The organism is Micromonospora palythoicola (genome assembly GCF_036689795.1).
Lineage (GTDB): Bacteria > Actinomycetota > Actinomycetes > Mycobacteriales > Micromonosporaceae > Micromonospora > Micromonospora palythoicola.
Map to the genome: position 1 here is coordinate 57,672 of NZ_JBAGKI010000001.1, position 57,671 is coordinate 115,342.

The following is a 57,671-nucleotide window of genomic DNA, read 5'->3' on the forward strand; positions in this document are numbered from 1 at the left end:
ACGGATAGCCGGTGCCGGTGCCGGCCGCCACCAGGGCGAGCAGGCCCCACAGCCCGAGCCAACCGGCGGCGAGGGGGTCGAGCAGGCCGGCACGACCGGTCGTCTCGCGGTTTTCGGAAACGGCTACGTTCGTCATGACCCCAGCCTCGGCCGGGGCGCCCGCCCTGCCCTCCCGTGCGGCGGGGAAACGTCTCCCCCGCGCGCGGGACACCTCAACCGGCCGGCGTGACGAACCCCGACTCGTACGCGGCGATCACCGCCTGGGTGCGGTCACGCACCCCGAGCTTCGTCAGCACGTTGCCGACGTGCGTCTTCACCGTCTCCACACCCACCACGAGTCGGGCGGCGATCTCCGGGTTGGACAGCCCCGCGGCCATCAGCCGCAGCACCTCGGCCTCCCGTTCGGTGAGCCGGGCCGCCCGCAGCCCGTCGGTGTTCCGCCGCCCGTACGCACCGACCAGCCGGCGGATCGCGGCCGGGAAGAGCAGCGACTCACCACGCGCCACCACCCGTACCGCCGCCACCACCTCGGCCGGCCGGGCCCGCTTGAGCAGGAATCCACTCGCACCGGCGCGTAGCGCGTCGTAGACGTACTCGTCATTGGCGAAGGTGGTGATGACCAGTACCCGGGGCGGCTCGGCGGAGGTGGCCAGCAGGTGTCGGGTGGCCTGGATGCCGTCGATCCCGGGCATTCGCACGTCCATCAGCACCACCTGCGGACGGTGCCGGGCAACCAGCGGCGGCACCTCCGACCCGTCCGCGGCCTCCGCGACGACCCGCAGGTCCGGCTGGGCGTCGAGGATGGTCCGCAGCCCGATCCGGACCAGTTCGTCGTCGTCGACGATCAGCACGTCCACGCTCATCCGTCCGCCCCGATCGGCAGTCGCACCCGAACCCGCCACCGTTCTCCCTCCACTCCGGCGGTGACCCGGCCGCCCAGCAACAGCACCCGTTCCCGCATGCCGATCAGCCCCCGCCCACCGCCCGGCGCCGCCGCACCGCCGGACACCGACCGGGCCACCGCGTTGACCAGCTCGATCTCCAGACCGTCCGGCGACACGTCCACCCGTACGGTCACCGGCCCGTGGCCGTGCCGGGCGGCGTTGGTCAACCCCTCCTGCACGATCCGATAACCCTCCCGCGAGACCACCGCCGGCAGGGCGTCCAGCTTGCCGCGACCGCGGCTGTGCACCGACGTGCCGGCCGACCGGGAGTTGGCGATCAGTTCGTCCAGGTCGGACAGGGTCCGCTGGGGAGCGGCGGCGGATGGTTCCCCGGTCTCCCGGAGCAATCCGAGCACGTGGTCGAGATCGTCCATCGCCCGCCGACCGGTCTCCTCGATGGCGGTCAGCGCCCGGCGGACGAACTCCGGGTCGCCGTCGAGCACCTCGCGAGCGGCGCCGGCCTGGAGGGTGGCGACGGTCAGCGCGTGGCCGACCGAGTCGTGCAGTTCCCGAGCCAACCGGTTGCGTTCGGCCAGCCGTGCGGCCCGGGCCTCCAGCGCCGCGATCCGCTCGGCCGACGCCGGTCCCAGCAGCGCGGGGGCCATCGACGCGGCGAGCGCGCCGAGCCCGGCCACGGCGTAACCGAGCGCGGCCAGCACGAGCACCGCGAGCAACGCCAACCAGCCGGTGTCCCCACCGTCGAACGGCCCGAACCGCTCGGCACCGGAGATGCCGACGTCCATCCCGGCCTCGGCGGCGATGAAGGCCAGGGCCATCGGCACCACACTGAACAGTGCGGCCACCACCAGCGCGCCGCTGGTCAGGTGCAGTCCGATCCAGAGCGCGGCGCGCAGCCGGGTCTCCCGGTCCAGTCGGTGACCGGGCATCGGCTCGGGCACGTCGACGCCGAGCAGCCCACGAACCGCGGCGATCTCCAGCGCCCGGCTACCGCCCAGGAAGATCGGTACGACGGCGATGGTGGCCGCCGGCACCAGCAGCACCAGGACCAGCAGCCGGGGCGGCCCGGGGTTGGTGAACAGCTGGGCGAAAGCCACCCCGAGCAACCCGTACGGCAGCGCGAGCACCCCACCGAGCAGCAGGAACACGCCGCGCCGCCAGGTGGAGCCGGCGACCAACGGACGCAGCGGCGCGGGACAGTCCATCGCCCTATGATGCCGATGCCCCGCCGGCCGGTCACCACGACCTGGGACACGACGGACCCTCAGCCGCGCGTGCGGGACCTGATCAGCCTCGGTACGGCCGCGAGCCCGGTGACCGGGCGGAACGCCCGGGCCGCGTTGACAAGTGCCGCGTACTCGTCGTCGGTCAGATCGATCTCGGCGGCGGCGACGTTGCGTTCCAACTGTTCCACACTCGACGCACCGGGGATGGCCACCACGTTCGGGTGACGCAGCACGTACGCCAGGGCGATCTGGCTCGGCGTCGCGTCGTGCGCGGCGGCCACCTGCCGCAGCGTCTCGATCAACGCGCCGCCACGTTCCAGGTTCTCCGGCAGGAAGTACGGGTTGGCCCGGCGGATCGCGCCGACCGGCGGATGGTTCGCGTCGTACCGCCCGGACAGGAAGCCCTGCGCCAGCGGGCTGTACGCGATGACCAGCCGACCGGCCTGTTCGGCGTACCGGAGCAGATCCTCCTCCGGCTTGCGGTCCAGCATGCTGTAGCGGACCTGGTTGCTGAGCACCCGCCGGCCCAGTGCCGCCTCCGCCACCTGCCAGCGGCGCAGGCTGTAGTTGCTCACCCCGACCTCGGCGACCAGGCCGATCTCCTGCAACACGCGCATCCCGCGCATGGTCCGGTGGTCGCTGACCACCGGATTGGGCTGGTGCACCTGGTACAGATCGATGGCGGTGACCCCGAGCCGGGCCGCCGAGGCCACTGCCCGCTGCTGCACCACCGACGCGACCGGCAGCACCGGCAGGATCTTGGTGGCGATGGCGACCTTGTCCCGGTCGGCGGCCAGTGCCGCGCCGAGGAGCCGTTCACTGCGACCGAATCCGTAGATCTCGGCGGTGTCGAAGAGGGTCACGCCCAGCTCGACGGCGCGCCGGACGATGGTCGCCGCCAGCCGCTCATAGTCGGGGCCGTATCCCCACTCCCGCGAACCGAACTGCCACGTACCGAGACCGATCCTGGACAGAGGCTTCGCGGTGTCGAGCCGCACGTAACGCATACGTCGACGCTACCCGTTGCGGCGCACCACGGCCGCAGCTCAGGCCAGCGACCGTACCTCGGGATATGGTCATGATCGTGACTTACCTCGCCGCCGACACGCGCTATGACCAGATGACCTACCGGCGCAGCGGAGCCAGTGGGCTTCGGCTGCCCGCGATCTCGCTCGGCCTGTGGCACAACTTCGGGCCGGACCGCCCGTTCGAGCGCCAGCGGGACATCGTCCGACGCGCCTTCGATCTCGGCGTCACCCACTTCGACCTGGCCAACAACTACGGTCCACCGCCCGGCTCCGCGGAGGAGAACTTCGGCCGGATGCTCGCCGGCGACCTCAAGCCGTACCGCGACGAGTTGATCATCTCGAGCAAGGCCGGCTATCTGATGTGGCCCGGGCCGTACGGTGAGTGGGGTTCCCGCAAGAATCTGATCGCCTCACTCGATCAGTCGCTGCGCCGGCTCGGCCTGGACTACGTCGACATCTTCTACAGCCACCGGTACGACCCGGACACGCCGCTGGAGGAGACGATGGGCGCTCTCGACGCCGCCGTCCGCTCCGGCAAGGCCCTCTACGTCGGCATCTCCAACTACACCTCCGAGCAGACCGAGCGGGCCGCGGCGATCCTGCGCGACCTGGGCACCCCGTTGCTGATCAACCAGCCGGCGTACTCGATGTTCAACCGGTGGACCGAGCAGGACGGGCTGCTCGACACGCTGGAGCGGGTCGGCGCCGGCTGCATCGCCTACAGCCCGCTGGCCCAGGGCCTGCTCACCGACCGCTACCTCGACGGCATCCCGACCGACTCCCGGGTGCGCACCAGCGTCTTCCTCGACGAGAGCGACGTGAGTGAGCAGCGGCTGGCCACCATCCGTGGACTGGCCGCCATCGCCGAGCGCCGGGGCCAGTCCCTCGCCCAGCTCGCGCTCGCCTGGGCGCTGCGCGACCCCCGGATGACCAGCCTCATCATCGGCGCCAGCAGCGTTTCCCAGTTGGAGGCGAACATCGCGGCCGTGGACAACCTCGACCTGACCACCGAGGAACTGGCCGACATCGACGCCCGGTTGAGCTGACCGGCCGAGGACGCCGCCCCCGGCCGGTGTCCGGCTCTAGCGTGAAGGTGGAGGTGGGCCATGCGAGTGACAGTGTTCAGCACCAAGCCGTACGACCGGACGTTCCTCAGCGAGGCGAACGCCGCGGCCGGTCACGAGTTGACCTTCCTGGAACCTCGGCTCACCGCGCAGACCGCCCGGCTGGCCGAGGGGTCGGACGCGGTCTGCGCCTTCGTCAACGACGACCTCTGCGCCGAAGTGCTCGGCCAGCTCGCCGACGTCGGCGTCCGGGTGGTGGCGTTGCGCTCGGCCGGCTTCAACAACGTCGACCTGGTCGCCGCCCGCAAACTGGGGCTGACCGTGGTACGGGTGCCGGAGTACTCACCGCACGCGGTGGCCGAGCACACCGCCGGCCTGATCCTCTCGCTGAATCGTAAGATCCACCGCGCCTACAACCGGGTACGCGAACACAACTTCGCCCTCGCCGGTCTGCTCGGCTTCGACCTGCACGGCCGTACGGTCGGCATTGTCGGCACCGGGCGGATCGGCGTCTGCGTCGCCCAGATCATGGCGGGTTTCGGTTGCCGGGTGCTGGCCAGCGACCCGTACCCGAACGAGGCGGCCGTCGCCGCCGGGGTGGAGTACGTCCCGCTGGAGCGGCTGCTCGCCGAGTCGCACATCGTCACCCTGCACTGCCCGCTCACCCCGGACACCCGGCACCTGATCGACGCCGACCGGATCGCCCTGTGCCGCGAGGGCGTCATGTTGATCAACACCGGCCGCGGGGCGCTGGTGGACACCCGGGCCGTGATCGACGGGCTCAAGAGCGGCCGGATCGGCTACCTCGGCCTCGACGTGTACGAGGAGGAGAGTGACCTGTTCTTCGAGGACCGCTCCGAACGGGTCCTCGGCGACGACGACTTCGCCCGACTCACCACCTTCCCCAACGTGCTGATCACCGGCCACCAGGCGTTCTTCACCGAGGACGGCCTGCACAACATCGCCGAGACCACCCTCACCAACCTGACCACCGTGCAGAACGACGGCCCCGACGCCGTCCCCACCCCCGCCCGCATCTGCTGATCCACCCCCACCCCACCCGCCCCGCGATCTTGCACTTTCGGTCGCCGAAATGCCGGACAACAACGGATCTGCCCCGACAGAAAGTGCAAGATCGGGGAGTTCGGAGCGGCACGGCTGTTGCGGGGTCGGGGTGGGGGTCGGGGTGGCGGCTCGGCGGAACGGTGAGTGATCTGTCCGAAACTAACCGTAGAGGTGTCGATGGACAGACAAACCCGAGAGTGGATCAAACTGGTCGATATAGCTTGCCCCTCGGAAGCGTCCAGCTTCGATGAGGAGGGCTCTCGTGACGTCCGTACCGACCAGCCGAACCCGAGCGGGGATCGTCCTCGCGATCGGGATCACCACCGTCCTGACGGCGACGCTCGCCGCCGCGCCGGCCACCGCCGCACCGACCGCCGAGGCTCCGACCACCGCCGCCCGCACCGGGGCGCACGGCGCGGTCGCCGACTCGGGCACCGTACCCGCCGCCGCCGCGCTGCCCACCGTGCAACGTGGCCTCGACGGAGTACGGGGTTCCGGCACCTCCGGATCGGTCGGCACCGGCAAGGCCGGGCCGGGAGGCAGCCGGTTCGACACCGGTGCCCGTCCCGCGGCCACCGACGGCGACTCGATCGGCATCCAGAGCGTCATCGGCACCGACAACCGGGTCCGGGTCGACCCGACCACCGTCTTCCCGTCCAGCGCCATCGTCCAGATCGTCCGCACCACGAACGGCACCACCTGGGGCTGCACCGGCTGGCTCTACGGTCCGAGCATCATCGCCACCGCCGGGCACTGCGTGCACCCGGGTGGCGGCCAGAACGGCGGCGGTGGCAACAACTTCTACCCGCGCGGAGACTTCCAGATCATCCCGGGCCGCAACGGGACGTCGACGCCGTACGGCACCTGCACGGCCACCCAACTGCTGTCGGTCAACGGCTGGACCCAGAACGGCGACGAGACGTACGACTACGGGGCCATCCGGCTGAGCTGCGCCGCCGGCAACAGCACCGGCTGGTTCGGCATGTGGTGGCAGAGCGCCTCGCTGACCGGCACCGCGACCACCGTCAGCGGTTACCCGTGCGACAAGACCTTCGGCCAGCAGTGGCGGCACGCCGGGCAGACCGTCGCGGTCACCCACGCCCGGCAGGTGTTCTACCAGAACGACACCTTCGGCTGCCAGAGCGGCAGCCCGGTCTACCAGACCCGGGCCGCCGGCAGCTCGTACTGCACCGGGCAGTGCGTGATGGCGATCCACGCGTACGGCCTGCACGGCTCCTCGCCGCACTCCACCAACAACCACGGCACCCGCATCACCGAGAGCGTCTTCAACAATCTGATCACCTGGCGTAACAGCTGACCCGAGTTGTCCCGTGCGGGTGGGTGTGCGTACTGCCGCCCACCCGCACGGAACCGACGGCATCCCGAGCACGTCCCAGCTACTGTCCGTCATCACACGTGAGGGAGCAGTCATGAGCAGGACGCGTCTCGGGGTGCTCGCCCTGCTGATCGCCGTGCCGTTGCTGATCGGGGCGAGCCTGCTGGCCTTCGGCGGCGACGAACCCGTCTCGGACGACGGGCCGCCCCCGCCGCCGGGCAGCACCAGCCCGACCGGAACCGTGACCGGCACCGTCACCACCCCGGCGGGCGAGCCGGTACGCCAGGCGTCCGTGCAGGTCACCGCCCTCGACGAGCCCGCGCCGGCGATCCCCGAGATCGGCGTCCTCACCGGAGACGCCGGCCGCTACGAGTGGCGGCTCCCGCCGGGTCGGTACGAGATCACCGTGCGCACCGGCGAACGGAACAGCGCCCCGCAGACCGCGACGGTGACCGCCGATCAGGTCACCCGACTCGACTTCACCCTCCCCTGAGCGGGCCCCTCAGACGAGATCTACCAGTCATCGCTGACCTGCCGAGATAACGCTCTCACGAATAACGCTGGAGTGCTTGACGCGCCCGTGACACAACCGTAACGATGTATGTACATGCCTCACGCTCGCACCGGCGACGGCGCGTTGAGCGGGCCGCGAGCATGCTCGGCTCCACCACCTCCACCCCACCAGGCGTGATCGGCGCACGCCGTCCTCGAAGGGACCCAACGTGCGCAGATCTCTGAGATCGTGGCTCGGCGCCGTACTGAGCGCGATACTCGTGGCCGGCGGCATCGTCGCCGTGCCACCCGCGGCCAGCGCCGCACCGTTCACCGTGCTGGTCTTCAGCAAGACCGCCGGATTCCGGCACGGATCAATCGTCCCCGGCATCGCCGCCATCCAGCAGCTCGGCGCGGCCAACGGGTTCACCGTCGAGACCACCGAGGACGCGGCCCAGTTCACCGACGCCAACCTGGACCGGTTCGCCGCGGTGATCTGGCTGTCCACCACCGGCGACGTACTCAACGCCAGCCAGCAGGCCGCGTTCGAGCGGTACATCCAGGACGGTGGCGGGTACGTGGGCGTGCACGCCGCCGCCGACACCGAGTACGAGTGGTCCTGGTACGGCGGGCTGGTCGGGGCGTACTTCGCCTCGCATCCGGCCAACCAGACCGCGACCATCAAGGTCGCCGACCAGGTGCACCCGTCCACCGCCTCGCTGCCGCAGCGCTGGACCCGGTTGGACGAGTGGTACAACTACCGCACCAACCCCCGGGGCAGCGTGCACGTGCTCGCCACCCTGGACGAGAGCACCTACAGCGGCGGGGGCAACGGGTACGACCACCCGATCTCCTGGTGCCACAACTACTCCGGCGGCCGGGCCTGGTACACCGGCCTCGGGCACACCGACGAGTCGTACGCCGAGCCGAACTTCCGGGCCCACCTGCTCGGCGGCATCATGAGCGCGGCCGGCGCGGCCGAGGCCGACTGCGGCCCCACGGTGACCAGCAATTTCCAGCAGGTCGAGCTGGCGAAGGGCGCGGCCGAGACGGGCGAGCCGATGAGCCTCACCGTGCTGCCGGACCGGGGCGTGTTCCACACCTCCCGCAACGGCGTCATCCGGCACACCGACGCGGCCGGCAACACCAAGGTCGCCGCCACACTGCCGGTCTACACCGGCGACGAGGAGGGCCTGCAGGGCATCAAGGTCGACCCGAACTTCGCCACCAACCGCTGGGTGTACGTGTTCTACGCGCCACCGCTGGACACCCCCGGTGGCGGAGCACCGGCCACCGGTACGCCGGCGGACTTCGCCCGGTGGGACGGCGTCAACCGGCTGTCCCGGTTCACCGCCAACGCGGACAACACCATCAACCTGGCCAGCGAGACGTTGATCCTGGACGTGCCGACCAGCCGGGGCATGTGCTGTCACGTCGGCGGCGACATGGACTTCGACGCGGCCGGCAACCTGTACCTGTCCACCGGCGACGACACCAACCCGTTCGAGTCGAGCGGCTTCACCCCGATCGACGAGCGGGCCGGCCGCAACCCGGCCTTCGACGCCCAGCGCACCGCAGGCAACACCAACGACCTGCGCGGCAAGGTGCTGCGGATCAGGCCGAGCGCGGCCGGCGGGTACACCATCCCGGCGGGGAACATGTTCGCGCCGGGCACCGCGCGGACCCGGCCGGAGATCTACGCGATGGGCTTCCGGAACCCGTTCCGGATGAGCGTGGACAAGGAGACCGGCGTCGTCTACCTGGGCGACTACGGTCCGGACGCGGGCACCGCCGACCCGAACCGGGGCCCGGCGGGCAACGTGGAGTTCGCCCGGATCGACCGGCCCGGCTTCTACGGTTGGCCCTATTGCACCGCCCGCAACGACGCGTACAACGACTACACCTTCCCGTCCGGCCCGTCCGGACCGAAGTTCGACTGCGCCAACGGGCCGGTGAACAACTCGCCGAACAACACCGGTCTCACCCAGTTGCCGCCGGCCGTCCCGGCCTGGCTGCCGTACGGCGGATCCGGGTCCCCGCCGGAGTTCACCGGTGGTGGTCTGTCCCCGATGGGCGGTCCGGTGTACCGGTTCGACCCGGACAGCACCTCAGCCGTGGCGTTTCCGGAGTACTACGACGGGACGTACTTCGCAGGTGAGTTCGGCCGCCGCTGGATCAAGAACATCAAGCTCGACCCGGCCGGCCAGCCGTTGAAGATCAACCCGTTCCCGTGGACCGGCACCCAGGTCATGGACATGGAGTTCGGCCCGGACGGCGCGCTCTACGTCCTCGACTACGGCACCGGCTGGTTCAACGGCGACGCCAACTCGGCCCTCTACCGGATCGAGTACGCCCGCGAGGGCAGAGCCCCCCGTGCGGTCGTCTCGGCCACCCCGACCAGCGGCGTCGCACCGCTGACCGTGCGGTTCTCGTCGACCGGCACGCTCGACCCGGACGGCGACCCGTTCACCTACGCCTGGGACTTCGACCGCAACGGCACCACCGACTCGACCGCGGCGAACCCGACGTTCACCTACACCACCAACGGCACCTTCACCCCGACCCTGACCGTCCGGGACAGCACCGGCAAGGTCGGAACCGCGAGCACCGTCATCACGGTCGGCAACAGCGCGCCGGTGGTCACCGTGAACACGCCGTTGCACGGGTCCACGTTCACCTTCGGCGACGCCGTACCGTTCAGCGTCACGGTCACCGACGCGCAGGACGGCCCGATCGACTGCGCCCGGGTGAAGGTGAACTACGTCCTCGGCCACGACTCGCACGGTCACCAGATCAGCAGCGTGCAGGGCTGCTCCGGGGTCATCCAGACCTCGGTCGACGGCGAGCACGACACCGCGGCGAACATCTTCGGCATCATCGACGCCGAGTACACCGACCTCGGTGGCGCCGGCCAGCCCCCGCTCACCACGCACACCCAGGCCGTCCTCCAACCACGGGTACGCCAGGCCGAGCACTTCGGCGACTCGTCCGGCATCCAGGTCGTCACCCCGGGCAGCGCCCACGGCGGCGCGGCGATCGGGTACGTCGACAACAACGACTGGATCTCGTTCCACCCGTACAACCTGACCGGCATCCAGTCGTTCAGCGCCCGGGTCGGTGCCCCGGCGGGCGGCGGCGGCACCCTCGAACTGCGGGTCGACTCCCCCACCGGACCGCTGGTCGGCCAGGCGACGGTGGTGCCGACCGGTGGGTACGCCACATTCGCCACGGTCACCGGCGCGATCACCGCACCGACCGGTACCCGCACCCTGTTCCTGGTCTTCAAGGGCACCGGACCGTACTTCGACATCGACGAGTTCACCCTCTCGACCGGCCCCGGCGGCGGCCCCGGACCCGGCCCGGAACCGGGCGCCAACCTGGCCCGGGGCAAGCCGGCCCGCGCCTCAAGCGTGCAGGACGCCTTCGTCGCCGCCAACGCGTTCGACGGCGCGCTCGGCACCAGGTGGGCCAGCGCGTTCAGCGACCCACAGTGGATCGACGTGGACCTCGGTGCCACGTACGCCATCAACCGGGTCAAGCTGACCTGGGAGGCGGCGTACGGCAGCGGGTACCAGATCCAGACCTCGCCGGACGGGGTCAACTTCACCACCATCCGCACGGTGACCGGCGGCGACGGCGGCGTGGACGACCTCACCGGGCTGACCGGCTCCGGCCGGTACGTGCGGCTCACCGGCACCACCCGGGGCACCGGCTGGGGCTACTCCCTGTTCGAGTTCGAGGTGTACGGCGGCGCCGGCGGGCCACAGCCGGGCACCAACCTGCTGTTGAACAAGCCGACGCTGACGTCCAGCAGCGAGGGAGCCGGCATGTCCGGCGCCCAGGCGGTGGACGGCAGCCTCACCACCCGCTGGTCGTCGGCGTTCTCCGACCCGCAGTGGATCCGGGTCGACCTCGGCAGCCCGACCGCGATCGGCCGGGTCAAGCTGAGCTGGGAGGCGGCGTACAGCAGTTCGTACCGCATCCAGACCTCGAACGACGGCACCACCTGGGTCGACGTGAAGACGGTGACCGGGGCCGACGGCGGGGTGGACGAGCACACCGCGCTCGGTGCCAATGGCCGCTACCTGCGGATCTACGGCACCGCCCGAGGCACCGCGTGGGGTCACTCGCTCTGGGAACTGGAGGCGTACGCCAGCTGAATCGCACCACCACCGACGTGGCCGGCACGGGCAACCCGTGCCGGCCATGTCATGTCGGTCCCTGACGAGGCACTACCCTTCGCCGCCGAGGCTCTTCGGAAGCGGGAACTGCCGTTACGTTCCGGCCCCGGGATAGAGGGTAGGAGCCATGCAGCTGGCGAAGATCAGTGCGAGCACCCAGTCGAGGTTCGACGGCAGACACAACCGGACCAGGAAGCCCGGCCGCCGCCGGACCGGCCGCGGATCACGACGGCGGGGAGGCCCGAGGCGGCGATCCAGATCCGGTGTGAAGTACTGCGACAGCGCCCACTTGAGCCCACTCACCGTCGCCATTCCCAGCGCGAACATGCCCACGGTCACGGCGACCGTCATGACTGCCTCGTGCCCGGGATTGCTGGCGGTGGGATCCGAGCGCAGCAGCGACGCGACGCTGTACACCGCCAGCGGGACCATGCTCAGCCCGAACCACGCCTGGAAGCGGAAGAGGTTCGCCATCTCGGCGTCCCCACCGGAGGGCGGCCAGTCCCGGGCATGGCCGCGCACCTCCTCCTCCGTCCAGACAAACCGCTTGTCCCGATTGGCCAGACGCACCAGCAGCGGCGCGACCAGGACGACGAGCGGCCGTCCCAGGTCCCGCAACTGCCGGCGCGCCGGCCCACGCTCGTGCGTGAGATCGTCATCCGTCAGCACAGCAACCAGCCACCCGGCACCTCGAGATTCTGGCACCCGCCACCGCGCGCGAGGGTCGACGGGGCACCCGGTGCCGGCGGCGCGGAGGGTGGCCGGCCGCTTCCGTCGGCCGGTCAGGGATAGGCGCTCGGTGCCGTCCAACTGGCAAAGATCAGTGCGAGTACCCAGTCCAGAGTTGGCTGGAAGGCACAGCCACACCAGGAACCCGGCCGCCGCGTGCGCGGCCGAGGATCCCGCCTGCGGGTGGCCCGCGACGCTCGGTGAGCGTTGCTATGTGGAGGCTCTCAGGGGCTCGAGGGCGGCCAGGATGAGGTCGAGGCCGAAGATGAACTCCTCTGCCGGGTCGTAGCCGGCAGCGACGAGCGCTGCGGCGGACTCGTTGAGGTAGGGGAACTCGTCAGGAGGAAGCTGCGGCAGGTAGACGTCCTCGGCCATGTCCGCGAACTCATCGGCGGTGTCGAACGGCAGGCTGCTTTCCTGCAGGGCGAAACCGTAGACGTAGACGTCGAGCAACCAGTTGGCGTGCGTCGCCATCAGAACCGAGAAGCCAGCCCTGCGCAGGCAGGCGGTGACCGCTTCACGGTGGCGCAGGTGCGCGGGCCCCGGCGATGTCCGCGACTCCATCAGGCCGATCGCCCACGGGTGGCGTGCGAGAACCTGGCGGGCGGATACCGACCGCTGTCGCATCGCCGACTGCCAGTCGGTCTCGTCGGGCGGGAACTCGATCTCCTCGAACACATTGTCGATCATGGCGTCCAGCAGCTCCTCCTTGTTCGCTACGTAGTAGTAGAGCGACATCGCGCCCGCGCCGAGCGCGCCGGCCAGCCGGCGCATGCTCAGCGCGTGGACCCCCTCGCGGTCGGCGATCCGGATGGCCTCGATCACCACCCGTTGCTTACTCAGCCCCACGTCGGGCGCGACCTGGCGCTTCTTCTTCCCGGACACGGGTCTCCTCACTCGCTCGCACGGCTTGACAATCGCCAAGCATACGATCATCGTACGGTGTACCAAACTGTAGTACGCTGTACGACGTACGGTGTACGAACTAACGAAACAAACCCTCGAACCCGCTCGACAACCCGCCGGTCATCCGACCGCGACGAAGGAGTGAGAGATGGGATCACCGAAGAACACCGCCACCACGCCAGCCCGCAGTTGGTTCGTCCGAGGCCGGCTCGTCGGTGCCGCAGCGATCGCGTTCGCGGTGTTGGTGGTGACAGAGAACGTGTTGTTTGCGGTAACGGGCGCGCTGCCCTACGGCGCTCCGATCGAGGAAGTGCTGGCCTACTACGCGGCCAACCGCGACGCGGTCGCGACTGTGTCCGCTCTGGTAGCCCTGTACCTACCGCTGCTGCTCGTGTTCGTGACGGGCCTGCACGGCCTCGTGGAGCGGCGCGGCGCAGCGGGCACCGACTGGTCGCGCCTTGCCTCGGCCGCTGGCGCAACGCTGTCGGCCATCTTCGTGCTTGTCAACGTCCTGCAGATCGGGCTCGCGCTCTCCGCCAGCGCGCTCGCCGAGCCGACGCCCGCGTTCCGGCTCGTCTGGCAGATTCACGCAGCGGCGTTCGCGCTGGCGCTACCGATGCTCGGCACCACCTGCATCGGCTCGGCCCTCGCCACACACGCGAGCGGGCTGACTCCGGCTTGGCAGCGCCTGCTGGGCATGGCGGGCGGGAGCCTGCTGCTCGCTGCGGGGCTGGGCAACCTCGCGATCGCCGACGGCTCGCCGCTGATCTTCGTCGGGCTCCTAGGGTTCGTCGCCTGGCTCGTCTGGCTGCTCGCGACCGGCGTGCGCCTCGTCCGGTCGTGACCGAGATGAGAGCGGCGCCGAGGTCGGGCGAGGACTCCGTGGAGAGCCGCCCGGGGATGGCAGCCACAGCCTCGATCAGGCCCGCCGGCAGTATCACAGCGAAACGCCTGCTGAAGAGCGGTACCAGGCCCGATCTGCCGCCCGTCATCGAGCAGCAGTGTGGGGCGGTCGTGTGAGCACACCTGTGAACACGATGATCAGAAAATCGGCATTGGCCGATGACCAATGCCGATTGAACTGAGCAAACAAGGGTGGAGCCGAGGGGACTCGAACCCCTGACCCCCACACTGCCAGTGTGGTGCGCTACCAGCTGCGCCACGGCCCCTTGTTGTCGCACCCGGTCGCCCGGGCACGGGAAGAACTATACACACGCCCGTCGGCATGGTCATCTCGCGGGGGTGCCCGCCGACGTCGTCAGTTCAGCGCCACGTCGGGCGGGAAGTACGCGACCGCTGCCATCATGCCGCCCTGGCGGCGCAGCACCATCGGCCACAGGTCGTCGGGCCGGTCGACGAACGCGTCACCGGGGAGCGCGTCGAGCACGAACCAGGAGCCGTCCTCGATCTCCTGCTCCAGTTGGCCGCTACCCCAGCCCGCGTACCCGGCGAAGACCCGGATGCTCTGCACGTTCTCCCGTAGCCGCTGCGGGTCGACCGACAGGTCGAGCGTGCCGACCGCGCCGGAAACCTGGTGGAAGCCTTTGAGGCGGCGCACCGGCGACCGCAGCCGGGCCAGGCAGATGGCGGAGTCGGGCTGCACGGGGCCGCCCTCGAACAGCACCGCCGGATGGCGCGCCAGGTCGCCCCAGTCGCGCAGCACGTCCGCCACCGGCACCTCGGTGGCCCGGTTCAGCACCACACCGAGCGCACCACCGGGCTCGTGCGCGACCAGCAGCACGACGGTACGGTCGAAGTTCGGGTCCTTCAGCGCCGGTGTCGCCACCAGCAGCTTCCCGGTCATCGACTCCGTCGCCTGCCCGCCGATCGCCTGCCCCTCTCCCTGCATCACGCGTACCCGTCAGTCGCGCACGGGGAGGCGGAACCGGTGACACTCGTCGACGGTGGGCCCAACCGGTGACATCCGCGCTGTCATCGCCATGCCTGGCACCATAGCTTGCGCCCCCGATCCAGGCGAAGGCCTGACAGTCGGGTGATCGACAGACGGTCGGCGGGGCCGGGCAACCCGTCACCACCTGACCCGCAAATGGTCGGTGCGGTAGGAAACTCAGCTGGGAGCAGCGGCGAAATGCCCTTTACTCCCGAGTCACCCCGATACATTCAGAAGCGATGGCAACGGTCCGCGACACCACCTACGACCTGCTCCGGGCCCTGGGCCTGACCACCGTCTTCGGCAACCCCGGCTCCACCGAGGAGCCGTTCCTGCACGCCTTTCCGGACGACTTCCACTACGTGCTCGCACTGCACGAGGCGTCGGCGGTGGGCATGGCCGACGGCTACGCGCAGGTCACCGGGGCACCGGCGCATGTCAACCTGCACACCGCGCCGGGCACCGGCAACGCCATGGGCAACATCGTCACCGCCTGGCACAACCGGACCCCGCTGATCGTCACCGCGGGACAGCAGACCCGGGAGATGCTGCTGCTCGAACCCCGCCTGACCGCCCGTCACCCCACCGAACTGCCCCAGCCCTACGTCAAGTGGGCCCACGAGCCGGTCCGGGCCCAGGACGTCCCGGCGGCGCTCATGCGGGCGTACGCGACCGCGATCCAACCCCCGACCGGGCCCGTCTTCCTCTCGTTGCCGCTGGACGACTGGGCCCAGCCGGCCGACCCGCCGCCGCAGGCCCGCACGGTGGCCACCCGGTTCGCTCCCGATCCCGAGCGGCTACGTCAGTTCGCCGCGGCGCTGGCGACGAGTCGGTCACCGGCCCTGGTGTACGGCGCCGCCGTGGACCGGGCCGGCGCGTGGGAGGCCGGTGTCGCCCTCGCGGAGCGGCTGATCGCCCCGGTCTGGTCGGCGCCCGCACCCGAGCGGACCGCCTTCCCGGAGAATCATCCGCATTTCCGGGGCGTGCTGCCGTTCGCGATCGGCCCGTTGGCCGACCAGCTTCGCGGGCACGACACCGTGCTGGTGGTCGGCGCCCCGGTGTTCCGGTACTACCCACACGTGCCCGGTGAGACGCTGCCGGACGGTGCCCGGCTGCTGCATGTCACCGACGACCCCGAGGAGGCGGCCCGGGCCCCGGTCGGGGACAGCCTCCTCGGTGACGCCGGGCTCACCCTCGCCGCGCTGGCCGACCTGGTGCCACCGGCCGACCGGCCAGCCCCACCCGCCCGGCCCGCGCCGCCGCCGGTGGAGGACTCCTCTCCGCTCAGCGCCGACGGACTCTTCGCCGCGCTGGCCCGGCACTGGCCCGCCGACGGGGTGCTGGTGCAGGAGTCCCCGTCGAACCTTTCGGCGCTGCGGCGCCGCCTGCGCTTCGACACTGCCGGGTCGTACTTCACGATGGCCAGCGGTGGTCTCGGGTACGGCCTGCCGGCGGCCGTCGGCATCGCGCTGGCCCAGCGGGACACCGGTCGCCACCGGCCGGTGATCGCGGTGATCGGCGACGGCTCGTTCCACTACTCGGTCCAGGCGCTCTGGACCGCCAGCCAGTTGCGGTTGCCGTTGGCCGTCGTCGTACCGGTCAACCAGCAGTACGCGATCCTCAAGGCGTTTGCGGAACTCAAGCAGACGCCGGGCGTACCCGGGCTGGACCTGCCCGGCATCGACGTCACGGCGATAGCCCGCGGCTACGGGTGCGCCACCACCGTCGCCGACGATCCCGACCAACTCGGCGAGGCACTGGCCACGGCGCTGCGGGCCGACGGGCCGACGGTGCTGCCGGTGCCGATCCGCACCGACGTGCCGCCGATTCTCTGAACCTGGTGGGCAGCGGGGGGCAGGACGGCCCCGGCCGACGCCACCCCGGGACCGGATGACGTCAGCTGGCGGTGAAGCGCAGCGGCGCCGCGCTGACCACGTCGAGGACCGGTCGGTCCGCCAACGGTGCCCGCAGCGTCACGGTGACCGGTTCCAGCCTGAGCATGTCGTCGCAGACTCCGGTGCTCCGCACCACTGTGCCACCGACCACGACCACGTGATCGTGCTCCTGCACCAGTGGAGTGATCCCGGTGTCGCAGCTACCGACGCCGAGCCGGAAGTTCAACGTCGTACCGTCGGCGGACTCGACGTCCTGCGCGCTGACCAGATTCTGCGGCGCGGGCGCGGACGGTACGACCGGTTCGGGCAGGGCGCCCACGGCGTCGGATGCCACCGCGAGCCGGGCCACCACGGCGTCGATCTCCTCGACGGTGAACAGCCACGCCGGCACCCGCGCCTCACCCCGGCTGGTCCGCACCGGGGCGGCGCCCAGCTCGACACCGGTGACGGTGAGCGGGATGCAGGCGGCCTGCGGGCCGCTGCTCACCGGGGCGTCCGGCCCGTCCGGTGGGTTGGCCGGCGGCGGCGTGCCCGGGTCCTTCGGCCGCCCGGGACACGGTGGCGGGTCGCTCTGGTCGATCTGCTGGTACGCCTCGGCCGCGCTGACCAGTGGTACCCGGAGTTCCCCGTCCGGGAAGCGGACGGTGCCGTCGGCCGGCCGCCCCGGCGGCAACGGCACCTGCTGCCGGTACCAGCCGGCGTGGAAGGCGAGTTTGGTCTCCTCGGTGAACGCGGGCTCACCGACGAGCACCGTGGGCTCCTGGAGCGGCACGTAGCCGTCGCTCCACGCCGCGCCTGGGCGCCACGCCTGCGCGACCGCCGTGGCACGCTGCTCGAACGCCTGGTGCCGGTCACTCGGGATTCCCGGGCCGGTCGGTTCGCTGCCCGCCGGGGCGCAACCGGCGGCCATCATCAGCAGTGGCAGACCCAACAGGGCGAGGACACGACGCATAACGACTTCGACGGCAGTGCCCGCCGGCTGGTTCCCGTGCCCCGCAATGCCGGCCGTCGCCTTGCCCGGCGATCGTCTTACCCGGCGGTCGTCTTGCCCGGCCGCCGCGTCGCCCGGCGACTCCGTCGCCGGGTACCGCTGACGTCGGCCGACCGGGGCGAGCGGGCAAAAGACTGCGCGCCCCGGTCGGGTGACCGGGGCGCGCAGTCAGGTGGTGGAGGTGCCGGGAATCGAACCCGGGTCCTTCGCCGCCTTGTCAGGGCTTCTCCGAGCGCAGCTCGCTGTGCCTCTACTCGGCCCCTCCGATCACGCGAGCGAGTCGGTGTGACGGGCCCAGTCGCTGATTGATCTCGCCGCACGGACCCCGCGACCGGGTCCGGTTGGCCAGCCTTCTAGCTGATGCCGGCTAACTGGGTCGAAGGCGCTCCCAGGCCGACAGACTTGCTACTCGCCTCAGGCGGCGAGAGCGAAGTCAGCGCGATTGTTCTTGGCGCTTATTGGTTTCCGACGAACGATTCTCGAGACGACGTCGGCTTCCTCGGCTCGCTTCCCCTGCCGCAACGTACGAAGTCGAAACCAGTCACCCCCTCGACAGGCCGCCGATCTCCGGCGGCTCCGACAAGCGTAACGCCTGCCGCAACCGGAATCATCCCGAGCCCGGAGCGACGCACCGGGCGGGAAATTCCGGACAAATCAGTCGTTCATCCCTTTGCCTCGCCGCCCCACCGCGCGTTGGATCTCCCGGTCGGCGTCCCGTTTGGCGAGGTCCTGGCGCTTGTCGTAGGCCTTCTTGCCCTTGGCCAGGCCTATCTCCACCTTGGCCCAACCGTCGGAGAAGTAGACCTGCAGTGGCACCAGGGTCAGCCCGCTCTCCCGGAGCTTGCCGATCAGCCGGTCGATCTCCAGCCGCTTGAGCAGCAGTTTGCGGGTGCGTCGGGGCTCGTGGTTCGTCCAGGTGCCCTGCACGTACTCGGGGATGTGCATGCTGTGCAGATAGAGCTCGCCGTCCCGTTCCTGCGCGAACGCGTCGACAAGCGAGGCCCGTCCGGCCCGCAACGACTTCACTTCGGTGCCGGTCAACGCCATGCCCGCCTCGTACGTGTCGAGGATGGCGTAGTCGTGACGCGCCTTCTTGTTGGAGGCGACGACCTTGCGCCCCTTCTCCCGTGGCATCGCCGCGCCACCTCCTTTCGCTGTCGCCCGTGGCCGACCTGGCCGGCTGCCGAGCGGAGATCATGCTACCCGAACGACAAGGGCCCTCCCGCGCCGTTTATTCCGGCGTGGAAGGGCCCTCGGGCGGCGAACTAGACCCGCAGGTAGAAACGGAGGGTGACCCAGGCGGTGACCGCGCTGATCAGGCCACCGACGCCGGCCATCACCGGGAAGGTCAGGAACACCTCGCCCCAACTCACCGGCGCGAAGAGCCCTTGTAGGGCGCTGAGCGCACCGTCGAAGAGGAATATCTTGAGGGCGATCAGGGCACCGAGGCCCAGGATCGAGCCGATCAGACCGGCGACCACCGCCTCCAGCACGAACGGCGCCTGGATGAACCAGTTCGACGCGCCGACCAGCTTCATGACGGCGACCTCACGACGCTTGCTGTACGCGGCGACCTGAATCGTGTTGGCGACCAGCAGCAGCGCGGCGACCGCCATCGCGATCGCGGCGACGAGCGCGATGTTCTGCCCGGCGGTGAAGAGGTTGAAGATCTTGTCCAGCACCTGACTCTGGTCGACGACCTGGTCGACCCCCTCGACCGCCGTGTACTGGTCGGAGATGGTCTTGTACTCCTCCGGGTTGACCAGCTTGAGCCGGTACGACTCCGGAAGCTGGTCGGCCTTGACCGCGCTGAGCAGGTCCGGCGAGTCCCGGAACATCTCCTGGAACCGCTGGAAGGCCTCGTCCTTGTTGACGTACGTGACCTGTGAGACCAGCGGGTCGGACTCCAACTGGGTGGCGATGGCGCTGCGCTGCTCGTCCGTCACCTCGGCGTCCAGGAAGATCGAGACCTCGATGTTCTCGAAGTACAACTGCTTCATGTCGGCGACCTTGGTGTAGATCAGGCCGCTGGCACCGAGCATGGTCAGCGAGACCGCCATCGTGATGATCATCGCGATGGTCATGGTCACGTTGCGCCACAGTCCGACCAGTACCTCGGACATGACGTATTTCATCCGCATCGGGATTTCCTCCGGCTCTCCGGCGTGAGGTGTTCGTCGTCAGATCGGGGTGTGGTGGGTAGGTGCCGTCACCCGTAGACGCCGCGGGCCTGGTCGCGAACGATACGGCCGCTCTCGATCTCGATGACGCGGCGGCGCATCTGGTTCACGATGTTGGAGTCGTGCGTGACCATCACGACGGTGGTTCCGGTGCGGTTGATCCGGTCCAGCAGGCGCATGATCTCGATGGAGGTGTCCGGGTCCAGATTTCCGGTCGGCTCGTCCGCCAGCAGGATCAGCGGACGGTTCACGAACGCCCGGGCCACCGCCACGCGCTGCTGCTCACCACCGGAGAGCTCGTGCGGGTAGCGGTGCTCCTTGCCGCCGAGACCGACCAGTTCCAGCACCTCCGGCACGACCCGGCGGGCCACCGCCTTGGTCTTGCCGATCACCTCCAGCGCGAAGGCCACGTTCTCGTACGCGGTGCGGTTGGGCAGCAGCCGGAAGTCCTGGAAGACGCAGCCGATCGAGCGGCGGAAGTGCGGGCGCTTCCAGGACCGCATCGACGTGACGTCCTTGCCGTTGACGACGACGCGCCCCTTGTTGGGGACCACCTCGTGCAGCAGCATCTTGACGATGGTCGACTTGCCGGAGCCGGATGGGCCGATGAAGAAGACGAACTCGCCCTTGTCGATCGACACGGACACGTTGTCGAGCGAAGGCCGCGACGCCTTCGGGTACGTCTTCGTCACTTGCTCAAGCTGAATCACGGGTGGTGAGTCTACGCCGTGTAACTGTCGTGCCAAGTCCCACGCCCCGCCGTTGCGGGGCAAGTCATCAAATCAGCACGTCAGGTGGAGATCGACGGCGCGCTCCGCCCACGATCGATCACGCACGGTCGCCGGCCAGTTGCTGCTGCTTGCGCCACCGGATCCCCGCCTCGATGAAGGAGTCGAGGTCACCGTCGAAGACCGAACCCGGGTTGCCGGTCTCCTGCTCGGTCCGCAGATCCTTCACCATCTGATAGGGATGCAGCACGTACGAACGCATCTGGTCGCCCCACGACCCGGCGGCGTCGGTCTTGAGGCCCTGGAGCTTGGCCTGTTCCTCCTGGCGCTTGCGCTCCAGCAGCCGGGCCTGGAGCACCCGCAGCGCGGAGGCCTTGTTCTGCAACTGCGACTTCTCGTTCTGGCAGGTCACCACGATGCCGGTCGGGATGTGGGTGATCCGTACGGCCGAGTCGGTGGTGTTGACGCTCTGCCCGCCCGGGCCCGAGGAGCGGTAGACGTCGACCCGCATCTCGTTCTCGGGGATGTCGATGTGGTCGGTCTGCTCGACCACCGGCAGCACCTCGACCCCGGCGAAGCTGGTCTGCCGCCGCCCCTGGTTGTCGAACGGGCTGATCCGCACCAGCCGGTGGGTGCCGGACTCCACGCTGAGCGTGCCGTACGCGTACGGCACCTTGACCGTGAAGGTGGCCGATTTCAGGCCGGCCTCCTCGGCGTACGAGGTCTCGTAGACCTCGGTCGGGTAGCCGTGCCGCTCGGCCCAGCGAAGGTACATCCGCAGCAGCATCTCGGCGAAGTCGGCCGCGTCCACGCCGCCGGCACCGGCCCGGATGGCCACCAGCGCCTCCCGGGAGTCGTACTCACCGGACAGCAGCGTGCGGACCTCCATCTCCTGGATGGCCTTGGTCAGCCCGGTGATCTCGGACTCGACCTCGGTGAGCACCCCCGAGTCGGACTCCGCCTCGGCGAGTTCCAGCAGGACGTGCGCGTCGTCCAGCCGTGACCGCAGGCTGCCGAGCTTGTCGATCTCGCCGTTGACGTACGACAGCTGCGAGGTCACCTGCTGGGCGCGGGCCTGGTCGTCCCAGAGATCCGGGGCGGACGCCTCCTGCTCCAGGCGGGCCTTGTCCGCGCGGAGGCGGTCGAGGTCGAGCACCGCCTCGATGTTGCGCAGGGTGGCGTCGAGTTCCTTGAGCTGTTCGGCGAAGTCGGCAGCGGTCACGACAGACAAGGGTACTGCGCGGACGAGGAGTGAGCTTGCGAGCCCCGCAGTCCGCGCCAAACAAACCCCGCGCGGACGAGGAGTGAGCTTGCGAGCCCCGCAGTCCGCGCCAAACAAACCCCGCGCGGACGAGGAGTGAGCTTGCGAGCCCCGCTCGGATCGGAACCAGGGTCAGCTGGGGGCGGCGCTCTTGAGCCAGGACAGGGCGGCCCGGTGGTACGCCACGGCGAACTCCAGCGCGCTCGCGTCGTACGTGTCGCCTTCCTTCTTGGCGTTCTTGACCTGCTCGCGTACTCGGGCCAGCGCGTCGGTGTGGTACTCGTTGGCCGCGGCCTGGAGGTTCTTGAGCTGGTTCGGGGAGTGCAGGTTCCCGAAGGCGATGCGCAGGGCGATCGGGTTGCGGATGGTGTCCCGCCCCGGATCCTCGGCGAGCCATCGGGAAAATGTCCGTTTTCCCGATGCCGTGATCGCGTACGGCTGACTCATCCGCGGGCCGGGTTTACCCAGTCGGACGAAACCCCGCTCGGCCAGCACCGGCAACTCGCGGTAGACCTGGCTTCGGGTCATCGACCAGTACGGCGCCAGCCGGCGCTCGGCGGCGGCCATCAACTGGCCACCTGTCATGGGGCCCTCATGGAGCAGCCCGAGCAGGGCTGCCGCCGTGGGGTTCACTCCGGATTCCGCCATGCCCCTTACGCTGCCACTTTGCCGGGCCAGCGTCCAGGATTTCCCCTTTTCGCCACCGATTGGGGTTTCCTATGTGCACTGTCGGCGCGCGACGGTCCACCGAAGCCGGCCACCTGCCACGTCCGGTCGTCCCCGGCCGGCGACCCGGCGGGCGGGCGGAAGGGCCCCCGCACCCCATGCGGCGTCGGTCGGGGGCCCTTCGTCACATCGTCAGCCCATGTGGGGGTAGGTGTGGTCGGTCGGTGGGACGAAGGTTTCCTTGATCGTCCGGGGGGACATCCAGCGGACCAGGTTGTGCCAGGATCCGGCCTTGTCGTTGGTGCCGCTGGCCCGGGCACCGCCGAATGGCTGCTGACCGACCACGGCACCGGTCGGCTTGTCGTTGATGTAGAAGTTGCCGGCCGCGTACCGCATCTTCTCGGCCACCGCGTCGACCACCCGCCGGTCGGTGGCGAAGATCGACCCGGTGAGCGCGTACGGGGCGATGGCCTCGGCCTGCGTGACCACCTCGTCGAAGCGGGCGTCGTCGAAGACGTGCACGCCGAGGATCGGACCGAAGTACTCGGTGGTGAAGGTCTCGTGCGCCGCGTCCTCGCATTCGAAGATCGTCGGGCGGACGAACCAGCCGACCGAGTCGTCGGCGGTGCCACCGGCGATGATCCGGCAGCTGGCGTCGGAGGAGATCAGCTCCAGTGCCGCGGTGTGCCGGGAGTACGCCTTGTCGTCGATGACCGCGCCGCCGAAGTTACGGAAGTCGGTGACGTCGCCGTAGGCCAGCCCGTCGGCGGTCGCGGCCAGCCGGTCGCGCAGGCCGCCCTCCCACAGCGACCGGGGAACGTACGCGCGGGAGGCCGCCGAGCACTTCTGCCCCTGGTACTCGAAGGCACCCCGGATCAGCGCCGTGTGCAGGGCGTCGACGTCGGCGCTGGAGTGCGCGACCACGAAGTCCTTGCCGCCGGTCTCGCCGACCAGCCTCGGGTACCCCCGGTAGCCGGCGATGTTCTCCCCGACGGTGCGCCACAGGTGCTGGAAGACCTTGGTGGACCCGGTGAAGTGGATGCCGGCGAGGTCTGGATCGGCCAGCACCACGTCGGAGACCTCCTCGCCCCGACCGGTGACCATGTTGATCACACCGGGCGGCAGGCCGGCCGCCTCGAACAGGCGCATGGTGAAGTGTGCGGCGAACTGCTGGGTCGGGCCCGGCTTCCAGACCACGGTGTTGCCGAGCAGGGCCGGCGCCGAGGGCAGGTTGCCGGCGATGGCGGTGAAGTTGAACGGGGTGACCGCGTAGACGAATCCCTCGAGCGGCCGGTGGTCGAAGCGGTTCCACACGCCGGGCGACGACATCGGCTGCTCGGCCAGCAGGTTGCGGGCGAAGTGCACGTTGAACCGCAGGAAGTCGATGAACTCACAGGCCGAGTCGATCTCGGCCTGGACGGCGGTCTTCGACTGGCCGAGCATGGTGGCCGCGTTGAGGGTGTCCCGCCAGGGTCCGGAGAGCAGCTCGGCGGCGCGTAGGAAGATCGCGGCGCGCTCCTCGAACGGCAGCGTGCGCCAACCGGGCGCGGCGTCCTTGGCGGCCTTGACCGCCGCTCGCGCGTCGTCATGGGTGGCGTGGCCGGTGACCCCGAGTACGTGCGCGTGCCGGTGCGGCTGCACCACCTGGATCGCCTCGCCGCCGGCCATCCGCTGTTCGCCCGCGATGGTCATCGGCAGGTCGATGCGCTCGGCGGCCAGCTCGGTGAGCCGCCGCTGGAGACGTTCTCGGTCGGTGCTGCCCGGCTCGTAGCTGCGCACCGGCTCGTTACGTGGCTCGGGTACGGAGAACACGGCGTCCATCAGGGCTCCTGGCGATCTCGGCGGCGATGGCGAAACCGGCCCCGCGCTGGCGGGACCCGTGCCAATCCTCCCACGGCCAGCATCGGTCACTGACACCCCGGGCGGGCGTGGACCATTGATCACGAGGTTCTTCACCTCCACTGGAACCGATTCGTTCCCCGTTGCGAAACCTGACCGAAGGAATGCAGGCCGTGCGGGCTTCGGGCGCGCCCGCGTCCCGGCCGCGTACGCTGGGTTGCCGGTGACGGTTGCGGCCCGTCGGGCCCGGCGGCGAAGGGAAGACGATTGAGCAACGAGCCCGGTGGGCCGACCGCCGCTCAGCCCGACCAGTCCCACGCCGCCGATCCGGAACCGAGCGACCGGACCGAGGCCAGCGCCCCGGAGGTCGGCGAGCACTCCGAGACCGCCGACCCACGCGCGGGCGACGACATCGAAGCCGGCCGCCCGGCACCCGCACCGGCAGCCACGGTGCTGGCGTTGCTGGCGACCGGCTGGCTGGCCGCGATGCTCTGGTCGACCCGGGAGGCGATCAGTTCGGCGACGGCCGGGGTCACCGCGGTGAGCCTCTCCGCCTTCGCCCTGCCCGGCGTGATCTCGGCCGCGCTGGTGGCCGGGGCCGCCGTCGGACTGGCCGCCGGGGAACCGGTGGCCCGCCGGACCGAGCGGGTGACCCTGCGCTTCGCGGTGGCGATCGGCGCCGGGCTGCTGGTCGGGCTGCTCGCCGCGCTCGCGATCGATCTCACCTACGCGGGTGACGTCACCACCCGCACGATCGCCGGCACCACGGCCGCCGCGGCCGTCATCGGCGGCGCGCTCGCCGGGGCCCGCGACGGTGCCGTGGTGGGTGCCGTGGCCGCCGCCGCCCTGGGCACCCTGGTCTTCGTGGTGGCCTTCAGCGTGGCCCGGGATCCGCTGTTCAACCTCTTCGGCGCCGGCGACAGCCAGCAGTCGCTTGTCGACGCGGCCACCTGGGTCTCCCGGACCGAGTCCCTGCTGGCCGGGCTGGTCGCCGGGGCGTTGGCCTTCGGCTACCTCACCTGGGCCCGGCGACGAGCCGTACGGGACGGTGGCGCGGCTGGACCGCGCTGGCCGGCGTACCTGCTGGCAGGTGCCGGGCCCGGGCTTCTGCTGCTGCTCACCGAGGTGATCATCCGGATCGGTGGGCGTTCGCTCATCGACCTGGCCGCCGCGCTCAGCGAGGCGGACGCGGTCGCACAGACCTCACTCGGCACTTCGCGGATGGACAACGCCATCTGGGTGCTGTTCGTCGGCGCGCTGACCGCCGTGGTCAGCTTCGGCCGCACGCTCAGCGCGCCGCCCGACGACGAGGCGTAGCCGACGACCGGCGACCCGGACGGCGGTCAGTCCTCCGTCGCGGTGGCGCGCAGCAGCGACTCCAGTTCGCTGGGGTCGTACCACTCCAGTTCGTGGTCCTCGGCACCATCGACGGTGAACTGGGCGTCGGGGTCACCGGCCAACGCCTCCAAGACCACCTCGACGGCGGCGGCCACGTCGGTCGCGGCGTCCACCCCGTCCACGTGCACGGCCGCGACGGCCGCGACCGGCACCGGGGTGAGCAACTCCACCACGCTGGAGCCGAGTTCACCGTCGCCCCGACCGATAGCCGTCGCGGGCAGGTCCGCCGAGACCACCACCCGTCGGCGCGGCGCGGCCGGGTCATGACGGATCAGTTGCAGCGCGTCCTGGGCGGCGCGGGTGAAGGCGACGTACTCCAACTCCTCCTCGTCGCCTTCCGCGTACCACTCGCGCAGCGTCGGAGTCACCGCGTGCGCCTGCGTCGCGGCGAGGCCGTGCTCCGGCAGCCTGGTCAGCATCGGCACGGTCGCCGGCACGTAGACCCGGACAAGCTCGTCGGTCACCGTGGTCTCCCCCGCTCTGCTCCGTCCGGCGGCGACACCGCCGGTCCGGCGTACGGTCCTGCCCGTTCGCCCTGACCGTCATACACCTCGTGTCGCCCTCGTGGAAGTTCCGGCGACGGGCCGGTGTGTCCCGCCGGGCGGGCGACGGGTTGGTCGGCGGTCGGCCGCCGGTGGCAAACTGAGGCGAACGACGTCAACCAGGGGAGTTTCGGTGGAACCGAGGTTCCTGCTGCTGTCCGACGTGGCCACCGAGCTGAACGTGTCGGATTCGCAGGTCTACCACATGGTACGCAGCGGCGAGCTGCCCGCGATCAAGATCGGCGGCCGGGGGCAGTGGCGGGTGGAACGGGCCCGGCTGGAGGAGTACATCGAGCGCAAGTACGCCGAGACCGCCGAGTGGGTACGCGGCAACCCGTTGGCGGAACGCGAGCCCGAGGAGCGGTAGGAGCTGCCACGGCATTGACCGTGGGCTCTGTCGTGCCCGACAATCAAGGCTGTCGAAGGCAAACGAAGGTAAACGTAAGCTTTGACAGGTGGAGGCACCTCGATGACCGACCTCCGGCGACCCGGGCCGACGCGCCCGCCCGTGCGGCTGCGCCCGGCGCCCGCCTTCGAACCGCCTTCCGTCGACGAGGACACCGCCGGTTGGCCCCGCCCGGCCGACGGCCAGCTCGCTCTCGACCTGTTCGCGACCGGCCGCCAGTGGCCTCGCGGCCGTGGTCAGGAGCGGCAGCAGTCGCCGCAGGGGGCCGCGCGCTCGGGCAGTCGACCGGTCAGCCCGGGCGTGCCGTGGCCGGGCGAGGCCGGGCGGCCCACCGGACCGGGTGCGGCGTGGTCCGGCCGCGAGCCGGCCCGGCAGCTGCCGCCCGAGGCACTGACCACGGCGACGCCCGGGGCCACCCGGATCGCCCACCGTTTCGTCGCCACCTGCCTGGAGGTGTTCAACGGCTTCCGGCCGCCGGTGCAGTTACGTCGTCAACTCGATCCCGCTCGGGTCGCGGTGCTGCTGCCCGAGCTGGCCCGCGCCACCGCACGTGGGGCTCCGGCCCGGCGGCGTTCGGCGCGGCCCGGGGTGCGGCTGCGCCGGCTGCGCGTCTGCGAGCCACGCCCCACCGCCATCGAGGCCGCCGCCGTCCTCACCGGTGCCGGCGGTGGTAGCTGGGCGATGGCGCTCCGCCTGGAGCAACGCTGCGGCAACTGGTTCTGCACCGACCTGCGGGTTCTCTGACCGGCGCGCCCAGCACCCGACCGCCACGGACGGGCGCCCGGACGAGATCGCGCCCGGATCCCGAGCGAGTGGCCGGGTCCGCCAGGCGATGCTCACTCGATTCGGGATCGGGCGCGATCTTCCGGAGCCGGACGGATCCCTAGCCAGCCGAGGTGCCGCCGGGCGCACCGTGGCAGCGCTTGTACTTACGACCCGAGCCGCAGGGGCACGGCGCGTTACGGGACGGTCCGTTGCCGGCGGTCGCCTGCCCCGGTGCGGGCTGGCGGGAGCTGCCGACCGGGACCGCCGGGCCGCGCAGGCCACCCGCTGGACGCTGCGGCGCGGCAGGTGCCGTCCGGCCCGGCGCCGCCGGGGCGGCCTGGTCCGGGCGGCCGATGCCGAGCGCGGGAGCCCGCTGCTCCTCACGCTGCACCGCGACGCCACCGGAGCCAGCCTCACCGTCGATGGTCGGCGCGGAGTACTGCAGCCCCTGCTGCTGCGGCGCACGACCCAGGCCCTTGGCCCGGATCTCCACCGGCTTGTCCAGCAGCTGGACCTCCTCGGCCTCCGGCTCCGGCTCGTTGACCTGCACCTCGAGGTTGTAGAGGAAGCCGACAGTCTCCTCCTTGATGCCGTCCATCATGGTGGCGAACATGTCGAAGCCCTCACGCTGGTACTCCACCACCGGGTCGCGCTGGGCGTATGCCCGCAGCGTGATGCCCTCCTGGAGGTAGTCCATCTCGTAGAGGTGCTCACGCCACTTGCGGTCGATGACCTGGAGCAACACCATCCGCTCCAGCTGTCGGGTGCCCTCGGCACCGAGCTGCTCCTCCCGCCGGTCGTACGCGGCGTTCGCGTCCTCCTTCAGCCGGGCGAGCAGGAAGTCGGCGTCGATGCTGGCCCGCGACCCACCGGCCTCCTCCTCCAGCTCCTCGATGGTGATGCCCACCGGGTAGAGCTGCTTGAGGCTGGACCACAACTGCTCAAGATCCCAATCCTCGGCGTAGCCGTCCGAGGTGGCCCCCCGCACGTACGCCTCGACGGTGTCGTCGATCATGTTGCGCACCTGGTCGGAGAGATCCTCACCGTTGAGTACGCGCAGTCGCTCGGCGTAGATCACCTGGCGCTGCTTGTTCATGACCTCGTCGTACTTGAGGACGTTCTTCCGGATCTCGGCGTTCTGCCCCTCGATCTGGGCCTGGGCGCTCTTGATCTGGCGGGTGACCATCTTCGACTCGATGGGCACGTCCTCCGGGATGTTGAAGCGGTCCATGACCGCCTCCACCGCACCGGAGCGGAACCGCTTCATCAGCTCGTCCTGCAGGGACAGGTAGAACCGCGACTCGCCCGGGTCACCCTGCCGGCCGGACCGGCCACGCAGCTGGTTGTCGATCCGCCGGGACTCGTGCCGTTCCGTGCCCAGCACGTACAGCCCACCGGCGGCGGCGACCTCCTCGGCCTCCGCGTCGCAGGCCTGCTTCCACTTCGGCAGCACCTCTTCGAGGGCCTTGTCGTACTCCTCGGCGTTCTCCAGCGGATCCAGTCCGCGCTGGCGCAGCTCGTTGGCCGCGAGGAACTCGGGGTTGCCACCGAGCAGGATGTCGGTGCCCCGGCCGGCCATGTTGGTGGCCACCGTGACCGCGCCCTTGCGGCCGGCCTGAGCGACGATCTCCGCCTCCCGGGCGTGGAACTTCGCGTTCAGCACCGAGTGCGGGATGCCCCGACGGGTCAGCAGCCGGGCCAGGATCTCGGAATTCTCCACCGAGACCGTGCCGACGAGCACCGGCTGACCTGCCTGGTGCCGCTCGGCGATGTCCTCGATCACCGCGTTGAACTTGGCCTGCTCGGTCTTGTAGATGACGTCGGCCCGGTCCTCGCGGATCATCGGCCGGTGGGTCGGGATGGTCACCACGCCGACCTTGTAGACCTTGTTGAACTCGCCCGCCTCGGTCTGGGCCGTACCGGTCATGCCGGCGAGCTTGTCGTAGAGGCGGAAGTAGTTCTGCAGGGTGATGGTGGCCAGGGTCTGGTTCTCCTGCTTGATCTCCACCCCCTCCTTGGCCTCGATCGCCTGGTGCATGCCCTCGTTGTAGCGGCGACCGTGCAGGATGCGACCGGTGAACTCGTCGACGATCAGGACCTCGCCGTCGCTGACGATGTAGTCCTTGTCGCGCTTGTACAGCTCCTTGGCCTTGATCGCGTTGTTCAGGTAGCCGACCAGCGGAGTGTTCACCGACTCGTAGAGGTTGTCGATGCCGAGCCGGTCCTCGACCTTCGCCACGCCCCGCTCGGTGACCGCGATGGTGCGCTTGGAGTAGTCGACCTCGTAGTCGCCCGCGCCGTCCTTGCCCGCCTGGAGACGGGCCACCACCGCGGCGAACTCGCCGTACCAGCGGGCGGAGTGTTCGGCGGGGCCGGAGATGATCAGCGGGGTACGGGCCTCGTCGATCAGGATCGAGTCGACCTCGTCGACCACGGCGAAGTTGTGGCCGCGCTGGACCAGCTCCTCCCTCGACCAGGCCATGTTGTCGCGCAGGTAGTCGAAACCGAACTCGTTGTTGGTGCCGTAGGTGATGTCGCACTCGTACGCCGCCCGGTGCTCGGCGGCCGGACGGTTGGGCAGCACCACACCGACGCTCAGGCCGAGGAACTCGTGCACCCGGCCCATCCAGGCGGCGTCGCGCTGGGCCAGGTAGTCGTTCACCGTGACCACGTGCACGCCCTTGCCGGACAGCGCGTTGAGATAGACCGGCATCACCGAGGTCAGGGTCTTGCCCTCACCGGTCTTCATCTCGGCGATGTTGCCGAAGTGCAACGCCGCGCCACCCATCACCTGCACGTCGTACGGCCGCTGACCGAGCACCCGGGCCGCCGCCTCCCGGCAGACCGCGAACGCCTCGGGCAGCAGGTCGTCCAGGGTCTCGCCGTCGGCGAGGCGCTCCCTGAACTGCTCGGTCATGTCGCGCAGCTCATCGTCAGTGAGGTTGACGTAGTCGTCCTCGATCGAGTTGACGGCGGCGGCGATCGCCTTGAGGCGGCGCACCATGCGCCCCTCGCCCGCGCGGAGGACCTTTTCCAGAATCGACACGGATCAACGCTCCCCTAGACAGTCTCGAACCATCGTAGGCGCTCCATCGGGCGGATGGTCACTGGTGGCGGTGGTCGGCCGCCGCGAAACCGACATAACACTCTCCGCTCTCGTTCGCGTCCCGGTTATCCGGTTACGCCGTGCGCGAACGATCCGGCACGATGGCCCGGTGGAGCCCGTGGAGATCACCGAGGACGGTCTGCTGCTACGGCCGTGGCGGGAGTCCGACGCCGACGCCGTGCACCGCGCCTGCCAGGATCCGGACATCCAGCGTTGGACCACCGTACCTCGCCCGTACCGGCACGAACACGCGCAGAGCTTCGTCGCGGACCGCGGCCGTCAGTGGGAACTCGGCACCGCGGCGGCCTTCGCGGTCTGCGACGCCGCCGGCGGCGAGGTGCTCGGCGCCTGCGGGCTGAACACCATCGACCGCAACCACGAACTCAGCGAGATCGGGTACTGGACCGCACCGTGGGCGCGTCGCCAGGGCGTCGCCGTCCGGGCCGTGCGGGCCGTCGCCCGGTGGTCCTTCGACGAGTTGAAGCTGCGCCGGCTGCTCTGGGGCGCACGGGTGGGCAACCACGCCTCCCGACTGGTCGCCCTGCGCTGCGGCGTACGGATCGAGGGGCGGCTGCGGGACGCCGACCCGGTGGGCGGCGCCCACGAGTGGTTCGGCACTCTGCTGCCCGGTGACGTACCAGGGCCCGGCGAGGTCGGCCCGGCCGGTCCGGGCACCCTGGACGCCCGTCGTGCCGCCGTCTTCGGCCAGCCGCAACCCACCCTGTTCGCCACCGCCGGCACGCACGAGCTGAGCCTGCGCCCGATGGAGGAACGCGACCTCGACGCGATCGTCACCACCTGCCGGGACCCGGACACACTGCGCTGGACGACCGTGCCGGAGGGGTACACGCGCGCGGACGCCGAGGATTTCCTACGGTTCGTCCAGGGCACCTGGGCCGCCGGTACCAGCGCCAACTTCGTGCTCACCGACGCCGCGGACCGGTACGCCGGCTCGATCGACCTGCGGCTGTCGCCGACCGACCCGCTGGTGGCGGACGTGGGCTTCATGACCGCGCCACAGGTCCGTGGGCGGGGTTACCTGCCGGCGGCGTTGGCGGCCCTGTGTACCTGGGGCTTCACCACCCTCGGGCTGGCCCGGATCGAATGGCGGGCCAACGTCGGCAACGTCGCCTCCCGGCGGGCCGCCGAGAAGGCCGGTTTTGCGATGGAGGGCACCGCCCGAGGAGCCCTTCACCACCGCGGCAACCGGGTCGACGCCTGGGTCGGTGCCCTGCTCGCGGAGGACCTTTCATGAGGGAACCACAGGGCAGCGAGCAGTGGATCGAGGCGTACGGGGTGCGGCTACGGCCGTTCCGCCTCGATGACGTCGAGGATGTCGCGGCCGGCTGCGCCGATCCGCTCACCCAGCGCTTCCTCGACGGGCTGCCCGACCCGTACACCGAGGCCGACGCACGGTGGTGGATCACGCAGGGTGCTCCGGCCGCCTTCGCCAGCGGCGGCGCCGCGTACGCCGTGGTCGACCCGACGACCGGCCGGCTGGTCGGCACCGTGGGCCTGAACAACCCGGTGCCGCCGCGGGGCCAGGCGGAGATCGGCTACTGGGTGGCGCCGTGGGCGCGTGGCCGAGGGGTGGCCACCGCCGCCACCCGCGCCCTGTCCGAGCACGCCTTCGCCGGCGGCGCCGCCCGCCTGGAGCTGCTCACCCGCCCGGAGAACGCGATCAGCCAGCGGGTCGCGCTGGCCGCCGGTTTCCGGCCCGAGGGGGTACGCCGCTCCGCGACGCCCGCCCGGGGCGGCGACCGGCGGGACCTGACCGTGTGGGTGCGCCTCGCCGGCGACCCGCCCGGTCCGTCGGAGCGTCCACTGCCGGACCTGCCCGACGGCCGGCTCACCGACGGGGTGGTCGTGCTGCGCCGACTCGGACCGGACGACGCCGAGCAGACCTACCGCCTGCACAGCGATCCGGAGGTGGCGGCCAGTCGGGTTCCCCCGGGAGCGCCCGCCCGGGACGAGATCGAACGGCGGTGCGCCGGCGCGGAGGGGCAGTGGCTGGTCGGGACCACCGCCGCGATGACGATCCTCGACGGTGCGTCCGGTGACTTCGTCGGCAACTGCACGCTCAACTACGACCAGCCCGCCAGCGGGCAGGCGATGATCGGCTACAGCCTGCTGCCGCGGTGGCGCGGACGCGGCTACGCCACCCGCGCCGTACGGCTGCTCGCCCGGTGGGGATTCGACCATGTCGGCCTGTCCCGGCTGTGGGCCGGCACCCTGCCCGAGAACGCCGCGTCCCAGCGGGTGCTGGAGAAGGTCGGCTTCCGGCGGGAGGGGCTGCTGCGCGGCCGGCTGCCCGGTACGGCCGGCCACCGGGCCGATTCGACGATCTACGGTCTGCTACCGACGGATTGACCGGCGGCCGCACCCCGACCGAGGGTCGGCGGCCCGGCCCGGCGAGTGCCGGCCCGAGCCGCCGTGACGCTCAGATGTCCAGCGAGATGATGCCGTAGTCGTAGGCGTGCCGCCGGTAGACCACACTCGGCCGGCCGGATTCCTTGTCCTGGAAGAGATAGAAGTCGTGGCCCACCAGTTCCATCTGGAACAGGGCGTCGTCGATGGTCATCGGCTCGGCGGGGTGCACCTTCTCCCGGGCGATGTGCCACGGCTGGTCGTCGGCGTACTCCTCCTCGGGCCGCTCGGCCACCGCGGTGGCGCTGCCGTTCTGCGCGGCGGCGCTGCTGGTCTCCGCGGGGGCGGACAGCGCGGGCAGGTCGGTCACCGGCAGGCCGGCGGTCGCGGCGGCGACCGAGAGCGGCGCGTGCCGGCCGCGGTGTACCCGACGCCGGTCGGCCGCGCGCCGCAGCCGGGAGTCGAGCTTGGCGATCGCCGAGTCCAGCGCGCTGTAGAAGTCGCTGGTGCAGGCCTCGGCCCGGATCACCGGGCCACGGGAATAGCAGGTGATTTCCACCCGCTGGCAGTGATCGGCCTGGCGCGGATTGCGCTCGTGGAACAACTCGACATCGACACGAATGAGCTTGTGGTCGTAGCGTTCGATCTTCGCGAGCTTGTCTGCTACGTGCACCCGGTAATGGTCCGGCACCTCGACGTTACGGCCCTTGACCACGATGTCCACGTGACCTCCCTCGTTCGGACGGTCTTCGATCCGGAAATCCGGTCACGCCCGGGGGACGGCCCCATTCGGCGTCGACCGGTCAATGCGGCTACGCCTCCTCTCACCGCCGGGGGTGGGTGGGATGGCCTTCCTACCCCCGACAGCCAAACGCTAACTCCTGTTAGGCCGACAGTCACCCCCGGTCGCCAAGACCGGCCCGAGAATTTCCACACCTCATACACGAAGGGGTGAAACGGAAACACGATCGGTCACTGTTGGTGCCTTTTCCGGGTCGCGGCCAGCACCGCCGCACCGTACGGCGGCAGCCCGCGCCCGGTCAGCACCCGACTGACCGCCGCGAGGGTCGCTCCGGTGGTGACGATGTCGTCCAGCAGGACCACCCTCGACCCGGCGGCCGCCGGAAAGCGGCCCGACCGGGCCCGGAAGGCGGACGTGGCCGCCGCCGCGCGCCCGGCGCTGTCCAGCGTCACCGAGTCCGGTCGGGGCGCGGCGCGTACCGCGTGGTGCACCCGCACCGGCCAGCCCGCGGCCCGCAGCCGACGGGCGCAGTGCCGGGTCAGCCGGCCCAGGTGATCTCCGTAGCGGGCCCGGGCCGCCGTCGGGGTGTCCGGCACCGGCACCAGCAGCACCGGACCCGCCGCACCGACCGCCGCGGCGACGACCTCGGCGAGCAGCGCACCGAGTGGCCGGGCCAGACCGTGCCGGCCGTGATCCTTGTACGCCAGCAGCATCTCCCGCAGCGGCCCGCCGTACTCGCCCAGGGCGTGGCAGGGCGGCAGCTCCGGCGGGGCCGGGACCGGCCGCACCGGAACCGGGCGCAGCACCCGCAGCGCGGTGACGCAGTCCGGGCAGACCCCGTGCCGCAGCCCCGGTCGGCGTTGCCGGCAGCCGGCGCACTCGGTGGGCAGCACCAGGTCGGCCAGGTCAGCCCAGAGCCCCCCGGTCACGGCACTCAGTACAGGAAGACGGGTGCGGTGGGGTTGCCCGGACGCACACCCGCCGGCGGCGGCGTCACGTCCTGGACCTGGTCCCGATTGATCCGGTCGAACGGGTTGCTGCGGTACGCGACCCCGTTCGCCTCGTACATGAACGAGCCGGCCAGCGGGGAGCGCTCGGCGATGGCGGGGTACGCGGCGAGGTGATCGACCTGGCTGCCGGTGTCCTCCCGCAGCGGAGTCTCCAGCGCACCGTCCACGCTCACGTCGTAGATCGCCGGACGCCCGGCCGAGCCGGCCACCAGCAGAAGGTTCGCCGCCGACCAGTCCACCGCGGTGGCGTCGCTCAGCGAGCTGACCAACCGCCGGGCCGGGCCCACGGTGGGCACCTCACCCTCCCAGTTGATCGCGGCGACGTGCAGCGTGCCGTCGACGATCAGCGCGAGCCGGTGCCCGTCCAGGGCGGCCGCCACCGCGGTGACCCGGCCCGGCAGGCCGAGCTGAACCTGCCGCGTCGTCGCCTGACTGTCGAAGCGGTAGAGCCGGCCGTCGGCCACCACCAGGCCGGCCGGCCGGGCACCGTCGCTGCGGATCCAGACCGGGCGGCTCATCGCGGCGTACCTGCTGGTGCCGGTGGTGAGGGTTTCCACCACGCCACCACCGCGGCCGACGGCCAGTCGCTGCCGCCCGTCCGCACCGGCCACCACGGCGGCGACCAGGACGTCGTTGTCGATGCGACGCAGCCCGGCGGAGACGATGTCGTGGTTCACCTCGGCTGCCAGCGGCACCGAGCCGGCGGCCTCGCCGACCACGGTCAGCGCGTGGATGGCCCCCTCGTAGACGCAGTACCGCCGGGCGTTGACCTCGACCGGGTCCAGGGGATTCAGCCTGCGCTGCTCCGCGAGGTCGACCACCTTGCGGGACTGGTTGAGGATCTTGACCTCGACGGTGCCGTGCAACTCCCGCAGGGACCACGCCAACTGGGTGGCGAGCTGCTCCAGTCGCTGCTCGTCGGCGCCCGGCATGTCGAGGTTGACCTCCCACCGGCCGTCCGAGCCGGTGGCATTGTTGATCATTTCGGTGCGGTCGGGCAGGCCGGCGACACCGATCCGCAGCCAGTCCGAGGGGCCGGCGGTCAACCACCGGATCACCTCGCTCACCCGCCGCTCCGGTGGCACGGCCGAGGAGAGGTACCGCTGGTCGGGCACGAGCTGGGTGCGGTCGGAGTTCCAGAAGTAGATCGCCTCCGCCTGGTAGTACCGGCGCAGCGCGTCGTCGCTGAGCAGCAGCACGTTCGGCGGGTCGCTGACGTAGTACCCGGCGTCGTCCTCTCCGGTCGGACCGGCGCTGACCAGCCGGAACTCGTACGTCGAATCGGTGGCCACCGGCGGCACCAGCATCCCGTTGGCCCGCAGCAGGCCGACCTGCTGCACGCTGATGGTCACCTTCATGCTGTCCACGTCCGGTTCGATCACCGGGTCGTCGGTGAGCCGCACCACCGACAGCGCCACCTCGCTGCCCTGCTTGTCCGGCAGCCGGTCGCGCTCGGAGGTCGCGATGAACCGGGTGACCCGCTCGTACGCCCGGTCGGGCTCGCCGGCCGCCGCAGCCAGGAAGTTGCGCACGAACGCCTCGGCGTCGCTGCCGCTGGCCTCCCGCGTCGGCGGTTCGGTGCCGCGGCCCAGCGACCAGTTCGTCTCCGCGGCCGGCCCACGCTGCTCGATCTGCACCGCGCTGCGGTCGGGGATGCCGCAGCCGGCGGCAACGCCCAGCACCAGGACGCCACCGAGGGCCCCGGTCAGCAACCGTCGTCTCACGAGCCCACCTCCGCGCGCCGCTGCTCGGCCGACGGCGACGCCTCGGGTGCCGGGCCGATGGCCAGCGTGCCGGCCGGCCCCGGTCCGATGGCCAGCAGTCCGCCTGCGGGCGCGCCGCCGAACGGCAGCGTGGCGTCGGCCGGCACCAGCCGCAGCGGCGAGGTGGTCAGCCGGTCACCGGCCCGCGCCGGCAGGGTGAGCCGGAACTGGGCGCCCTGTCCCGGGGCGCCCCACGCCTCCAGCCAACCGCCGTGCAGTCGGGCGTCCTCCAGGCTGATCGACAGGCCCAGGCCGGTCCCGCCGGTCTGCCGCGCCCGCGACGGGTCGGCCCGCCAGAACCGGTTGAAGACCAGCTTCTCCTCGCCCGGCTTGAGCCCGACACCGTGGTCACGCACGGTCAGCGCGACGGCGGTCTCGTCCACGCCCAGCGTGATCCGCACCGGCCGTCCCTCGCCGTGCTCGACGGCGTTGCCGACCAGGTTGCGCAGCACCCGTTCCACCCGGCGGGGGTCGATCTCGGCGATCACCGGGGCGGCCGGGACGTCCAGTTCGATGGCCACCCCTACCCGCTCGGCCAGCCCGGTCAGCCGGTCGGCCACCCGGTGGACCACCGGCACCAGGTCGGTCGGCTCGGCGTCGAGCACCGCGAAACCCGCGTCGAACCGGCTGATCTCCAGCAGGTCGGTCAGCAGTTCCTCGAAGCGGTCCAGCTCGGCCTGGAGCAGCTCGGCACTGCGCGCCACCGCCGGATCGAACTCGTCACGTTCGGCGAAGATCAGGTCAGCGGCCATCCGTACCGTGGTCAGCGGGGTCCGCAGTTCGTGCGACACGTCGGAGGTGAACCGGCGTTGCAGTCGGGACATCTCCTCCAGTCGCAGGATCTGCCGTTGCAGGTTGGTGGCCATCTGGTTGAACGAGGCCGCGAGCAGCGCCAGGTCGTCCTCACCGTTGACGGCCATCCGCTGGTCGAGCAGGCCGGCCGAGAGTCGCTGGGCGGTCCGGGCGGCGACCCGTACCGGGATCACCACCAGGCGGGTCACCAGCGCGGCGAGCAGGCCGAGCAGCAGCACCAGGGCGACTCCGGTGGCCACCACGGTGGCCCGCGCCTGTGTGGCCGTGGTGTCCTGCAGGGTCAGCGGCACGAAGTAGTACAGCTCCACCTGACCGAACCGGGTCGGCACCGGCGAGCCGTAGACGAGGTACTTCGTCTCGGCGTCCCCGGTGAGCCGGCCGGTACGGATCTGGTTGGCCACGTTGCCGTCGGCCACCGCGGCACGCAGCTCGGCGCTGATCAGCGGCCGGACGTTAGCCGAGGGTGAGGTGCGCGGCTCGATCACGCCGGGCCAGTTGTCCGCGGTGAGGGCCACCACCACGCCGCTGTTCTGCTGGGGGTCGCCACCGGCCAGGTAGTTGACCGTGCCGTCGATCGTCTCCTGGAGCTGAGCCTCCTGAGGCTGGCTGTAGAGGCTGAACTGCTTGGCCGCGTACTCCGCGCCGTTGAGCACCCGCAACTGGACGTCGGTCTTGGCGTTGTCCAGCAGGATGCTCGTGATCTTGTCGGCGATCAGGTAGGCGAAGCCGCCGACCAGCAGGCTGGACGTCACCAACGTGATGGTCACCACCCGCACCTGCAACGAGCGACGCCAGGTCTGGTGCAGCCTCGCCAGTGATCGGGCCAGTCGGCCTCTCACCCCACGCCACAACTCCCACCCGGCGCCCTGTCGGCGGGAGGTCGGATCGAGATCGGGGGTCGGGGAGGTGGCCACAGTGCGACCAAGGCTATCCGGTACCCGCCTTGTAGCCCACGCCGCGAACGGTGAGGATGATTTCGGGTCGCTCCGGATCCGGCTCGATCTTGGCACGTAGTCGCTGCACGTGCACGTTGACCAGCCGGGTGTCCGCCGCGTGCCGGTACCCCCAGACCTGCTCCAGCAGCACCTCGCGGGTGAAGACCTGACGCGGTTTGCGGGCGAGCGCGACCAGCAGGTCGAACTCCAGCGGCGTCAGCTTCACCTCCTCGCCGTTGCGGCTGACGGTGTGCGCCGGCACGTCGATGGCGATCTGGTTGCCGGGCGGGCCGATGGTGAGCAGTTCCGGCGCGGCGTCCTCGCCCCGGCGCAACCGCGCCCGCATCCGGGCCACCAGTTCCTTCGGCTTGAACGGCTTGACCACGTAGTCGTCGGCACCGGACTCCAGACCGAGGACGACGTCGACCGTGTCGCTCTTGGCGGTCAACATCACGATCGGCACTCCGGACTCGCCCCGGATCGCCCGCGCCACGTCGATACCGCTCATTCCGGGCAGCATCAGGTCAAGCAGGACGATATCGGGCCGACTGTCGCGGAACGCGGCCAATGCCCGTTCCCCGTCGGCCACGAACGAGGGCATGAAGCCTTCGCTGCGCAGCACGATGCCGAGCATCTCGGCGAGCGCGGGGTCGTCGTCGACCACCAGTACCCGGGCTCTCATGGGGTTAATGGTTCCATCCCGTCAGTTCGGTGGGCTCGGCGTCACCCGCACGCTACTGCCGTCAGGTGGGCCGTGCCCAGCACCGCTCGGTTGTACCGCCCGCACGTGCCACCCCGGGGGCGGGTCTGCACCCAGGGCGACCGCGCGTGTCAACATGATCCCCGGGTGCGCCCCAGCGCGCCACCATCACCGCCTCCCAGGAGTACGCGTGCCCGACACCGGCCCGACCGTCGTACTCCCCGGCCGCCCGCTGACCACCGGCGAACTGCTCGACTCCGCGGTGCTGCTGCTCCGCGGCCAGGCGCCGGTCCTGCTTCCCGTCGCCGCCGTGCTGGCCGCCGCCGAACAGCTCGTGCTGCTGCCCCTGCGGAGCGCCGTGCGTGCCACCGCGCCGCTGTGGTGGGTGTCCGACGCGGACGATCTCGGCACCTTCTGGTTCCTGCTCGCCCTGGGCGCGGCGACCGAGGTGATGATCATTATGCTGCTCGGCAATCCGGCCGCCCGCGCCGCCGCCCGGGCGCTGGTCGGTCGCCGGTCCACCGCCGCCGACGCGTGGGGCCCCGGTGGCCGCTGGGGCGCCACCGTCCTGCTCGCCCCCGCGGTCGGCGCGGTCATGCTGCTGGCGGCCCTGCTCGGCCCCGCCTGGTTCGTCGGATTCGCCCTGCTGGGGGCGGTGGCGCCGGCACTCGTGGTCGACCGGGTCGCGCCGGTACGCGCGATCAACCGCTCCGCCGCGCTCGCGGTACGGGTGGGTGGGCGGGCCGCCGCGCTGCGGGTACTGGGCTATCTCGTCTGGTGGATCATCCGGGTCGGGCTCGGCTGGGGGACGTTCACCGGCCTGACCACGCTCGGCCTGACCACCGAGGGCTGGGCCGGTGCCGTGGCGATGCTGGTCTGGGCGGCCGTGAACGCGGTCGCCTACGCCGCGCTGGCCTGCCTGGACGCGGTCCTGCACCTGGAGACCCGGATCCGCACCGAGGGTCTGGACATCCGGCTCTCCCGCGCGCCCGGCGCCGCGCGTACCCCGGAACTGCTGGCGGTCGGCGGATGAGCTTCAGCCGGTGGTGGACCGAGACCATCGCCGCTCTCGGCGATCAGCTGCCGCTGCCGCTGGCCGCGCTGCTGCTGGTGCTGGTCACGGCGCTCACCGCGACGGCCTGGTACACCTTCCCCAGCTGGCTGCCCCGCCGACTGCCCCGGCCGCGCCGACGCCGACGCACCGGTGCCGGTAGCGGGAAACCCGAGGCCGCACCGCCGACGACCGTCGCCGCACCGCCGCCCGCCGGTCCGGTCGCCACCATCCCGGTGGCCGACCGGCTGGCCGCCGAGGGCCGCTACGACGAGGCGGTCCGCGAGCGGCTGCACGTCATGCTCCACCAGCTCACCGACCGCGACGTGGTGCGGGTCCGGCCCGGCATGACCGTCGCCGAGGTGGTCACCGACGCGGCCACCAACCATCCACCGGCCGGGCCGCCACTGACCGCCGCCGCCGGCATCTTCTCGGAGGTGTGGTACGCGCAACGCCCGGCCACCGCCGAACACGATCACCGGATGCGTGACCACGCCGCTCGGCTGGGAGAACTGCTCGCCGAGGCCCCGCCCAGGAAGGACGACGACCGGTGAGCACACGGGGTCGCCGCCACCGGATCATCGTCCCGCCGCTGGTGGGGTTGCTGCTGATCGTCGTCACCCTGGTCACCCGGGAGATCGACCAGCCGGACCAGACCGACCGGGGCTTCCTCTCCCCCGTGGCGTCCGGTGACCACGGTGGCAGCCGGCTCGCCGCGAGCCTGGGTGAGCGCGGGGTGCTGGTGCAGCGGGAGACCGACACGGTCCGGGCGTTGCTGGCCACCCGGCCCGGCCCGGCCACCCTGTTCGTCCCGGCACCCGAGCTGCTGCACCCGCGCACCGTCAGCTACCTGGGCCTGCTGCCCGGCGGCACCCGGCTGGTGCTTGTCGACCCGCCCAGGCGGGTGCTGGCCGCCGCCGGACTGCCGCTGCGCCCGGCGGGCCGGCGGTGGGCGGCCCGGGCCGTGTCACCGCACGGCGTCGACCGGCCCTGCCCACTGGCCGAGGTCCCGCCCGCCGCCACCGCCGCCGTCGCCCGCCAGCGGTACGCACCGACCGGCCCTCCGGACAGTGTCGATCTCTGCTACGGCGGCGGCCTGGCCCGCCTGCCCGGAGCCGCCGAGAGCGTGGTGGTGGGTGCCAGCGACCCGTTCCGCAACGGTCGGATCGACGAATTGGACAACCTGGCCTTCGCCACCGGACTGCTCGCCACCTCCGGCCGGGTGGTCTGGCTCGACCTGGACGGCCCGGCACCGCCGCCACCCGAACCCAGTCCCGCGCCGACCCGGCCACTGCCGGACCGCGACGCCGACCTCGACGAGCGCGGTGACCCGGAGGAGCCGGACAGCGGCGGCGACGGCGAGACGGCACCGGGCGGCCGTCCGGACGGTGAGGCGGCCGGTCCCGAAGGACGGGACTCCGCCGGAGAGCCCAACCCGCTCTGGTCGGCCTTCCCCGCGTGGTTCTGGGCGCTGCTGCTGCAACTCGGCCTGGCGGCTCTGCTTGTCGCCATCGGTCGGGCCCGGCGTCTCGGCCCGCCCACGCCGGAGCCGCTGCCGGTGTCCGTGCCCGCCGCCGAGACGGTTCTCGGCCGGGGACGGCTCTACCAGCGGGCACGCGCCCGGGAGAGCACCGCCCGAGTGCTCCGGACCGCGACGCTCGCCCGACTGGCACGACGCGTGCACCTGCCGGCCGAGGCACCACCGGCCACTCTCGCCGCCACGGTCGCCGCCGGCACCGGCGACCGACCCGACGCCATCCACGAGCTGCTCTACGGCGACGCGCCGCGAACCGACCGGGACCTGCTGGAGCTGGCCGGTGACCTGGACCGCGTGGCGCGTGCCGGCGAGTCCAGCCCCGCGCGGCCCGTCACCGACCCACCGGCCCAGCCCCGACTGCCGAAGCCCCGATCCGAAGGAGACCCCCGGTGACCCGACCCGCGATGACCGTGGACCCGCTCGCCGCCGATCCCAGTCGGGCCGCGCTGCACCGGCTCCGCGCCGAGGTGGCCAAGGCGGTCGTGGGGCAGGAGGGTGTGGTCACCGGGCTGATCGTCGCGCTGCTCTGCCGTGGTCACGTGCTGCTGGAGGGGGTGCCCGGGGTCGCCAAGACGCTGCTGGTGCGTACCGTGGCCGCCGCACTGGATCTGGGCTCGCGGCGGGTGCAGTTCACCCCCGACCTGATGCCCGGCGACGTCACCGGTTCGATGGTCTTCGACGCGCGGACCGCGGCGTTCACCTTCCGCGAGGGGCCGGTGTTCACCAACCTGCTGCTCGCCGACGAGATCAACCGCACCCCGCCGAAGACCCAGTCGGCACTCCTGGAGGTGATGGAGGAGCGGCAGGTCACCGTCGAGGGCGAGCAGCGCGTCCTGCCCGACCCGTTCATCGTCGCCGCCACCCAGAATCCGGTCGAGTACGAGGGCACCTACCCGCTGCCGGAGGCCCAGCTGGACCGTTTCCTGCTCAAACTCACCGTGCCGCTGCCCAGCCGGGACGAGGAACTGGGGGTGCTCCGGGCCCACCACGCCGGTTTCGATCCCCGGGAGCTGACCGCCGCCGGCGTACGCCCGGTGGCGGACGCGGCCGACCTCGCCGCGGCACGCGCGGCGGTGGGGCGGGTGCACGTCGCCGAACCGCTGCTCGGCTACGTCGTCGACCTGTGCCGGGCCACGCGCGCCACCCCCGCGCTGGAGCTGGGCGCCTCGCCGCGCGGTGCGACGGCCCTGCTCGGCACCGCGAAGGCATGGGCGTGGCTGAACGGACGCGATCACGTGGTGCCCGACGACGTCAAGGCGATGGCGCGACCGACCCTGCGGCACCGGCTGCGCCTGCGGCCGGAGGCCGAGCTCGAGGGTGTCGGGGTGGACCCGGTCCTGGACACGGTGCTGGCCACCGTGCCGACTCCGCGATGACCTGGCGGGTGGCGGCGCTGCTGGCGGCAGGGGCGCTGACCCTGCCGTGGTGGCCGGCACCCTTCGTCGGGGTGGCGGTGATGGTCGGCGTGGTGCTGCTGCTGGTCGGGCTCGACCTCGCGCTCGCCGCGCCGCTGCGGGCGCTGACCGCCGAACGGACCGGCGAGCGGGCGGTACGGCTCGGTGGTACCGCCACCGTCACGCTGTACCTGCGCAACGGCTCCGGCCGGCCGCTGCGGGCGCGGGTACGTGACGCCTGGGTGCCGTCGGCCGGGGCCCGGCCGGAGGTGCCACCGACCCGGGTGGTGCGGGCCGCACCCGGTGCGGTGCTCGCGCTGCCCACCCACCTCACTCCCACCCGCCGGGGCGACCGACCCGCCGTGGCCCTGACCGTCCGCACGCTGGGCCCGCTCGGGTTGGCGTACCGGCAGCGGGGTGGCCGGCCCGGCACGCCACCGTGGACGGTACGGGTGCTGCCCCGCTTCGACTCGCGCCGGCACCTGCCGGAACGGCTGTCGCGGCTGCGCGTCATCGACGGCACGCAACTCGGCCGGGGACGCGGGCCGGGGACCGAGTTCGACGCGCTGCGGGAGTACGTGTCCGGCGACGACGTGCGCTCCATCGACTGGCGAGCCAGCGCCCGGCGGGCCGAGGTGCTGGTGCGTACCTGGCGCCCGGAACGGGACCGGCGGTTGATCTGCGTGCTGGACACCGGGCGCACCTCGGCGGTACGGGTGGGCGACGAGCCACGGCTGGACGCCGCGATCGAGGCGGCGCTGCTGCTCACCGCGTTGGCGGCACGGGCGGGTGACCGGGTGGACGTGCTCGCCGCCGATGCCGCCACCCGGGCCTCGGTGGGTGGTGCCGAACGGCCGGGGCAGTGGAGCCGGTTGGCGCACGCGCTGGCCCCGCTGCAACCCGCGCTGGTGGAGACCGATTTCCGGCTGATCGCGGGCGAACTGCTCCGGCGGCACCGCCCGCGCAGCCTGGTGGTGCTGCTCACCGCCCTGGAACCCGGCGCGCTCGGTGAGGGTTTGTTGCCGGTGCTGCCCCGGCTGGCCGCCCGGCACCGGGTGGTGGTGGCCGCGGCGCAGGACCCGGTACTGGCCCGGCTCACCGCCGTACCCCCGCGACGTCCGGCGGACGCCTACGCCGCTGCCGCCGCCTGGCGCACGCTCGCCGAACGCGACCGCCTCGCCCAGGCGCTCACCCGCCACCACGTCACAGTGGTGGACGCCCCCGCGACCCACCTGGCCCCCGCCCTGGCCGACACCTACCTGACCCTAAAATCCCAAGCCCTCCTCTAACCCACCCCCACCCCCCACCCCCCACCCCCTCCCACCCCCGCCGACACCCCGTTGATCATGAGGTTAGCGGCAAAGTTGATCTCCAATACTGCCGCTAACCTCATGATCAACGCGGAGAATCCGGGGGGTCCGGGGGGTGGGTGGGGCGGGGGGCGAGGGTGAGGGGGTAGGCGAGGAAGGCGAGCCAGGCGGTGACGCCTATGGCGATGCGGAGGGGGGTCGGCAGGGGGGCGGGGGTGATGAAGGCCTCGATCAGTGCCGCGACGGCGAAGAGGGCGACCAGGCCCACGGCGACCAGCACGCCGTCGCGTCCCGCCCGGGCCACCGCCTGCCCCCGGGTCAACTGCTCCGGCGGTGCGATCCACGCCCACCCGATACGCAGTCCGACCCCGGCGGCGACGAACACCCCGGTCAGCTCCAGCAACCCGTGCGGGGTGATCAGACCGAAGAAGACGTCCGCGCGGCCATAGGAGACCATCACCCCACCGACCACGCCGATGTTCATCGCGTTCTGCCACAGCAGGTAGCCGACGGGCACGATCAACACCCCCGCCGCCAGGCACTTCGCCGCAAGCCAGGCGTTGTGCGTCCACAGGTGGAAGGCGAACGTCGGCGCGGAGAACTCGGTGTAGTAGCCGGCGAAGCCGGACTCGACCAGGTTGGCGGCCTCGTCGTCGCCGATGAATGCCGCCGCCGTCTCCGGGTTGTCCGCCACGAACCACATCAGGGTGAAGGTGAGCAGGGTGAAGGCGGTCGCCACCGCACACCACCACGGCGCCGCCCGCCAGATCGCACCGGGCAGGTCGGCCAGCAGGAATCGTCGTACGGCCGTCCAGGACGGTCGGGACCGACCGGTGAGCCGCGCCCGCGCCCGGAGCACCAGCTGGGACAGCTCGCTGACCAGCGCCGGGTCCGGCGAGCGGCTACGCAGCACCGACAGTTGGGTGGTGACCCGCTGGTAGAGCGCGACCAGCTCGTCGACCTCGGCCGCGTCGAGCCGTGGCTGACCACAGAGCTGGTTCAGCCGACGCCACTGCCCGCCGTGCTCCGCGACGTACGCGTCGACATCCACCGGCCACCTCCGACCGCGCGATCATAGTGTTCACTGTCGGGGTGAGCACAGCGGCACGAGCGTGGACCATCCCGGGCTGGGGTGACGCCGGGCTGGTCAGCGGCGAGGCGGTCGAGCTGGACGTGCGGGCCGCGCGGATCGGCTCCCGGGCGCTCGCCCTCCTGATCGACGTGCTCGTGCAGCTGGTCGCCGGGCTGCTGCTCGCCGCGCTGACCGGGCTGGTGCTGGCCGCCCTGCCGTACGGGGTGCTCGACGCGGCGATGGAACGCGCCCTGCTCACCATCGGGCTGGTCCTGCTGCTGGTCGGCTATCCGGTGCTCTGCGAACGGTTCAACGACGGCCGGACGCCGGGCAAGGCGGCGGTCGGGCTGCGGGTGGTCAGCCTCGACGGCGCCCCCGTCGGGTTCCGGCAGTCGCTGACCCGGGCACTGGTCGGGGTCGCCGTGGAGTGGCCGGGTCTGGTGCTGCCGCTGCTGTCCTGGGCGGTCGGGCTGACCGTGATGCTCAGCGACGCCCGTGGCCGGCGACTGGGCGACCTGGCGGCGGGCACCCTGGTGGTGCACACCCGGACCGCGACGAGATGGCGCTCGGTCCCGGCGATGGTGCCGGAACTGGCCGGCTGGGCGTACTCGGTGGACCTGAGCCGGTTGGACGCGGAGCTGGCGCTGGCCGTACGGCAGTACCTGGCCCGGGCCCACGGGTTCAGCCAGCCAGCGCGCGGCGAACTGGCCCGGCTGCTGTGGTGGCAGGTCGCCGCGGTGACCAGCCCGCCACCTCCGGCCGGCCGGCCGGAGGTGATGTACCTGGCCGCCGTCATCGCCGAGCGGCATCGACGGGCCCGTCGCCTGCTCGCCGGCGAACGCGCGCTCACCGAGGCGTTGTGGCCGCAGTTGCCGGGTGCACCGTCCGACGATCGACCTGGGAGGTCAGGATGAGGGCTTTCGTGCCGTGGCTGGCGGTGCTCGCGGTGGTGCTGCTGCTCAGCGCGCTGCGGCTGCGCACCCTCGCGGCGCTGGTCTCGGTGGCCTGGCTGGTCTGGTGTGTCTGGACCTGGGTCCGCCCCACCCGGCAACGTCCGCGCTGACCGCGCCCACCCCGCCTGGCGACCGGCACGCGCCATGCCGGTCGGTGCGGCACCGCGACCGCACGGCCGCCCTCCGGGGCCGGCCACGGCGGTCGGCCCCGGAGGTGACGCGATGCTCAGTAGCGGTAGTGGTCCGGCTTGAACGGGCCTTCCACGGCGACGCCGAGGTAGGCGGCCTGCTCCTTGGACAGCGTGGTCAGCTTGGCGCCGAGCGCGTCCAGGTGCAGCCGGGCGACCTTCTCGTCGAGGTGCTTGGGCAGCACGTACACGCCGATCGGGTACTCGTCGGTCTTGGTGTACAGCTCGATCTGGGCGATCGTCTGGTTGGCGAACGAGTTCGACATGACGAAGCTGGGGTGGCCGGTGGCGTTGCCCAGGTTCAGCAGGCGACCCTCGGAGAGCACGATGATCGCGTGACCGTCGTCGAACTTCCAGAGGTCGACCTGCGGCTTGATGTTCTCCCGGGTGACATCCGAACGCTTGGCCAGACCGGCCATGTCGATCTCGTTGTCGAAGTGGCCGATGTTGCCGACGATGGCCTGGTGCTTCATCCGGGCCATGTGCTCGTTCGTGATGACGTCGTAGCAGCCGGTGGCGGTGATGAAGATGTCGGCGGTCTCGACCACGTCGTCCAGGGTGGCGACCTGGTAGCCGTCCATCGCCGCCTGGAGCGCGCAGATCGGGTCGACCTCGGTCACCACGACCCGGGCGCCCTGGCCGCGCAGCGACTCGGCGCAGCCCTTGCCGACGTCGCCGTAGCCGAACACGACGGCCATCTTGCCGCCGATGAGCGTGTCGGTGGCCCGGTTGATGCCGTCGATCAGCGAGTGGCGGCAGCCGTACTTGTTGTCGAACTTGCTCTTGGTCACCGAGTCGTTGACGTTGATCGCCGGGAAGAGCAACGTGCCGGCGCGGTGCATCTCGTAGAGCCGGTGCACGCCGGTGGTGGTCTCCTCGGTGACGCCCTTGATGCCGGCGGCGATCCGCGTCCACCGCTGGCCGCTCGCGGCCAGCGAGCGGTGCAGCAGGCCGAGGATGACCGCGTACTCCTCGGAGTCGGCGGACTCGACCGGCGGCACGGCTCCGGCCTTCTCGAACTCGGCGCCCTTGTGGACGAGCAGCGTGGCGTCGCCACCGTCGTCCAGGATCATGTTCGGGCCGTCCCCGTCGGGCCAGTCGAGCACCTGCTCGGTGCACCACCAGTACTCCTCGAGGGTCTCGCCCTTCCAGGCGTACACCGGGACACCGGACGGGGCGTCGGCGGTGCCCTGCGGGCCGACCACGACCGCGGCGGCGGCGTGGTCCTGGGTGGAGAAGATGTTGCACGACGCCCAGCGGACCTGCGCGCCGAGTGCCACCAGGGTCTCGATCAGCACGGCGGTCTGGATCGTCATGTGCAGCGACCCGGTGATCCGCGCTCCCGCTAGCGGCTGCGCGTCGGCGAACTCGCGCCGGATCGCCATCAGACCGGGCATCTCGTGCTCGGCGAGACGGATCTCCTTGCGCCCGAACTCGGCGAGCGAGAGATCCGCCACCTTGAAGTCGCCCTCGGCGACAGTACGCGGCCGGGCCTCGGACGACGTGCCGCTTGCGGACGCCGGGAGGGTGCTGGTCATGAAAGCTCCTGTCGGACGATGGTGCTGCGCAACCTCCCACCTTACGCGCGTTCACGACACGCGGTCGGGGTGGTGACGGACAGCGCACGGGGCGGCCGGTGTGGACGTGTGCCGTCCAACTCCGCCCGCCCCGTGCATCCCCCCGGTTTGGTTCCCCCGCGCGTTCTCGGACCATCGTCGCGATAACGCTACGCACCCATAGAGTCACACTGAGCAAGAGTCGAGTCAAGCCATTTCGGGAAATTCGGACTTGTTGGTCGGTGGTCGGTCGCCCGCCGAGCGCAGGGAAGGTTCAGACCTGCCCGGTCGAGGCGATGTACGTCTCACCCGCACCGGTGACCGTGAGTGAACCACCCGCCGCCGGGCCGACCGCGGCTCGACCGGACCCGAGGGTCACCGGCGCCACCCCGTCGGTCACCGTGACCCGGCCACCGGTGCACAGCACCACCCGGGGACCCGGCACCGCCAACGTCACCTCGCGTCGGCCACCACCGACGGTCACCCGGTGCAACGCGAAGTCGTCCACCGGCACCGGCCAGGTCAGCACCCCGTCGGCGACCTCCTGCGGTGCGACAACCGGCCGGTCGAGCACCTCGAACCGGAGCACCCGCAGCAGTTCGGCGACGTCCACGTGCTTCGGGGTCAAGCCGCCCCGCAGCACGTTGTCGCTGGCGGCCATCACCTCCACGCCGGTACCCCGCAGGTACGCGTGCAGGTTCCCGGCCGGCATCCAGATCGCCTCACCGGCCGCCAGCCGCACCCGGTTGAGCAGCAACGCCACCAGCACTCCCGGATCTGCCGGGTACGCCTCGGCCAACCGGGCCACCAGGTCCGCGTCCGGGCCCTGCGCCGCCCGGGCCGCCGCCACCAGCCCGGCACGCTCCGCCGTCGGCCACTCCAACAGCCGGCGTACGGCCTCGGCCAGCCCCGCCGGCCCGGCGGCCAACGCGTCGAGCACCGGCCGCAGCTGCGGTACGCCCAGTGCGGCGAGCGCCCGCGCCGAGGCGGCGGGATCCCGGAACCCGCACAGCGCCTCCATCGGCCCGAGCGCCACCAGCAGCTCCGGCTTGTGGAACGGGTCGACGTAGTTGCGGTGCCCGCCGGAACGGGCCTGCTCGGCGGCGTGACCCACCCGCGCCTGCTCGGCGTCCGGATGGGCCTGGAGACTCAGCGGAGCCGCCGCGGCCAGCACCTTGAGCAGGAACGGCAGCCGGAGCCCGAACCGGTCGAGCACCGGCCGGCCGAGCCACCGGACCGGCTCGGCGGCGAGCACCTCGGTGAGCGGAATCCGCCCGCCGTCGCGCTCGACGGCGGCCGGCGCACCCGGATGCGCGCCAAGCCACAGCTCCGCCTCGGGCGCCGCGCTCGGCACCGGCCGCCCCTGAAGTTCGGCGATCGCCGATCGGGAACCCCAGGCGTAGTCCTTGATCGGCCCGTGCAGCGGTTCCACCGGTCAGCTCCCACCGCGTCCGGACGCGGTGGCGGGACCGGCGGTGCTCCGGTAGATGTCCGGTTCGAGGTAGATGACCCGGGCGACCGGCACGGCGGCCCGGATCCGCCGCTCCACCGCGTCGATGCCCCGGGCGACCTCCTCGGCGCTGTCGCACCGCGGCACCGCGATCTTCGCGGCCACCATCAGCTCCTCCGGACCGAGGTAGAGGGTCTTCATATGGATGATCCGCTCCACCTCGGGACCGGCCGTGACCGCCCGCTCGATGGCCGAGACGTCCGCGGGCTCCGCCCCCTCACCCAGCAGCAGGCTCTTGGTCTCCACGGCCAGCACGATCGCGATGGTCACCAGCAGCAGACCGATCATCGCGGTGCCGGCCGCGTCCCACCGGCCGTTACCGGTGGCCAGGGTCATGCCCACCCCGAACAGGGCGAAGACCAGGCCGACAAGCGCGCCGAGATCCTCCAGCAGGACCACCGGCAGCTCCGGCGCCTTCGACCGGCGGATGAACCTGGTCCAGGACTCGCCGCCCCGGACCAGGTTCGACTCCCGGACGGCGGTACGGAAGGAGAACGACTCCATCACGATCGCCGCGAGCAGCACGGTCACCGGCACCCAGTGCCAGCTGGTGATGCCGTGCGGGTCGGACCACTTGTGCCACGCCTCGTAGAGCGCGAACAGACCACCCAGGCTGAACAGCACGATCGAGACGATGAACGCGTAGACGTAGCGCTCCCGGCCGTAGCCGAAGGGGTGTTCCGGGGTGGCGGCCCGGCGGGCCCGCTTGCCACCGAGCAGCAGCAGGGCCTGGTTGCCCGAGTCGGCGACCGAGTGGATGGACTCGGCGAGCATCGACGACGAACTCGTCAACAGGTAGGCCACGAACTTCGTCACGGCGATACCGACGTTGGCGAGCAGTGCGGCGATGATCGCCTTGGTGCCACCCTGTGTGCTCACTGGTTGGCCAGTTCCTTCATCTCGGTGATCGCCGGGACCGCCATCGGGTCGAGGCCGTGCGCCAGGGCCAGGTAGATCGACGCGAAGTCCGGCACCGCCACCAGCGAGGCCAGCCGCTCCAGCGCCGAGCCGCCCTCGGCGGTGACCACGTCGCACCGTACGCCCCGCCGCTCGGCGAGGGTCTGCACCGCGTCCGCGCGCCGCTCCTCGACGGCGAGCGGCTCGTCGGCGTCGTCCTCGGCGTTCAGGCCACCGTCGCGCAGCAGCACCAGCCGCAGTCGGGTGCCCTCGCCGTCCGACTCGTCGGGATCGGCGAAGATGTCCCGCTCTCCCTCGGCCAGCCCCCCGAAGACGCCGTCGAGCAGCCCGACCCGACCCCGACCGGCCTCGCCGAGCGCACCGGTGACCACCGGATACCGGGCGTTGGCCGACAGGGTGTCACCGAAGCGGCGGGCGGCGACCGCCGCCAGCGGCGACGAGCCCCACACGATCGGGATCGACCCGGCCAACCCGAGGGCGAGGGACTTCGCCGGGTTGACGAAGGACTCCGCGGTCGGGCGACTGCGGTCCGCGTCGGCGTCGAGCCGGGCCGCCGTCTCCGCCAGGTCCGCCTCGTTGACCTTGACCAGGCCGAGGGCCCGGGCGGCGAGCAGTACCGGCACGGTCAGCCCCCAGAGGCTGGCCCGGGCGGGTGCCCGCCGGGGCACCGGGATGAACGGGGCGCGGGCCCGCTCGGCGACCGAGTGCAGTTGCGAGTCCGCCGGGCCCACCGCGACCAGCCGGGCACCCCGTCGGTGGGCGGCCTCGGCCGCGCCCAGTGCCTCCGGGCTGCGACCGGAGGCGCTGACCGCGATCACCACGTCGGCCGCGCCGACCCAGCCGGGTACGCCGGCGAGGCGGTGCGCGATCACCGGTACCGGGCACCGCGGCCCGGCGACCGTGGCCAGCACGTCGCCGGTGCGTCCGGCGGTGCCGATGCCGGCGATCACGACCGCCCGGGGACGTCCGTCGTCGGCGAGTACGGAGAGGTTGGCCTCGGCGGCCAGGGCGGCCGACTCGCGTACCTGCGCGCCCGCCGAGGCGGTGTGGCGCAGCATGCCGCCCGGATCGCGCTCGGCGAGGGCCTGCGGGTCGTCGAGCAGTCGTTCGTCGGCGTTGCGGTGTCCGCTGACGCCGGCCGTCCCGTCGATCACGATCCCTCCGCGGGGACGCGCGCCTCGTCCAGCAGCAGCACCGGCACGTCGTCGCGGACCTCGAAGATCCGGCCACACTCGGTGCACGTCAACGTCTGGGCCGGCGCGTCGTAGGTCAGCGGGGCATGGTGTGTGTCCGGGCAGGCGAGGATTTCCAGCAACTGCGGGTCGAGGGCCACTGCGCGGCTCCTTCCACGTGTGCGGCTTCACCGGTCGGGGGTGCCGACCGGCGCGAGCGATCTTATCGGCGAACCCGGTCGAGCACCTCGTCGCGCAGCGCGGTCATCCGCTCGGCGGTCGGTGCCTCGACGTTGAGCCGCAGCAGCGGCTCGGTGTTCGAGGCGCGCAGGTTGAACCACGCCCCGTCGGCAAAGCGCAGGGTGAGACCGTCCATCTCGTCGGCGTCGGCGTCCGGGTACGCGGCACGCACCTCGGCCACCTTGGCCGCCTGGTCCGCCACCGTCGAGTTGATCTCACCCGAGGCGACGTACCGCTCGTACTCGGCGGCCAGCGTGGACAGCGGCAGCGGCTGCTCGCCGAGCGCCGCCAGGGTGTGCATCGCGGCCAGCATCCCGGTGTCGGCGAACCAGAAGTCCCGGAAGTAGTAGTGCGCCGAGTGCTCCCCGCCGAAGACCGCGTTGGTGCGCGCCATCTCGGCCTTGATGAAGGAGTGACCCACCCGGGCCACCACCGGCTCACCGCCGTGCTCCCGAATGATCTCCGGCACCGCGCTGGAGGTGATCAGGTTGTGGATCACCGTCGACCCCGGGTGCTTGGCCAACTCCCGAGCCGCCACCAACGCCGTGATCGCCGACGGGGAGACCGGTTCGCCGCGCTCGTCGACCACGAAGCAGCGGTCGGCGTCCCCGTCGAACGCCAGACCGATGTCCGCGCCGTGCGCCACCACCGCGCGCTGCAGGTCGACCAGGTTGGCCGGATCCAGCGGGTTGGCCTCGTGGTTGGGGAACGTCCCGTCCAGCTCGAAGTACAACGGCACGATCCGCAGCGGCAGAGCCGGCAGGACGGCGTCGCCGAGCACACTCGGCACGGTGTGCCCGCCCATTCCGTTGCCGGCGTCGACCACCACGGTCAACGGCCGGATTCCGGAGAGGTCGACGAGCGTGCGCAGGTGTGCCGCGTAGTCGGGCAGCAGGTCGCGCCGCTGCGTCGGTGCGGTCGGCTCGCCGAGCGGCTCGTCCTTGTCGAGCAGGGCCTGGGCCCGGTCGCGGATCTCGGCCAGCCCGCTGTCCTGCCCGACCGGGCGGGCACCCGCGTGACAGAGCTTGATGCCGTTGTACTGAGCCGGGTTGTGGCTGGCGGTGAACATCGCCCCGGGCAGCCCCAGCGCGCCGGAGGCGTAGTAGACCATGTCGGTCGAGGCGAGCCCGATCTCGATGACCGGGCGGCCCTCGGCGCGTAGCCCGGCGGCGAAGGCGGCGGCCAGCCCGGGCCCCGAGGCCCGCATGTCGTGCCCGATCAGCACCGCCCGCCCCGGGTCACCGGCGGCGTCGAGCACCTGGGCGAAGGCGACACCGAGCGCGCCGGCGACACGCTCGTCCCACTGGTCCGGCACCGTCCCACGGACGTCGTACGCCTTCACGATCCGGGACAGATCAGACACCGGTTCCACTCCTCGCCTGCGGGTCGTCAACGAACCTGAGCGTATCGGAGCGGAGGCACCCACCCCGGCTCAGCCGCCGAGCCCGCGCCCGTACTCCGGCTCGTCGCCCTTGCCGGCCCCCGATGAACCGTCCGGCTGCCCGGGCACCCTGCCCTCGCCGGGCTCGACCGGGGGCACGACGATCGGCCCGGTCGGCCGGCCGGCGGGCGGAGCGGCCGGCGGACCGGAGGTCGGCCCGGCCGGGCCCGGGATCGGTGCGGGCGGATGACCCGGGATCGGCGCGACCGGGCCGGGAGTCGGCGGGGCCGGCGGGGCGGAGGTGGGCGGAACGGTACGCGCCGACGGCACCGCCGCGCGGGCGGAGGTGCCGGGCGGGACCGGGCGGGTCGGTTCGACCGGGTCGGCAGGCCGGGTCGCGTCACTCGGGTCGGCCGGCCGGCCACCGTACAGACCGCCGGCCGGGCGGGGTGCCGGGGTGCCGCCGTAGATCCGAGGCGTGGCGGGCCGACTCGCACCGTACGCCTGGCCGGGCGGCACCGGCGGCACGCTGCCCGGACCCGGCGGGACCGGTGGGACCGGTGCGGCACCCTGACCGCCGCCGGACCGGTAGGTGGTGCCGCCCGGGTTGCGCGGCGGCAGGGTCTCGAATCCGTCGGCCGGTCGCCCACGGTCCTTGCGATCCTTCCGGGAGCGGTAGACCAACAGGCCGATGAGCAGCGCACCGGCGGCGACCATGGCGATGCCGAAGTACATCACCGGCGACCCGCCGGAGGAATCGCTCTCGGTCTGGGTGAGGTCGTCGGTCGTCTCGGCGGCCAGCGCCACGCTGGGCGTGGCCTCGGCGGTCGGCTCCTCTGTTGGCTGGGTGCTCGGCGACGGCGACGGCGTGGGCGACGGGGAGGACGACGCCGGGGCGCGCCCCCCGACCACCCGTGACGACGCGGCGGCCCGACCCAGCACGGCGCCCCGCGCCGTGGTCGCCTCGCCGGTCACCACCAGTCGGCCATTGGGGGCCGTCGCGGCGAAGGCGACCCGGTACCGCATCGCCAGACCCTTGCCCTTGCAGAGCTCGTCCCGGGCCGGGGCGACCGGTTCGGTGGTGACGAGTCCCGCCGCGCCCGAGACACCCACCGGCACCCAGCGACCGCCCACGTTGGCCTGCACCGCCACCTGGTCGGCCCGTACGCCGGGCAGGCTCAGTCCGAGCGCGGTGCGTACCCGCACGCACCCGTCGGTGCGCTTGCGCACCTCGACGGTCACGCCCGCGGCGGAACGGCCCGCGGTGAAGCTGCCCGCCGAACGCACCCGCACCCGGTCCTCGTCGGCGTGCGCGGGTGCGCCACCGAGCGCCACCAAGGCGCCCAGGAACACGCAGACCGCCGCGATCCGCGCCGTGTGCCGACGTACCGACATGATCAACCACCGTTCCTCCCCCGACGGGGGAACGCCGGTCAGGCTACTACCGGGCCCCGACCTCGGCTGGCCATCGAGCACCCCGCATGTGCGCCGCACCACGTCTGAGCAGCAGTGTGCGGTCGCTCAGGACGCCTGGTCGGGTCCCTTGTCCGGGCCCGACCCGTCGGTGTCGTCCGCTTCGTCCTCCCGGTCCGCCGCGCTCAGCGCCAGCGCAATCGCGATGCCGAGGGCGATTCCGACGCCGATGCCGGCGGCGCCGTCCAGGGCCACCACACCGAGCACCACGCCCAGTAGCATCCCCGATGGCCAGTACCAGAGCCGGGAATCGCCGCCCTTCTTCTTCCGCTCCGCCATCGCCCGAGCGTATTGCGCCCCGTCGAGGCCCACAGCCGCCGTCGCTCGCGCCGTTCGGCGCGGCAGGACGACCGCTCACCTCACGTTCGGTAGGCTCCACCGCACGCAGCGCCACGCAACGACGGAGTCCGATAGGTTACCGGGTGTGATCGACCGCGAACAGGCCGAACAGCTCGCCGCGGTATGGGCCCGCCGCGACTCGGTGCGCCTGGGGCACGAGTGCCGACCCGCGGTCACCGAGTTCGACCTTGGCTACGTCATCACGTCCACAATGTCCACACAGGTCACCCCGCTTGCCGGCGATCTACCCACCACTGTGGTCGACAAGCGGACCGGTGAGGTGAGCACCTGGCCGAGGGTGTCGCCGGACGTGGTGGCCCGGCTCTACCGGCGCAGCCGGGCCACCGGCCGGCCAGCTCCGCGCACCGTGGACCCGGCCGGCCAGTTGCTGCGCGAGATCCACCGGTCGCCGACGCCGACCACGACCGCGCGCCTCAGCGTCGAGCGACGGATCGTCACCGCGCAGGGCGTCAAGGGGGACGTGGAACTCAACCATCACCCGCTGGTCCGGGCGTACCTCGACAGCCAGCCCACCGGCCATCTGGTGCGCGGGGCGACCCGGCACGCGGAGTTCGTGGCGGTTTCCGACGTCCTGTACAAGTTCGACCAGGGCCGCACCGCCGAGGGCATCACCGCCCTGAGCATGGGCGACGCGAAGGAGCTGCTGACGTCGGCTCGCCTCGAGGTGTTCCAGGTACGCGAGCCGGGCGATCCGCACGGTGGGCCAGCCGAGCGGCCCTGTGACTCCTGCCTGAACATGCTCGTGGAGTTCAACGTCCTGGCCGGCGCCGAACGGGCCCACACCACGCCCTGGTTCCCGGAACCGGCCCCCGCCGCGGTGCCCGGCCGGTTTCCTCCGCAGGTGGCGCAGGCGCTGGTCGCCGCCGGCTGGCGGCCGCACCCCGCTGGCGTGGCCGCGCTGGGCCCAGCGGGCCACCAGGTCGGCGCGGCTGCCGGCCGGGCCCACGGGCTCGCCGCCGTCGGTGCCCTTCCGCGCCTGCGCAGCCAACGGCGCGGGCCCGGTGAACAGGTGTGGATCTCGCGCTTCGACATCGACCCCCGCCAGGTCGCCCGGACCGCCGAGTCGCTGCGGGACTTCGCGGCGGTCGTCGGCACCCGGATGCACCCGATCGGCACCGAGAGCCGGCACAGCATCGTCGCGGCCGACGAACTGGGCCGGATCTTCGCGCTGGACCAGGCCGGCGAGTGGTTTCTCGGGATCGACATCGACGCCGCGCTCACCACCCTGCTGCTCGGCCGCGCCCCGGCCCGGGTACGCGACGACGGCGGTTGGTGACGCCGCCGGTCAGCGCCCCATACCGGTCAGCGCGGTCGACGCGGCGGACATGACGCCGGCCGGTAACCCGGCCTCGGTCCGGGCGTCAGCCCAGCACCTCGACGACGTTGTTGCGCACCAGGTTCTTGCCCGGCTCCCGGATCTGCTCCATCGCGGCGGAGTTCAGCAGCACGCAGCTGCCCGAGGGACCGGTCACGGTGACCGTGGTCGCCCGGTCGTTGTCCAGGTTGGTCACCCGCAACCGGGTGCCCACCGGGAAGCGGTCACTCGTCGCGGCCGGTGCGGCGGCCTCCTCGAAGAAGGTGATCGCGCCCCGACAGGCCGACCCGGCCACCGGACGGGCCGCCGGCGGTGAGGCCGAGCCGGGTCGGTCGCCGATCACGCCCGGCCGTCCCGCGCCCGGCTGCGCGGCGACGTCGCCGATCCGCTCGACCACGTTGCGTCGGATCACGTTCTTGCCGGGCTCCCGGACGAGTTCCATCGCGGCGGCGTTGAGCAGCACGCAACTGCCCGACGGGCCGACGACGGTCACCTCCGCCGATCTGTCGTTGTCCAGGTTCGTCACCCGCAGCCGGGTACCGACGGGGAACTGGTTGCTGGTGGCGGCCGGGTCGCCCGCCTCGGCCGAGAACGTGATCGACCCGGCGCAGACGCTCTGCCGGGTCGGTGCGCTGTCCGCGAACCCGAGTCCGGTGCCGACCGCCACCGTCGCCGCGGCGATCACCGCCACCCCCGCCGCCAGCACGTGCTTCCGCTGCAGCTTCACCTGTTTCTCCCGTCCTCACACCCGTGTGTTCGAGGGCTGGTACGGCCGGGGAGCGCTTCGCAGTTCATCACCGTGACACTCGTCGAAAACAAAGCTTCGAGTGAGCCCGCGACAAAACCGTCATACCGGGCCGTAACGGGTATGCGGGGCACCGGTCAGCAACGCCCAGTAGCGATCCCCGTACGACCAGTGCCACCATTCGGTCGGGTAGTTCACCAGGCCGGCCCCGCGCAGGGCGGCAGCCATGATCTGCCGGTGCCGGCGGGCGTCGGCGCCGATCGACGAGGCGGCGGTGAAGCAGGCGTTGTCGCTCGCCTCCGGGGTGGCGTCCACCGCCGTGCCCATGTCCAGCTCGACGCCGTCCACGGTGCACAACGTGAGATCCACCGCGCCGCCGGTGCTGTGCGGGGCCACCTCCACCGGTGAGACGAACTTGGTGGTCTCCCGGTACAGCCGCTCCGGCGACCAGTCCGGGTGGCTGCGGCGCAGCTCCTCCCGGTAGCCGGTGAAGATGTCCAACTGCGCCTGGTGGGGCCGGTAGCCCTCGACGATCAGCAGGCGCATCCCGTCGGGCAGCGCGCGCTGCG

52 protein-coding genes, 1 tRNA gene and 1 other RNA gene (2 of these 54 cut by a window edge) are annotated in these 57,671 nt (G+C 71.6%); 20 read left to right on the top strand and 34 right to left on the bottom strand.

All coding sequences use genetic code 11. The features are described 5' to 3' along the window. The 4 genes from V5O40_RS00220 to V5O40_RS00235 all read right to left on the bottom strand — a co-directional run. Positions 1-136 carry the 5' portion of a hypothetical protein gene (locus V5O40_RS00220; RefSeq protein WP_332903521.1) on the bottom strand. 932 nt of this gene lie to the left of the window's left edge, so the window shows 136 of its 1,068 coding nt (coding positions 1-136); the start codon lies at positions 134-136; the stop codon falls past the left edge of the window. Positions 137-212: 76 nt separating this feature from the next. After that, complete coding sequence (locus tag V5O40_RS00225) at positions 213-863, bottom strand: response regulator transcription factor (protein ID WP_269739694.1); 651 nt, start codon at positions 861-863, stop codon at positions 213-215. Next, positions 860-2,107: a sensor histidine kinase gene (locus V5O40_RS00230; RefSeq protein ID WP_332903522.1), complete on the bottom strand. Its 1,248-nt coding sequence runs from the start codon at positions 2,105-2,107 to the stop codon at positions 860-862. Before V5O40_RS00230 ends, V5O40_RS00225 begins: the two co-directional genes overlap by 4 nt. A 59-nt stretch (positions 2,108-2,166) precedes the next feature. After that, positions 2,167-3,135 carry an aldo/keto reductase gene (locus V5O40_RS00235; RefSeq protein WP_332903523.1) on the bottom strand — a complete coding sequence of 323 codons (969 nt, stop codon included), beginning with the start codon at positions 3,133-3,135 and terminating at the stop codon, positions 2,167-2,169. Positions 3,136-3,206: 71 nt separating this feature from the next. Here V5O40_RS00235 and mgrA point away from each other — a divergent pair, with 71 nt between their 5' ends. The 5 genes from mgrA to V5O40_RS00260 all read left to right on the top strand — a co-directional run bounded on the left by mgrA (position 3,207) and on the right by V5O40_RS00260 (position 11,273). Beyond that, positions 3,207-4,202, top strand: coding sequence for an L-glyceraldehyde 3-phosphate reductase (gene mgrA, locus V5O40_RS00240; protein ID WP_332903524.1), 996 nt, complete (start codon positions 3,207-3,209; stop codon positions 4,200-4,202). Between the two features lie 60 nt (positions 4,203-4,262). Beyond that, positions 4,263-5,264: a 2-hydroxyacid dehydrogenase gene (locus V5O40_RS00245; protein ID WP_332903525.1), complete on the top strand. Its 1,002-nt coding sequence runs from the start codon at positions 4,263-4,265 to the stop codon at positions 5,262-5,264. A gap of 283 nt (positions 5,265-5,547) precedes the next feature. Continuing rightward, positions 5,548-6,603 carry a trypsin-like serine peptidase gene (locus V5O40_RS00250; RefSeq protein ID WP_332903526.1) on the top strand — a complete coding sequence of 352 codons (1,056 nt, stop codon included), beginning with the start codon at positions 5,548-5,550 and terminating at the stop codon, positions 6,601-6,603. Positions 6,604-6,715: 112 nt separating this feature from the next. Then, on the top strand, positions 6,716-7,114 hold the full coding sequence (locus V5O40_RS00255; RefSeq protein WP_332903527.1) for a carboxypeptidase-like regulatory domain-containing protein: 399 nt from the start codon (positions 6,716-6,718) through the stop codon (positions 7,112-7,114). Between the two features lie 229 nt (positions 7,115-7,343). Beyond that, entirely contained in the window at positions 7,344-11,273 is a 3,930-nt protein-coding gene (locus V5O40_RS00260) for a ThuA domain-containing protein (protein WP_332903528.1), read from the top strand. A 114-nt stretch (positions 11,274-11,387) separates the two neighbouring features. Here the strand turns inward: V5O40_RS00260 and V5O40_RS00265 are convergent, their stop codons facing one another. Both V5O40_RS00265 and V5O40_RS00270 read right to left on the bottom strand, forming a co-directional pair. Then, positions 11,388-11,963, bottom strand: coding sequence for a hypothetical protein (locus V5O40_RS00265; RefSeq protein ID WP_332903529.1), 576 nt, complete (start codon positions 11,961-11,963; stop codon positions 11,388-11,390). A gap of 270 nt (positions 11,964-12,233) precedes the next feature. Beyond that, complete coding sequence (locus V5O40_RS00270) at positions 12,234-12,908, bottom strand: TetR/AcrR family transcriptional regulator (protein ID WP_332903530.1); 675 nt, start codon at positions 12,906-12,908, stop codon at positions 12,234-12,236. 169 nt (positions 12,909-13,077) lie between these two features. Between V5O40_RS00270 and V5O40_RS00275 the strand changes: the two genes are divergently transcribed. Then, complete coding sequence (locus V5O40_RS00275) at positions 13,078-13,773, top strand: hypothetical protein (RefSeq protein WP_332903531.1); 696 nt, start codon at positions 13,078-13,080, stop codon at positions 13,771-13,773. 252 nt (positions 13,774-14,025) lie between these two features. Here the strand turns inward: V5O40_RS00275 and V5O40_RS00280 are convergent. Together V5O40_RS00280 and V5O40_RS00285 are read right to left on the bottom strand one after the other, a co-directional pair. Then, positions 14,026-14,098, bottom strand: a tRNA-Ala gene (locus V5O40_RS00280). An 89-nt stretch (positions 14,099-14,187) separates the two neighbouring features. After that, the gene (locus V5O40_RS00285) at positions 14,188-14,778 is read right to left on the bottom strand and encodes a YqgE/AlgH family protein (RefSeq protein ID WP_269739708.1); all 591 of its coding nucleotides are present in this window, start codon (positions 14,776-14,778) and stop codon (positions 14,188-14,190) included. A gap of 281 nt (positions 14,779-15,059) precedes the next feature. On the opposite strand from V5O40_RS00285, the gene mdlC reads away from it, so the two are divergent. After that, on the top strand, positions 15,060-16,655 hold the full coding sequence (gene mdlC / locus V5O40_RS00290; RefSeq protein ID WP_332903532.1) for a benzoylformate decarboxylase: 1,596 nt from the start codon (positions 15,060-15,062) through the stop codon (positions 16,653-16,655). Between the two features lie 61 nt (positions 16,656-16,716). Here mdlC and V5O40_RS00295 read toward each other — a convergent pair whose 3' ends face one another. The 8 genes from V5O40_RS00295 to pruA all read right to left on the bottom strand — a co-directional run bounded on the left by V5O40_RS00295 (position 16,717) and on the right by pruA (position 24,362). Continuing rightward, on the bottom strand, positions 16,717-17,667 hold the full coding sequence (locus tag V5O40_RS00295; protein WP_332903533.1) for a hypothetical protein: 951 nt from the start codon (positions 17,665-17,667) through the stop codon (positions 16,717-16,719). Positions 17,668-17,879: 212 nt separating this feature from the next. Continuing rightward, positions 17,880-18,255, bottom strand: a transfer-messenger RNA (tmRNA) gene (gene ssrA, locus V5O40_RS00300). A 105-nt stretch (positions 18,256-18,360) separates the two neighbouring features. Further along, positions 18,361-18,840 carry an SsrA-binding protein SmpB gene (smpB, locus tag V5O40_RS00305; protein ID WP_093406601.1) on the bottom strand — a complete coding sequence of 160 codons (480 nt, stop codon included), beginning with the start codon at positions 18,838-18,840 and terminating at the stop codon, positions 18,361-18,363. A 131-nt stretch (positions 18,841-18,971) separates the two neighbouring features. Next, positions 18,972-19,847: a permease-like cell division protein FtsX gene (gene ftsX / locus V5O40_RS00310; protein WP_269739712.1), complete on the bottom strand. Its 876-nt coding sequence runs from the start codon at positions 19,845-19,847 to the stop codon at positions 18,972-18,974. A 68-nt stretch (positions 19,848-19,915) separates the two neighbouring features. Next, the gene (gene ftsE / locus V5O40_RS00315) at positions 19,916-20,596 is read right to left on the bottom strand and encodes a cell division ATP-binding protein FtsE (protein ID WP_093406596.1); all 681 of its coding nucleotides are present in this window, start codon (positions 20,594-20,596) and stop codon (positions 19,916-19,918) included. A gap of 118 nt (positions 20,597-20,714) precedes the next feature. Further along, positions 20,715-21,836, bottom strand: a complete 1,122-nt coding sequence (gene prfB / locus V5O40_RS00320) for a peptide chain release factor 2 (protein ID WP_164449935.1) — start codon at positions 21,834-21,836, stop codon at positions 20,715-20,717. Positions 21,837-22,007: 171 nt separating this feature from the next. Continuing rightward, a complete protein-coding gene (locus V5O40_RS00325) occupies positions 22,008-22,523 on the bottom strand; it encodes a PadR family transcriptional regulator (RefSeq protein ID WP_269739714.1) in 516 nt (171 codons plus the stop codon). 210 nt (positions 22,524-22,733) lie between these two features. After that, positions 22,734-24,362: an L-glutamate gamma-semialdehyde dehydrogenase gene (pruA, locus tag V5O40_RS00330; RefSeq protein WP_332903534.1), complete on the bottom strand. Its 1,629-nt coding sequence runs from the start codon at positions 24,360-24,362 to the stop codon at positions 22,734-22,736. A 285-nt stretch (positions 24,363-24,647) separates the two neighbouring features. On the opposite strand from pruA, the gene V5O40_RS00335 reads away from it, so the two are divergent. Beyond that, the gene (locus V5O40_RS00335; protein ID WP_332903535.1) at positions 24,648-25,697 is read left to right on the top strand and encodes a hypothetical protein; all 1,050 of its coding nucleotides are present in this window, start codon (positions 24,648-24,650) and stop codon (positions 25,695-25,697) included. Positions 25,698-25,723: 26 nt separating this feature from the next. Here V5O40_RS00335 and V5O40_RS00340 read toward each other — a convergent pair whose 3' ends face one another. Next, on the bottom strand, positions 25,724-26,242 hold the full coding sequence (locus tag V5O40_RS00340) for a DUF6912 family protein (RefSeq protein WP_332903536.1): 519 nt from the start codon (positions 26,240-26,242) through the stop codon (positions 25,724-25,726). A gap of 211 nt (positions 26,243-26,453) precedes the next feature. Between V5O40_RS00340 and V5O40_RS00345 the strand changes: the two genes are divergently transcribed. Next, entirely contained in the window at positions 26,454-26,687 is a 234-nt protein-coding gene (locus tag V5O40_RS00345) for a helix-turn-helix domain-containing protein (protein ID WP_332903537.1), read from the top strand. Between the two features lie 102 nt (positions 26,688-26,789). Continuing rightward, a complete protein-coding gene (locus V5O40_RS00350; protein WP_332903538.1) occupies positions 26,790-27,470 on the top strand; it encodes an Rv3235 family protein in 681 nt (226 codons plus the stop codon). Positions 27,471-27,609: 139 nt separating this feature from the next. On the opposite strand, the gene secA is transcribed toward V5O40_RS00350, so the two are convergent. Then, positions 27,610-30,537: a preprotein translocase subunit SecA gene (secA, locus tag V5O40_RS00355; protein WP_332903539.1), complete on the bottom strand. Its 2,928-nt coding sequence runs from the start codon at positions 30,535-30,537 to the stop codon at positions 27,610-27,612. A 169-nt stretch (positions 30,538-30,706) separates the two neighbouring features. Between secA and V5O40_RS00360 the strand changes: the two genes are divergently transcribed. Further along, positions 30,707-31,852 carry a GNAT family N-acetyltransferase gene (locus V5O40_RS00360; protein WP_332903540.1) on the top strand — a complete coding sequence of 382 codons (1,146 nt, stop codon included), beginning with the start codon at positions 30,707-30,709 and terminating at the stop codon, positions 31,850-31,852. Next, on the top strand, positions 31,849-32,967 hold the full coding sequence (locus V5O40_RS00365) for a GNAT family N-acetyltransferase (RefSeq protein WP_332903541.1): 1,119 nt from the start codon (positions 31,849-31,851) through the stop codon (positions 32,965-32,967). The genes V5O40_RS00360 and V5O40_RS00365 overlap by 4 nt, the downstream gene beginning before the upstream one ends. A gap of 70 nt (positions 32,968-33,037) precedes the next feature. On the opposite strand, the gene hpf is transcribed toward V5O40_RS00365, so the two are convergent. The 5 genes from hpf to mtrA form a co-directional block, all read right to left on the bottom strand. After that, complete coding sequence (gene hpf / locus V5O40_RS00370; RefSeq protein WP_332903542.1) at positions 33,038-33,688, bottom strand: ribosome hibernation-promoting factor, HPF/YfiA family; 651 nt, start codon at positions 33,686-33,688, stop codon at positions 33,038-33,040. Positions 33,689-33,936: 248 nt separating this feature from the next. After that, positions 33,937-34,599, bottom strand: a complete 663-nt coding sequence (locus V5O40_RS00375) for a ComF family protein (protein WP_332903654.1) — start codon at positions 34,597-34,599, stop codon at positions 33,937-33,939. A gap of 41 nt (positions 34,600-34,640) precedes the next feature. Beyond that, on the bottom strand, positions 34,641-36,440 hold the full coding sequence (locus V5O40_RS00380) for an LpqB family beta-propeller domain-containing protein (RefSeq protein WP_332903543.1): 1,800 nt from the start codon (positions 36,438-36,440) through the stop codon (positions 34,641-34,643). After that, positions 36,437-38,206: an MtrAB system histidine kinase MtrB gene (mtrB, locus tag V5O40_RS00385; RefSeq protein ID WP_332903544.1), complete on the bottom strand. Its 1,770-nt coding sequence runs from the start codon at positions 38,204-38,206 to the stop codon at positions 36,437-36,439. Before mtrB ends, V5O40_RS00380 begins: the two co-directional genes overlap by 4 nt. Positions 38,207-38,219: 13 nt before the next feature. Then, a complete protein-coding gene (gene mtrA, locus V5O40_RS00390) occupies positions 38,220-38,909 on the bottom strand; it encodes an MtrAB system response regulator MtrA (protein WP_164449927.1) in 690 nt (229 codons plus the stop codon). Positions 38,910-39,117: 208 nt separating this feature from the next. Between mtrA and V5O40_RS00395 the strand changes: the two genes are divergently transcribed. Genes V5O40_RS00395 through V5O40_RS00415 form a run of 5 tightly spaced genes read left to right on the top strand, consistent with a single transcriptional unit; the run spans position 39,118 to position 44,198 of the window. Then, positions 39,118-39,960, top strand: coding sequence for a hypothetical protein (locus V5O40_RS00395; RefSeq protein ID WP_332903545.1), 843 nt, complete (start codon positions 39,118-39,120; stop codon positions 39,958-39,960). Then, entirely contained in the window at positions 39,957-40,532 is a 576-nt protein-coding gene (locus V5O40_RS00400) for a DUF4129 domain-containing protein (RefSeq protein ID WP_332903546.1), read from the top strand. The genes V5O40_RS00395 and V5O40_RS00400 overlap by 4 nt, the downstream gene beginning before the upstream one ends. After that, positions 40,529-41,908: a DUF4350 domain-containing protein gene (locus tag V5O40_RS00405; protein WP_332903547.1), complete on the top strand. Its 1,380-nt coding sequence runs from the start codon at positions 40,529-40,531 to the stop codon at positions 41,906-41,908. The genes V5O40_RS00400 and V5O40_RS00405 overlap by 4 nt, the downstream gene beginning before the upstream one ends. Positions 41,909-41,919: 11 nt before the next feature. Then, on the top strand, positions 41,920-42,891 hold the full coding sequence (locus tag V5O40_RS00410) for an AAA family ATPase (protein ID WP_332903655.1): 972 nt from the start codon (positions 41,920-41,922) through the stop codon (positions 42,889-42,891). Beyond that, positions 42,888-44,198: a DUF58 domain-containing protein gene (locus V5O40_RS00415; RefSeq protein WP_332903548.1), complete on the top strand. Its 1,311-nt coding sequence runs from the start codon at positions 42,888-42,890 to the stop codon at positions 44,196-44,198. The genes V5O40_RS00410 and V5O40_RS00415 overlap by 4 nt, the downstream gene beginning before the upstream one ends. Before the next feature lie 106 nt (positions 44,199-44,304). Here V5O40_RS00415 and V5O40_RS00420 read toward each other — a convergent pair whose 3' ends face one another. Further along, complete coding sequence (locus V5O40_RS00420) at positions 44,305-45,270, bottom strand: stage II sporulation protein M (protein WP_332903549.1); 966 nt, start codon at positions 45,268-45,270, stop codon at positions 44,305-44,307. A gap of 41 nt (positions 45,271-45,311) precedes the next feature. Between V5O40_RS00420 and V5O40_RS00425 the strand changes: the two genes are divergently transcribed. Together V5O40_RS00425 and V5O40_RS00430 are read left to right on the top strand one after the other, a co-directional pair. Continuing rightward, positions 45,312-46,205: an RDD family protein gene (locus tag V5O40_RS00425; RefSeq protein ID WP_332903550.1), complete on the top strand. Its 894-nt coding sequence runs from the start codon at positions 45,312-45,314 to the stop codon at positions 46,203-46,205. Continuing rightward, positions 46,202-46,354, top strand: a complete 153-nt coding sequence (locus V5O40_RS00430; protein WP_332903551.1) for a hypothetical protein — start codon at positions 46,202-46,204, stop codon at positions 46,352-46,354. The genes V5O40_RS00425 and V5O40_RS00430 overlap by 4 nt, the downstream gene beginning before the upstream one ends. Before the next feature lie 116 nt (positions 46,355-46,470). Here V5O40_RS00430 and ahcY read toward each other — a convergent pair whose 3' ends face one another. From ahcY to V5O40_RS00470, 8 genes are all read right to left on the bottom strand, one after another. Further along, on the bottom strand, positions 46,471-47,970 hold the full coding sequence (gene ahcY, locus V5O40_RS00435) for an adenosylhomocysteinase (protein ID WP_332903552.1): 1,500 nt from the start codon (positions 47,968-47,970) through the stop codon (positions 46,471-46,473). A gap of 292 nt (positions 47,971-48,262) precedes the next feature. Continuing rightward, a complete protein-coding gene (gene manA, locus V5O40_RS00440) occupies positions 48,263-49,420 on the bottom strand; it encodes a mannose-6-phosphate isomerase, class I (RefSeq protein WP_332903553.1) in 1,158 nt (385 codons plus the stop codon). Positions 49,421-49,423: 3 nt separating this feature from the next. After that, positions 49,424-50,377, bottom strand: coding sequence for a cation diffusion facilitator family transporter (locus tag V5O40_RS00445; RefSeq protein ID WP_332903554.1), 954 nt, complete (start codon positions 50,375-50,377; stop codon positions 49,424-49,426). Further along, positions 50,374-51,570, bottom strand: a complete 1,197-nt coding sequence (locus V5O40_RS00450; RefSeq protein ID WP_099847458.1) for an SIS domain-containing protein — start codon at positions 51,568-51,570, stop codon at positions 50,374-50,376. Before V5O40_RS00450 ends, V5O40_RS00445 begins: the two co-directional genes overlap by 4 nt. Then, positions 51,567-51,749 carry a Trm112 family protein gene (locus tag V5O40_RS00455; protein WP_164446020.1) on the bottom strand — a complete coding sequence of 61 codons (183 nt, stop codon included), beginning with the start codon at positions 51,747-51,749 and terminating at the stop codon, positions 51,567-51,569. The genes V5O40_RS00450 and V5O40_RS00455 overlap by 4 nt, the downstream gene beginning before the upstream one ends. A 62-nt stretch (positions 51,750-51,811) precedes the next feature. Next, the gene (locus V5O40_RS00460) at positions 51,812-53,191 is read right to left on the bottom strand and encodes a phosphomannomutase/phosphoglucomutase (RefSeq protein ID WP_332903555.1); all 1,380 of its coding nucleotides are present in this window, start codon (positions 53,189-53,191) and stop codon (positions 51,812-51,814) included. Positions 53,192-53,260: 69 nt separating this feature from the next. Then, on the bottom strand, positions 53,261-54,604 hold the full coding sequence (locus tag V5O40_RS00465; RefSeq protein ID WP_332903556.1) for a hypothetical protein: 1,344 nt from the start codon (positions 54,602-54,604) through the stop codon (positions 53,261-53,263). Between the two features lie 126 nt (positions 54,605-54,730). Next, positions 54,731-54,961 (bottom strand): hypothetical protein, encoded by a 231-nt coding sequence (locus V5O40_RS00470; RefSeq protein ID WP_332903557.1) that lies wholly within the window; start codon positions 54,959-54,961, stop codon positions 54,731-54,733. 145 nt (positions 54,962-55,106) lie between these two features. Here V5O40_RS00470 and V5O40_RS00475 point away from each other — a divergent pair, with 145 nt between their 5' ends. Continuing rightward, complete coding sequence (locus tag V5O40_RS00475) at positions 55,107-56,318, top strand: SUKH-3 domain-containing protein (protein ID WP_332903558.1); 1,212 nt, start codon at positions 55,107-55,109, stop codon at positions 56,316-56,318. Positions 56,319-56,403: 85 nt separating this feature from the next. Here V5O40_RS00475 and V5O40_RS00480 read toward each other — a convergent pair whose 3' ends face one another. Then, positions 56,404-57,084, bottom strand: a complete 681-nt coding sequence (locus V5O40_RS00480; protein WP_332903559.1) for a hypothetical protein — start codon at positions 57,082-57,084, stop codon at positions 56,404-56,406. Positions 57,085-57,204: 120 nt separating this feature from the next. After that, positions 57,205-57,671, bottom strand: the 3' portion of a protein-coding gene (locus V5O40_RS00485; protein ID WP_332903560.1) for a M15 family metallopeptidase. The gene runs 169 nt beyond the window's last position; 467 of the gene's 636 nt are visible here — the last part of the coding sequence; its start codon lies off the right edge, out of view — the gene reads right to left on this strand; it ends in the stop codon at positions 57,205-57,207.

Coding starts and splice junctions, on each gene's coding strand:
- V5O40_RS00245 (WP_332903525.1), top strand. CDS start 4,263: ATGCGAGTGACAGTGTTCAGCACCAAGCCGTACGACCGGACGTTCCTC.
- ahcY (WP_332903552.1), bottom strand. CDS start 47,970: ATGACCAGCACCCTCCCGGCGTCCGCAAGCGGCACGTCGTCCGAGGCC.
- mtrA (WP_164449927.1), bottom strand. CDS start 38,909: ATGAGAGCCCGGGTACTGGTGGTCGACGACGACCCCGCGCTCGCCGAG.
- V5O40_RS00275 (WP_332903531.1), top strand. CDS start 13,078: ATGGGATCACCGAAGAACACCGCCACCACGCCAGCCCGCAGTTGGTTC.
- V5O40_RS00295 (WP_332903533.1), bottom strand. CDS start 17,667: ATGCGTCGTGTCCTCGCCCTGTTGGGTCTGCCACTGCTGATGATGGCC.
- V5O40_RS00350 (WP_332903538.1), top strand. CDS start 26,790: ATGACCGACCTCCGGCGACCCGGGCCGACGCGCCCGCCCGTGCGGCTG.
- V5O40_RS00285 (WP_269739708.1), bottom strand. CDS start 14,778: ATGCAGGGAGAGGGGCAGGCGATCGGCGGGCAGGCGACGGAGTCGATG.
- ftsX (WP_269739712.1), bottom strand. CDS start 19,847: ATGCGGATGAAATACGTCATGTCCGAGGTACTGGTCGGACTGTGGCGC.
- V5O40_RS00255 (WP_332903527.1), top strand. CDS start 6,716: ATGAGCAGGACGCGTCTCGGGGTGCTCGCCCTGCTGATCGCCGTGCCG.
- mgrA (WP_332903524.1), top strand. CDS start 3,207: ATGATCGTGACTTACCTCGCCGCCGACACGCGCTATGACCAGATGACC.
- pruA (WP_332903534.1), bottom strand. CDS start 24,362: ATGGACGCCGTGTTCTCCGTACCCGAGCCACGTAACGAGCCGGTGCGC.
- smpB (WP_093406601.1), bottom strand. CDS start 18,840: ATGCCACGGGAGAAGGGGCGCAAGGTCGTCGCCTCCAACAAGAAGGCG.
- V5O40_RS00325 (WP_269739714.1), bottom strand. CDS start 22,523: ATGGCGGAATCCGGAGTGAACCCCACGGCGGCAGCCCTGCTCGGGCTG.
- V5O40_RS00415 (WP_332903548.1), top strand. CDS start 42,888: ATGACCTGGCGGGTGGCGGCGCTGCTGGCGGCAGGGGCGCTGACCCTG.
- V5O40_RS00230 (WP_332903522.1), bottom strand. CDS start 2,107: ATGGACTGTCCCGCGCCGCTGCGTCCGTTGGTCGCCGGCTCCACCTGG.
- V5O40_RS00225 (WP_269739694.1), bottom strand. CDS start 863: ATGAGCGTGGACGTGCTGATCGTCGACGACGACGAACTGGTCCGGATC.
- V5O40_RS00430 (WP_332903551.1), top strand. CDS start 46,202: ATGAGGGCTTTCGTGCCGTGGCTGGCGGTGCTCGCGGTGGTGCTGCTG.
- V5O40_RS00410 (WP_332903655.1), top strand. CDS start 41,920: ATGACCGTGGACCCGCTCGCCGCCGATCCCAGTCGGGCCGCGCTGCAC.
- V5O40_RS00235 (WP_332903523.1), bottom strand. CDS start 3,135: ATGCGTTACGTGCGGCTCGACACCGCGAAGCCTCTGTCCAGGATCGGT.
- V5O40_RS00470 (WP_332903557.1), bottom strand. CDS start 54,961: ATGGCGGAGCGGAAGAAGAAGGGCGGCGATTCCCGGCTCTGGTACTGG.
- V5O40_RS00365 (WP_332903541.1), top strand. CDS start 31,849: ATGAGGGAACCACAGGGCAGCGAGCAGTGGATCGAGGCGTACGGGGTG.
- mdlC (WP_332903532.1), top strand. CDS start 15,060: ATGGCAACGGTCCGCGACACCACCTACGACCTGCTCCGGGCCCTGGGC.
- V5O40_RS00465 (WP_332903556.1), bottom strand. CDS start 54,604: ATGTCGGTACGTCGGCACACGGCGCGGATCGCGGCGGTCTGCGTGTTC.
- V5O40_RS00400 (WP_332903546.1), top strand. CDS start 39,957: ATGAGCTTCAGCCGGTGGTGGACCGAGACCATCGCCGCTCTCGGCGAT.